The following is a 57,671-nucleotide window of genomic DNA, read 5'->3' on the forward strand; positions in this document are numbered from 1 at the left end:
TGACAAAAACATCACCGCGCACAACGAAAGCAACCTGTTTGCCATCCGGGGATACGGAAGCGGAAGTAGCACCTTGGGAGAATTTGAGGGAAGCAATCTCCTTTTCATCATCCCGGACAAGTTCGACGTTTACTTTCTTCGGACGGGCATTGGCTTCCTGCGTATAAAGTTCTCCGTCATAGGTATAGCACAATGTACCTTTATCGCTGATTGACAGGAAACGTACCGGATGCGTACGGAATGCAGTTACCGCTTTTGCCTCTTGCGGAGTATTCAGCGAAAAATTATATACATTGAATGAGCCGCCGTTGCGCTCGCTAAGAAAATAGACAGAATTGCCGTCGGGCGCATATACCGGATTGCGGTCTTCCCCTTCCCGGTTCGTCAGATTGACATGTTTTCCCGATTGTGTATCATACAGCCATACGTCTCTGGTTATAGAAGAAGTATGGCGTTTTCTCCATTCATCTTCGAAGCCTTTACGGTCTTGATAAAGAAAGTTTTTCCCCGATTTATCAAAGCAAACCCATTCGGCAGGAGTAGCGAGCACTTGCTCGGTACGTCCTCCACCAACAGGAACTTTATACAATTCCGTCATTGCTCCGGTAGGAAACAAAGCACTGCCAGCAGGGTCTTGAATAGATGCGGAGAAAAGTACATACTTTCCGTCCGGAGTAAAAGCCGAAGGAATCTCCGAAGCGGAATGATAAGTCAGCCTTTGAGCGGTTCCGCCATCGGCAGGCATGATAAAGAGGTCAAAATTCCCATTCCGGTCGCTGGCAAATGCAATCTGCTTTCCGTCGGGCGACCAAACAGGGTTAGCTTCATAAGATGCTTGTGTTGTCAACTGAACGGCTGTCCCACCCTGTGCGGGGACTTTGTAAATATCGCCTTTATAACAAAAGACAATCTCCGTTCCATCCGGTGAAATACGTGCGTCACGCATCCACAAAGGAGTAATGGCATAGCCGGACAATGCGGTCAATGCCAGTGCTAAAGAAGTTATTAGTTTCTTCATGTCAAATAATTATATATATTTTATTCCTACGCTCCCGTATCGAAGAGTAATCTATGTCCCGATGTCTCCATATAGCGAGAAAGACCGTGTTCTGCCTGCAATTTACGTCCATAGACACCATTCTCCACAAGAGTCGTTATTGTATAGCCCATGATGCTTAGTTATCAAAAGAATCATACAAAATAAAAAGTTCTGCCACAAAATTATAATAATTCTGTGGTAGAACAAACAATACAGTCAATTAAAATTCTTGACTTTTCAACCTTTCAATTGTTTTTTGCTTTTTAGCCTTCAAAAGGCCGCATAAGATAGCGTCACTATAATAAAACGGGACAGTTACACCATTTTTCCCATGTTGTAGGCTTCCTGCATATACGGAGTATCTTTAATCTCCCCTACCTTCCAGGCACCGATTCCATAAACCGTTCCTTTTTCCCGTGGCCCTTCCAGACAATCGAGGAAGCCCCGAAAACCGTCTATCGTGCGCTCCATCATTGCTTTATTATCCTCTGCCGCCGCAATAATGAAATAAAACTCCTTGTTCGTTATCTCCGTATAACGTGCGCAGCAACGGTCAATCATAATCTTCATCTGACCACACATTGTATAGAAATATACGGGAGTCGCCATTACAATCACATCAGCAGCAATCATCTTCTCCACAATTTCCGCCGCATCATCCTTCTGCGGACAAGGCTTGCCGTACATACTGCAAACACTGCATCCCGTACAAGGATGAACCATTTTGTCTTTCAGAAAAATCTTCTCCACTTCATTGCCCGTCTCGATAGCACCTTTCATAAATTCATCACAAAGCAAATCCGAATTGCCACCTTTCCGCGGACTGGACGAAATTATCAGAACTTTTTTAGCCATAACTATACTTTATTAGTTTTATCTTTTAGAATGATTCAGTCTTTTCACTCTGCAAAAATAGACAATTTATAAATTTCTTTCTGCTATTTCCCTTGTGTGTCCTTCGCAGGAGAAATAGGCTATCCACATTTTCTTATCCTTTGTTTCCAATTATTAAAAGTTTAATCTGAAGAATGCTTCCAGCTTGTCAAACGGGATGACGGTCAGATTGTCATAAAGGTCTGTATGGTTTGCACCGGGAATAATCATCAATTCCTTATTATCACCTTTCAGCTTCTTGAACACATCTTCGCCGAAGTAGCGGGAGTGCGCCTTTTCGCCGTGAATGATAAGGACGGCATTCTCGATTTCGTCCGCACGGCTCATAAGCGGGAAGTTGATGAATGGAATGGCTTCAGTCGCATTCCGTCCCTGATTGGAGTTGAGCGAGCGTTTGTGATAACCGCGCGGGGTCTTGTAGTAGGCGTGGTAGTCTTTGAAGAACTGCGGGGCGTCGGCCGGCAATTCATCAGGCACACCTCCGCCTGGCTTCGGAAAACCATTGCGGAAATCCTCGGTACGCTGTGCCGCCAATGTTTTACGAAATGCGTTGCGGGCTTCGGCGTTGTCGTTGGTATCGAAATAGCCGTTGGCACTGACGCGGCTCATGTCGTACATCGTCGAAGCGATGGTAGCCTTGATGCGTGGGTCGGCTGCTGCGGCATTGATAGCCAGTCCGCCCCAGCCACAAATGCCGATGATACCGATTTGTTCGGAATCTACCTTGTCATTGGTCGCAAGGAAATCGACAGCGGCAGAAAAATCCTCCGTGTTAATGTCGGGCGACACCACATAACGGGGTTCGCCGCCGCTCTCTCCAGTGTAAGAGGGGTCGAAAGCAACGGTCAGAAAACCGCGTTCGGCCATTATCTGGGCATAAAGTCCGGCTGCCTGTTCCTTAACAGCTCCGAACGGTCCGCAGACAGCAATGGCGGGCAGCTTGCCGGAAGCGTCTTTCGGTACATACATGTCGGCCGCCAGCATGATGCCGTAACGGTTGACAAATGTTACTTTGCTGTGGTTCACCTTGTCGCTCTGCGGAAAGGTTTTGTCCCATTCCTGTGTCAAATTCAATGTCTTCATATTATCACTTGTTTTTTGATTTGTTGTACTGTTCGTGCAGCCGGCAAGCAGTCCTATTCCAAACAAGGCTGTAATGGCTGCGGTTGTCAGATTCATCGTTTTCATTCTACTATTACTTAATATGGTTATCATCCTGTTTTATAATGCAAAGGTACAGCGATAAAACAGAGCACGCATTACTGTCCAGCTCAAAATAGATTATTCAAAAGCTCAATCCCGTGTTTTCTCAAAAGCTCATATAATACAAACAGCGTTATGGTCTTTTCGTTACCACAACGCTGCTTATGTGTTGATTAAAGGTTATCCGTACGCTTTTTAGAGATTGGAAAGTTCAATATGTTGTGTTCCGAGTTACACGAATGCAGCGGTCGGCGATATGCCGTATTGTTTCTTGAAAGCCGTCGAGAAGTGCGACGGATTCTTGAATCCCACCTCGGCATAAACATCCACAACCTTTTTACCCCCCTCTTTCATTTTGGCGTAAGCCACCTCAAGACGTTTCCGTATAAGCCATTTTTCGGGCGTCAGATCGCTGATTTTCTTGAAATCGCGTTTGAACGTGGCAAGGCTGCGTCCTGTGTAGTGCGCCATTTCTTCCATCGTAAACTCATACATGTAGTTCTCGTTCATGAACTCCATGATGTCGATTTTCCACGGTTCGTTGAAATCGAAGAGCGTCGGAGCAAATCGCTTGTCGATATGCAACAGCGCAAGCAGCCCCTCCTGCAATTTCAAGTTCATGAAATCGTCTTTGGGTTTCACTTCCGGATCGAAGTAAGGGGTCATTGAAGCGAAGAGGCTGGCGAGTTCCACCGTTTTAGGCAATTTGATTACACCGGAATCGAGTTTGGGGATATTTGCAGGAACTTTGCGTTGTTCCAACTTACTATACATTTCTCGTAAGAAACGATGTGTGAACATCAGAAAAATGCCACAGTAACGTTCGCCGTCCTTTGTCTTTTTATACATCGTGATGTGATGGTCGCGCGGAATAAAGACACATTCGCCTTTCCCTACATGAATCTGTTCAGTCCCGTTGTCGAGAATCATCTCACCCGAATATACATAATTGATGGCATATTCACGGGAACGGTGTATACAACCGCTGAGGTCGTCGTAGAAGAAGCTGTAAAATATATCATTGTAATTGAATATGAGCTTCATCGGCCCTAATTGTTCGTCTGTCATATCTTGCTTCAATTTATTTGCTTGCAAAAGTACAAAACATTTCTCAAAAGCTCATTGCTTATATACGATATTAGAAAAATAATCACTATTATCTTGTATACGCATCTATTCTTTATAGACAAACAAAGGAACAAAATTGTTAGCAAAAAGAAAGACAATTACCTATTATAATCTTATTCTTCCAGCTTCCATACATAAAACACATTCCTTCCCGCCCCTCTCTTACGCAGTTTCCCTTCTCGGATTATACTTTATCGTAATACAACTTATAAATATTAGGAAGAAAAGACTTAGTTGACCGGCAGAAATTAATCACCCAACAGCAACTTAGTCACAGCAGCAGTATTCAAAGCCCATTCACGGGTATATACTTCGTCCGCTTCCGGTGTATCAGCCAACTTCAATCCCTGTGCTTGTGCTTTGATTACCAACAGTTCGCCAACGGTGGTTTTCGCATCCAATTTATTCAGATACTTTTCGATAGATTGTGTATCCAAAGAAAGAATGGTCTGTCCGCCGAAAGGTGTTTCCAGCCAAACGATTTCTCTCTCTTTCACTTTCAATACCCCGAAAACAAGTCCTTTATGCAAACTTTGGGAAACACGTACCTGATGCTGAACGCAAGAAGGGTCGTATGCCACTCCGGTCTTCTCTGATGTCCTCATCGGATAAGCAGAGTTCATCCAACCGACTACCAGATTAGGAGAGATAGCACCATTGCTATACGCATTGCAAGTGAAAACCACATACTGCGCACCTACACGGTTCAGTTCATTCAAATCGAGTTCGATATACTCGGCAGTACCTTTCTTGTCGGGGATGCTTCGGATATCTCCGCTATGCTTGGCACCGATAGCCTGCAAGTTGAAATAAGAGCAAACTTCCGTTGTTGACGGCAAAGTGATGTGGCAACTCAAGTCCATATCCAGATGCTGTGCCGGAAGCCCTTTTCCCCACTGCATGAACAGGCGCACCTTATCCCCTTCTACCGGGAAACGTGTTCCCTGCAAGGCACAGGAAGTATCCTGAACCGTCTCGCTACGGTCGCCGATAGACAACGGGATATGGAACAACATAGGGTCGATATATATGCTTTTGTTCTCTCCCTCGACCACCGCGTTAGCAAAACGGGCAGTCACGACTTCCTTACACAAGTCCTGCACATCTTTCACCATTGCTTTCAACTGGTCTTCCATATAAAGACCCACCAAATAGTGAGGTTCTATCAAATGAGCATTACCGCCCAAAGGTTTCACCATTCTCTTATGTCCTTGCTCAAAGTAGTTCTCCGCATACATACCCAAAGTGACCATCAGACGGACTGGCAACAAATGAACGACTTCCTTGAATGCAGCCAACGTCTCTTCCGGTCCGAACCAAAGCATATTGGCAAATAAGGAACGTGCAAACATACCCGGCCGCTGCTTCAACAAGGCGAAAGTCTGTGCGGCATCCGCTTTCAAACGGTAACGATCCACCTCTCCCTGCCAAACCGTATATGTCTGACAGTAGAATACATCCATCAACTCCTTCAAATTCCCGAATCCCGGCTTACGGGCATATTCCGCCAAACGCAGCGCACGTATCATACGTACCCACATCTCCCTTTTCGGATGCATGATTTCGCAAGCCTTTTCCGCGTTCATCTTCAGGTTATTCAGCCAGAGGGCTACCATTTTACATTCACGGCGGGTGTATTTCAACTTCAGTTCCTCACGCTTCGCCTGAGCAGCCGAACGGCTTTTATCCAAAACAGCAGTTATATGCGCATTGTTTCTACCTGCCTTACGGATGATAGTCTTAGGTTCGATGATTTGCAGGAATCCGGTTTTCTTGTACCACAGATAACGCAATATATCGTTCGGAGTGGAGAAATAGATTTGCGCTTCCTGCGCCCTGTCCTGCTCCACCAATGTATCTATCACCAGCATCAAAGTTTCTTTCATTTTGATTCCAACTGCCGGCAACGGAAGTTCGCCAAGCAAAATCTTCAAGCTATCCACTTGTGTGGCATCAAGAGCCGTACGCGATTCAAGCAGGTCGCGGAAGAAACCATTCAACTCCTCTTCCCGCCAAAGTTCAAGGACTTTCAGCTTGCTTCCCTGTCCGAAGTATTCCGTAGCGGACGTTTCAAACGGAGTTCCGCAGAAGGGACAGCCGTTGTATCGCTCCAAAGGGAAGGTATTATCGGGAATCACGTGTCCGCAGGGCAGCTTCACGCCTTTCTGGCTATTGAAGATGTTGGCAATCCATGTTATCAAATGGTCTAATCCTGTTTCTCCGGTAGGTGTATCCCAGCCTTTCACCAATGGAGCCCAATTGAGCGTCACGCCCAATACCTCCTTCATCACCTGAAGAATCTCCATCTGTTGCGCCGGATGCAACTGATTGACAGCATGCAGCAACTCCTCGGATAAGCTATATCCCACTTTTCGAAGTTGAGCAACCAATGTTACAGTAGTCGAAGTCAATGCTTCGCGCTTTTCTGTTCCTTCTATCGCTGGCAGATAAATTGCATTTTGCCTGACAGATACTTTCAATAACTCTTTTTTCATACGTTGTATTTTTTAAGTAAGGTAATCGGGAGACTGTGAATCAATGGTGCATTCCTGCTGTTTTTGAAGTAAGCCTTCCTTGACCTTAGTTGATAAAAAAGAGGTAGAACAGGCCGGATTCGAACCAGCAATAGCCACCGTTAAGAAGTAAGCTCCGGTTGACCTCATTTCAGATAATCCCGAAGCTACTGTCCTACCTCTATATTTGTTTTTTTTGCGAAACAGAAAAAAACGGATAATCGTACTGGTAATTTCTACCCTAAAGAATGTGTTGAAGTAACCCATACTTGACCTGTTTCCTTGTTTCTTCGACAAAGATAGGTGCAGTGATGCGCAGCCTTTTTGCGTAACTCAAACTTTTTTGCTGTATTCATGATAAAAACAACAAAATTCCCGCAACTCTGCCCTTAGTAATCAAATATATTTCGGTAATTTTGGTAGATTTTATGAAAATGGAGTTACTTTTGTCACTCAAATTGGAGAATAGTGCCGATTGTGAAACAAGCCATAGAGAAAAGCAAAATCATCGGTACCATCTGCAACGGAGCTTCATTTATGGCAAAACACGAATTTGCAAGAGAACTGCTCCTATTGCTTGAGAACGACATACCGGAACGCATCGAAATGTATTATCAGTTCAATAAGCAAGGATTTTGCCAGCTATTTGACGAGCAGTGAAAAAGAGTGTGGTATGCCTGATTAACAAGCATTTATTTTATAGCAAAACGGGCAGTCATCTCATATCTCAACTTAATGACACGGTACTGTTCGGTAGTCGCCGTCCCCATATTGACATTGCTCTGTGCCTGAAAAGGAAGGTAACGACTTATGTTATTATCGACAGGTTCAATGATACGAATGACTTCCCCCAATTGCTGTCCCATTGCTTCCACCAAATCAGACGCTTTTTCACGGGCTGCTTTCAGTGCTTCAATCTTCCCCTGCCTCCTATACATAGGCAAATCTTTATGTTTCAGTTCCCCGATACGCATGGACTCAATTCCCCATGTATTAACGCAACGGATAATGGAATTAATTTGATTGAAATCCGTAAGACGAATATCCAGTTGTTTGCCTATCAGAAACTCCTTCCCCCTTTGACGCCAATATTCTCCCACTTCTTGTGTACGGATAGCCTCATCCGATATTCCGATTTTATGTAAACTCCGGCGCAAATCCTTTTCAATCATAGCCAATGGCACTTTTGTCCGAAAGTCTTCCTCTTTCTTTGATTTACCCGTATATTCTTCTTCCCAATATTCCTTTATCTGAATCAGAAAATGTATTTCGTCCGGAACAATTTCTATCTCCGAAGAACCGATTACTTCAACATATCTTGCATCACTATCCTGAGCATTGACAAAGATATTCCATGCAAACAAGACAAAAACAAATAAAAACAACTTTTTCATATCTTCGATGATTAAAGGATTTTATATAACATCATAAGAGCAATTATACAGCAACAAATATAATCTATTCAACACAATAAATGTTATATTTGCAATCGATTTATAATTTGTTCACAAGGACATAACGAAAAGAAAGAATATTTCTTTCATGAAAAAGAATAGGATTAATGAAAGACTTTGCAGCAATCGACTTTGAAACAGCCAACGGCAAGCGTACCAGTGTATGCAGTATCGGTGTTGTTATTGTAAGAGACGGTAAGATTGTGAATAAAATCTATCGTCTCATCCGTCCTGCTCCCAATTATTATACCCAATGGACAACAGCTATTCACGGACTGAATTACAACGATACGATAGAAGCGGAGGATTTCCCCGATGTATGGGCTGAAATCAAACCGTTGATAGAGGGGTTACCGCTTGTAGCTCACAACAGTCCTTTCGATGAAGGTTGTCTCCGAGCGGTTCATGAATTGTATGGAATGAATTATCCCAATTATAAATTCTATTGCACTTGCCGTACTTCGAGGAAAGTATTCGGCAAAGAACTACCCAATCATCAGTTACACACAGTAGCAAAACGATGCGGATATGACTTGAACAACCATCACCACGCACTTGCTGACGCTGAGGCCTGCGCCCAAATCGCATTGTTAATTATTCCCGAGCCATAGAGAGCGGAATCGGTGAAAAAAAAAGATAAAGATACGCACGTCGGAGGCTTGTTCGATATATTCATTCCCCAATCAGGAAAAAAGACCAAATAAGAAACACTACAACTATTATTTCAATCAATAATAGCCGTAGTGTTTCTTAATTATAATAATGCTAATTATGTACTCAGATTAAAGGATAGACTTAGCGATACCCATTTCCAAACCGCGAAGCTCCGCCAATCCGCGAAGGCGTCCCAAGCAGGAATATCCCGGATTTGTCTTCTTCTTCAAGTCGTCAATCATCTGATGTCCGTGGTCGGGACGCATGGCGATAGAGCATTTGCGACGTTGTTGTAGAAGAATAAGAGCCTTCATTACGTTATACATATCTACATTTCCTTCCAAGTGGTTAGCTTCGTAGAAGTTGCCTTCTTCGTCACGCTGTGTGCTACGTAAATGCACGAAGTTCACACGGTCGCCGAAACGTTCCATCATGCCGGCAAGGTCATTATCGGCACGTACACCGAAGGAGCCTGTACACAGGCAAAGACCGTTGGATTCGTTAGGTACGGCTTCAATCAACTTTTTGAAATCTTCTTCCGTACTCAAGATGCGCGGCAGACCTAAGATTGTATAAGGAGGGTCGTCCGGGTGAATCACTAACTTCACTCCTACTTCGTCGGCAACGGGAGCAATTTCTTTCAAGAAGAAAATCAGATTGGAACGAAGTTTCTCAGCGTCAATGTCATTGTAACGGTCGAGCGCCTCCTGAAATTGCTCTACCGTGAAACTTTCCTCAGAACCTGGAAGTCCGGCAATCATATTGCGAACCAACAGTTTCTTATCATCTTCGCTCATTTGTTCGAAACGAGCTTTTGCTTTGGCTATTTCTTCAGGAGTATAGTCTTTTTCTGCGTTCGGACGTTTCAGGATGAAAAGGTCGAAAGCTACGAAAGCCGCTTTTTCAAAGCGAAGCGCTTTAGAGCCGTCGGGCATTGTATAGGCAAGGTCGGTACGTGTCCAGTCCAATACAGGCATGAAGTTGTAAGTAACTACCATTACACCACATTTTGTCAGGTTACGGATACTTTCCTTATAGTTTTCGATATATTTCATGAAGTCGCCTGTCTGTGTCTTGATATGTTCGTGCACAGGTACACTTTCTACCACAGACCACGTCAGCCCCACCTCTTCAATCATTTGCTTACGCTTCATGATTTCTTCTACTGTCCATACTTCACCATTCGGAATATGATGAAGCGCATTTACTATACCGGTAGCGCCGGCTTGCTTAATATCCCACAAGCTTACCGGGTCGTTAGGACCATACCAGCGCCAAGTTTGTTCACATAAATACATACTATTGTTAAATTAAGAATTGAAAATTGAGAATTAAGAAATAAAAGTTGAGAATCAAAAGTTGAGAGCCTACATGCGGATGCTGTGCAGCCAATTCTCAATTTTTAATTCCCAATTCTCCATTTATTAAATAGAGAATGCGTCGAAACCACCATCGATAACAGCTACTGTACCTGTTACGAAGTTAGAAGCATCACTAATCAGATAGTGGATTGTTCCATAAAGATCTTCCGGTTCACCGAAACGGTTGAACGGAGTATGAGCAAGGATTGTCTTTGAACGGTCGGTCAAAGAACCGTCAGGATTAGTCAATAATGTACGGTTCTGTTCAGTCAGGAAGAAACCCGGAGCGATAGCGTTTACACGCAAGCCGTTACCGAATTTCAAAGCCAATTCACCAGCCATGTATTTAGTAAAGTTAGCAATAGCTGCTTTAGCTGCACCATAACCAACGACACGAGTCAACGGACGAAGTGCAGATTCAGAGCAGAAGTTTACGATTGAACCTTTCTTCTGTTCTACCATGATTTCAGCAAATACCATTGTAGGCAATACTGTACCGAAGAGGTTCAAATCCACCACTTTCTTAAATGCGTCAATCTGCAAATCGAAGAACGTTTTATCCGGTGCGATTGTAGCACCTGCCATGTTACCTCCGGCAGCGTTCAACAATACGTCAATGCGACCATAAGCCTTCATGATTTCTACTTTGTTGCCTTCCAATACTTCTTTATCCATTACGTCAGTGTAAAGGAACATGGCTTCGTTGCCCTCAGCTTTGATACTGTCTACCAATGCTTTTCCTGCTTCTTCGCTTCTGTCGAGCACAACTACTTTTGCACCTTCTTTTGCGAGATATGCAGCAATTCCTTTACCCAAGATTCCGGCTCCACCGGTAATTACAACAACTTTGTCCTTTACGTTAAATAATTCATTCATGGTTTCTAAAAATTTATTATGTTTATAGTTTATTATTCAGATAATATTTCAGATTCTCTTTCAAGAGAATATCTATCGGCATAAGATTTACCTTTTCAGAATGTTGCTTGAACAACAGATGATTGCATAGGGACTTAATTCCTTCGTATCCCTGCCTTTCGGGACGCTGCGCAACCAATGCGGTAATCACTCCTTCCGAAAGTAACTGTGTATTTCTCTCTATAAGGTCATAACCTACCAGTTTTACCGACTGCATGGCTCTTGCTTTCAGGTAATTCCCTAAAATATAGCAGGTAGAATTAAAAATAACAGTTCCTTCAATATTCGGATTTGATTCAAAGATTTCATCAAGTTTCGTGAAATTGTACACCGAATCATTGATTTTCAACTCCACCTCATGCAGATTTCCAGTGAATCCCATCTCTTTCAGATAACGACAAAATCCCTCCCTGCGGTTTCTTCCCTGATTGGAGTCATTCTTTCCACTATGGACAATCCGTGCCATAAGAATATCGGAAGCAGGAGAAATTCTGTCTGTCAACAACCTGGCGGCAATAACTCCGGCATCATAAGATTCTGTACCGAAATAGGCAAGTTGATGCTGTCCCTCAATATTGGAATCGACATAAATATAGGGAATTTCGAATCGGTCGAGTTCACGCGAAAGCCGGATAACAGAATCGGTAAACAATGTGGCGATTAACACACCATCCACCTTTTCATCCAACAGATTACGGACTATATCATCAAAAGTTTTGTTGTTATACTGGTCAAAAAAGAGCTTTGTGATAGTTATATTATAAGACTCCATTTCGGAAGCAGCCTTATCAATGCCTTCTGAAATGGCTTCCCAATACTCTCCCTGAACAAAAGACGGAGTGATTGCGACAAAGTGATACTGTTTCTTGGACGCCAATGAACGCGCCATGAGATTAGGCTGATAATGAACCATCTCCAAAATAGTCTGCACCTTTTTCCTGTTTTCTTCAGATACCCGTCCACGATTATGAATGACTCTATCCACCGTGCCGACAGAGACACCCGCCATTTTAGCGATGTCTACAATACGAATATTTGAGAATTCTTTGTCCATCCTTAATAAATATCTTGTTTTTCGATAACAAAAGTAAAATGAATTATTGAATTAAGCAACAATGTGTGCGCACACACACGATAACACAAATAGATTATAAAATTAATTATCAAACACTTATATCAAACATAGCAAATATACACATGTTATTAAACATAAGAAAAGAGCCAAAATCATCAGTAAAAAGTACTCCTGAAAGCAGATAAAGAAGAGAAAAAAATAGTTTTTATCATGAAAAAGATAGAAAAGAATAGAGAAAGCGGTAAAGTGTGTGCGAACACACGATAATATTCAGTGTATACACAAGCGAATAAAATAGTAAAAAAGAATTGATAATCAACTATATGTTAACTGATTACCAATTCTGAAAATATTATTTCTCCCACTTTTCTTTTGCTTTTCCAGCCATCTTATCGGCTTCTGCTGCCACTTTATCAGCAATTTCGGCTCCGGTTTCTACCGCTTTCAGTCCAAGATTCATTGCTTTTTTCTCTGCACAAGCTGCTGCCGCCTCAGCATCGCGACCAATGCGGTGGATAGCGTCATAAATTTCATTTTCCAGTTGTTTGGCTTTTGCGGTACGTGAAAGACGATAAGCAATAGCACCAAGGATAGAACCAAGTCCAAGTCCAATCCAGAAATTTCCATGTCTACATTCCATAATTAAGTTCAGTTTTTTAGATTAAAAATAAATTATATACCCAATAAAGTTCATTTATCCTCCTTTTTTAATTCAACAACAGCAGGTATAAAGAATAGTTCAGTAACTCAAAACTGAATTAACGACAATTTACAATCCTTAGTTTTAGAAAAACAGGAAAGTTTGCGTACCTTTGCAGCCAATTTTTCAGGAACACTTCTAAAGCAATAGGTATCATGATACAAAATCAGGAACAACCCGTAGGAAAAATTACATTTTCCATCTTAATCGCATTAAGTCTTTCACACTGTCTCAATGACCTTTTACAGTCCGTTGTATCAGCAGCTTATCCGCTATTCAAAGATGATTTAGGATTGAGTTTTGCGCAAATCGGTCTTATCACACTGATTTATCAGCTATCAGCTTCGGTCTTCCAACCGATTACCGGAATCATCTTTGATAAATATCCCGTCGCATGGTCATTGCCTATCGGAATGAGCTTCACCATGATAGGACTGATAAACTTAGCTTTTTCTGATAATCTTTATTGGATACTACTGTCCGTATTCTTAATCGGAATCGGTTCTTCCGTATTGCACCCGGAAGCCTCGCGCATCACATTTCTCGCTTCGGGTGGAAAACGCGGACTGGCACAATCACTCTTTCAGGTAGGTGGCAATTTTGGTGGTTCGCTAGGCCCTTTATTGGTGGCTTTGCTCGTTGCCCCTTATGGAAGACAGCATCTTTTCATATTTGCATTTGTAGCGGTTGCAGCTATCGGAGTCATGTATCCGATTTGCAAATGGTATAAGTCTTATCTCAACCGGATGAAGGCTCAGACTGTCAGCGTCAGAAAACCGGTTCATCTCCCTTTGCCTATGGATAAAACGGCTATCTCTATCGGGATATTACTGATATTGATTTTCTCGAAATATATCTATATGGCGAGTCTGACCAGTTATTATACATTTTATCTGATTCACAAATTCAATGTTAGCGTACAGGAATCGCAGCTATATTTATTTATATTCTTGGTTGCTACGGCTATCGGAACATTGGTGGGCGGCCCCGTAGGCGACCGCGTCGGGCGGAAGTATGTTATTTGGGCTTCAATTTTGGGAGCTGCCCCGTTCAGTTTACTGATGCCTCACGCTAATCTGGTATGGACTATTATTTTAAGTTTCTGCGTGGGATTGATGCTTTCTTCCGCTTTCCCTGCCATATTACTTTATGCTCAAGAGCTACTTCCTACCAAACTTGGATTAATATCAGGCCTGTTCTTCGGATTTGCTTTCGGGGTTGCCGGTGTTGCATCGGCTGTGCTTGGTAACTTGGCGGATAAGACAAGTATTGAGTATGTTTATAATATATGTGCTTATATGCCGTTGCTGGGACTGGTCACGTTCTTTCTGCCTAATTTGAAGAAGAAAAAGATCGGATAGAAATCTACATAAATAAAGCGAAGCAAAGCGCATTATATTAACATATTTAATTGGAGATAAAAGAAACGTCCGGTATTCGTCGTCACGACGTACACCGGTCTACAAGTTAAGGTCAAAGTCAAAAAATTAAGAGAGCTATTTATAAATTTGGGCTCGCATTTATTTCTTTCTCGGGAATAGCGTACAAATAGTAGGTGCTATTCTCCGTGAATGGCTTACCATTCGGAAAACGAAGGAACCAATGTCCTAATGGATTCCGTTTGGCAAAGGTGCCGCCTTCCTGCCAACAATACACTTCCGCCTTTTGTTCATCTTCCGCCTCTATCAGATACATTTTGCTTGCTGTAACTAACAGTATATAGAAGTTTTTTGTTTAGAGCCTGTTTAAATTTTCCTGAGATTATGTTAGATAGGCTTTACCGACCTGTTTTTATTCGTCACATAGTCTCCGCCATGCTCCTCACAACAACAGAAAATATACTCGAAAGCAACTCTCAAAACTGTGTCGGGCAAAACTCGGAGCAGGCTCTTAATAACCCACTTTTCATTCATTAATAGAAAAGTTCTCGTTCATTAATTGTAAACTTCTTATTATCAGCATGTAAACTTATTTTTCGTTAACCAGGGCAAACGCATTATATTTTTATCTTATTTAATAGTTTGAACAAATATTCATCATTCCATCCTGCGTTTTTTCTTTTGGCTGCTACACTGCCCTTTGTTTCATCTTGTTTGATGATATAAAGGGCTATCTTATTAATTAAAGAAAAATTTTGCGCAGCATTACCTACTTTCCTTCCTGCGTCTTCTCTAAACGATACGTCTAACTGCCAATGTAGCCTGTTTTCTATATCCCAATGCGATCTTATAGCCTCTGAAATTTCTTTCGGTTTTAGCCCTAGTGAAGTAATGTAATATCTTTTTTCTACGGAAAGTTTTTTAGTGGCTACCTCCAGTCTTTCGGTACTAATTCTTACGATGGACTTGACCCCCTCAAATTTATCTTTCAGCATTGATTCCATAATCTTTCCCGGGCTATAAACCAGACATTCACGAGTCTCAATTCTCCCATGAGAAACCTCCTCTGTGACATATTTTCCATAGTGTGAACGGTATACCGGCCGATCAATATCAACACCATCCATCTCGTCTAGCCAGCGTTCCACATCCATTAACCTGTTTTTTTGATTGGCCTTTAATGCCAGAATATAGTCTGCATTATTTTCTATTATTACTTCGGCAATATCTGTTTGGCATGCAATAGCATCAATTGTCACTATGCAATCCTGCAAATCCAGAGATTTTATAAGAGAAGGAATAGCGGTGATTTCATTGCTTTTATCATCTACTTTTACCTGACCCATACTGATTCCATTGGAAACAGCCCAGGCACTAACCATATGAAGCTTGAATCCTTTTTTGCCAAAGGGATTGTCTTTGCTGCACTTACTTGCTCCACGAAGCATTTTACCGTCTATAGCAACAACCCCTTCATACTTACCACAAAGCTCAGATACCCAATCACGAAAGACCAATTCAAAATAACCGGGTTTGAGTAAACTGAAAAAACGATTGAAAGTGTCATGACTTGGGATCTTTACTAAATCAGGAAAACGACGTTTAAAGAAGTCAAACTTACAAATACCGAACCGTTCTATTTCATTCCAGCTTTCACTTCCACAGATTACAGCACACAAGGCTATATAAACGATGACTTCCAAAGAGTGTTCTTTTTTTCGGTCAATACGAGGATCTTCAAGTTGTTTACAAAGACTAATTAAGCTCATTTTAGGGTTTATTTTTGTTTAAATTCAATACAACAAAAATACAAATAAATAATTAATATACAAAATATTAATAGATTAATAATAAGACAAATAATAAAAATGAAATATAGATAATAGTTGACTAATTGATAGACAAAATATAATGCGTCTGCCCTGTTTCGTTAACCGTAATCTATAAACGAAAGCTTCGTTTATAAAAACAAAGGCTTTGATTATAAAAACAAAGCTTGCAATTATATAATCAAAGCTTGCGTTTATAGTTTGTATCGAATGAAAAGAAAGTTTCCTTCCTGTCCGAAGGAACTTTATACTTAATGGGCGGAAAGTTTTCTATTAACAGCCAAGAGCGCAACTGTTAATACCCCTTCCGCCAACTACAGACGGACGCGACAAGAAGAGCTGGGGTAAGTTTAAATATCAGCTATAAAATTATGACTGAAGAGAATTTAAACAGGATCTTAGAAAACGAAACATTTTTTAGATGATTGTTAGCATAAATCAGCGAAAGATAGTACTTTCGTGAAACGAACAACATCTATAACGGTAACAAAGAACCTCATGATGAAACGGATGATTCTATTTTTCTTTTTGCTACTGTCACTCTCTCTACAGGCGCAGACCGAAAAGAGAGACAGTCTTATGAATGACAATATAGAAGCCGATTCACTCGCATCCACCCGACCGGGTGCCTTTAAAAGAGCTATCAAAAAATTCATGAACTTCAGTGATTTCGATACGCTCTATATCAGTCCGAACCGTTATAATTATGCGCTGATGGTTACTCATTTCAGTAACTTCGAATATTACTCGGTCACCAGTGAGTTACCCCAACCACAGAAACTCAGTTTTTCTCCTAATCCACATAACAAGATAGGATTATATTTCGGTTGGAGATGGATTTTCCTAGGTTGGTCTGTCGACGTCGATGATATTTATCGCAAGACAAACCGGAAAAATAGAGGGACAGAGTTTGATTTAAGCCTATACAGTTCCAAATTGGGCGTAGACATCTTCTACCGCCGTACGGGTAACAATTACAAGATTCACAAAATCAAGGGATTCTATGACGAGATACCTTCCAGTTATTCCGAAAACTTCAACGGGCTGAAAGTGGATATCAAAGGCCTGAATTTATATTATATATTCAACAACCGGAAGTTTTCCTATCCTGCCGCTTTCAGCCAGTCGACCAACCAAAGGCGCAATGCCGGAACATTCATCGCTGGTTTCTCTATCTCCAAACATAATCTCGATTTTGATTATCAGCAACTACCGGAATATATACAGAAGAGAATGAACCCCGGAATGAAAGTCAACAAGATAAAATATACCAATGCCAATATCAGTTTCGGTTATGCCTACAACTGGGTATTCGCACGCAATTGTCTGGCATGCATTTCTCTCACTCCCGCCATTGCTTATAAGGCTTCTGATGTAGACGCAGAAACTCACGAAGGGAAACAATGGTACAGTAAGTTCAATCTCGACTTTCTGGTTCGTGCAGGCATTGTCTACAATAACGGAAAGTATTTTGTCGGCTCGTCCTTTGTTGGAAAAAACTATAATTATCACCGGAATAATTTCTCTCTTGACAACGGATTCGGTACACTTCAGGTATATGCGGGCTTCAACTTCCATTTACGCAAAGAATACAGGAAGAAGAAATAAAAATGCATACATCAGAAATCCCCGACTTGCTTGCTTATCCAAAGAATCTTTGTACATTTGCCCCGTTCTTTCCTTTAAAAACAAGAACCTGATGAAGAAACAACGCCATATACAGACCACACGCACTCTCCTTTCCCGCTTCCGCTATTGGGGCAGAAAGAACTATGCCGCCTTTGCGAGCATGGGGCGTGAATTCCAAATTGGTCATCTGCATATCAATGTGGTGGACGTTGCCCTTCGCAAGCAGAATGCTAAAATTACTATCCCTTATCATACATTTATGACACTTCAGGAAATAAAAGACCAAGTGTTGGCAGGCATTGACATATCGCCCGACCAAGCCGCTTGGCTGGCCAACATGGCTGACAGCGAGGCGCTATATGCCGCCGCGCATGAGATTACCGTCACACGTGCTTCGCACGAATTCGACATGTGTTCCATTATCAACGCCAAGTCTGGCCGATGCCCGGAAAACTGCAAATGGTGTGCACAATCCTCTCACTACAAGACGCAAGCCGAGGTCTATGACCTCCTTCCCGCCGAAGAATGTCTCCGACAGGCAAAATATAATGAAGCTCAGGACGTCAACCGTTTCTCCCTCGTCACCAGCGGACGAAAACCCTCTCCCAAACAGATTACCCAACTTTGTGATACTGTCCGCCATATGCGGCGCCACTCTTCTATTCAGCTTTGCGCTTCGCTGGGTCTGCTCAACGAAGAAGAACTGCGTTCTTTGCATAATGCAGGTGTAACCCGCTATCATTGTAATCTGGAAACCGCACCTTCCTACTTTTCAACACTCTGCTCCACTCATACGCAGGAACAGAAACTTGCCACTCTCGATGCCGCCCGTCGTGTAGGAATGGATATCTGTTGCGGGGGCATCATTGGCATGGGAGAAACAATGGAACAACGGATTGAGTTCGCTTTCACTCTGGAAGAATTAAATGTCCAGTCCATTCCTATCAACCTGCTAAGTCCGATACCCGGAACACCGTTGGAAAACGAAAAGCCTCTGAGTGAAGAAGAAATCCTCAGGACAATTGCCTTGTTTCGTTTCATCAATCCGACAGCTTTTCTGCGTTTTGCCGGCGGACGTTCACAACTCTCTACCGAAGCTATGCGCAAGGCATTGTATATCGGCATTAATTCCGCTATTGTAGGCGATTTACTGACAACACTCGGTTCTAATGTGTCGGAAGACAAACAAATGATTCAGGAAGAGGGTTATCATTTCGCAGGTTCTCAATTCGACCGGGAACACCTGTGGCATCCCTATACTTCTACTACTGACCCACTGCCTGTATATAAAGTGAAACGGGCGGACGGAGCCACTATCACTCTCGAAGACGGACGGACACTTATTGAGGGAATGTCTTCCTGGTGGTGTGCAGTGCATGGATACAATCATCCGGTATTGAATCAAGCGGCAAAAGACCAATTGGATAAAATGTCTCATGTCATGTTCGGCGGACTGACCCACGACCCGGCCATTGAATTGGGGAAATTATTATTGCCATTGGTTCCACCGTCGATGCAGAAGATATTCTATGCGGATTCCGGTTCGGTAGCTGTGGAAGTAGCTTTGAAAATGGCTGTACAATATTGGTATGCCACCGGAAAACCGGATAAGAATAATTTCGTAACTATCCGCTCCGGCTATCATGGTGATACATGGAATGCCATGTCCGTATGTGACCCCGTAACGGGAATGCATAGTCTTTTCGGCTCGGCACTCCCTGTCCGCCATTTTGTTCCGGCTCCGGCTTCCCGATTTGACGGGGAGTGGAATCCTGAAGATATTGTCCCTTTGCGGGAGACGATTGAAAAACATTCGGAAGAATTAGCGGCACTGATTCTTGAACCGATTGTGCAAGGAGCGGGCGGCATGTGGTTTTATCATCCGCAGTATCTTCGTGAAGCGGAAAAACTTTGCAAGGAACATGGACTCCTTCTTATCTTCGACGAAATAGCAACAGGGTTCGGACGGACAGGTAAACTTTTCGCTTGGGAACATGCCGGAGTAGAGCCGGATATTATGTGTATCGGGAAAGCATTGACCGGTGGATATATGACGCTTTCTGCCGTATTGGCTAGTAATCATGTGGCAGATACTATCTCCAATCATGCACCGGGAGCTTTCATGCACGGGCCGACTTTCATGGGTAATCCGCTTGCTTGTGCGGTAGCTTGCGCATCCGTACGTTTGTTGTTGGAATCTGGTTGGCAAGAAAAGGTCAAACGAATCGAAGCACAACTTAAAGAAGAGTTGGCACCTGCCCGGGAACTTCCACAAGTAGCCGATGTCAGGATATTAGGGGCAATCGGAGTTATTGAGATGAAGCGTCCGGTAAATATGGCATTTATGCAACGCCGATTTGTGGAAGAAGGGATTTGGGTACGTCCATTCGGAAAGTTGGTTTATCTGATGCCCCCCTTCATCATTACTCCCGAACAATTAAGCAAATTAACTGCTGGATTACTCAAAGTAATCAGTGGAAAACGTAATAATATACATCAGTAACTTATGATATCAAACCATATAGACCAAGAACTTCTGACTCTAAAGGAAAAGAAGAATTATCGTTTTCTCCCACCCCTCATCCACGACGGGCGGAATGTTATTCTGAACGGGCAACGGATGTTGAACCTGTCTTCCAACGATTATCTCGGACTGGCTAACGACCTATCACTTAGAGAGGAATTCTTAAAGACAGTAACCCCCGAAACATTTCTGCCTACTACTTCTTCTTCCCGATTGCTTACAGGCAATTTCACGGATTATCAGGAGTTGGAACAACAACTGGCAACCATATTCGGAGTAGAAAGTGCACTCATTTTTAATAGTGGTTATCATGCCAATACAGGGATTCTTCCTGCCGTCAGTAATGCGCAAACACTGATTCTTGCGGATAAACTGGTACATGCCAGTCTGATAGACGGAATCAGATTGTCATCTGCGAAATGTATCCGGTATCGCCATAATGACTTATCCCAACTGCAACGACTGATTTCTGAAAATCACAATGCGTATGAGCAAATCATTATTGTCACCGAAAGCATCTTCAGCATGGACGGCGATGAAGCCGACCTTCGCGCTCTCGTCCAATTAAAAAAGAGCTATTCCAATATTCTTCTTTATGTGGATGAAGCCCATGCTTTCGGTGTACGGGGCGAGAATGGATTAGGATGCGCTGAAGAACAGGACTGCATCAACGATATAGACTTTCTGGTAGGAACATTCGGAAAAGCAGCAGCCTCAGCAGGTGCATACATTGTATGCCGACAAATTATCCGGGAATATCTAATCAACAAGATGCGCACGTTTATATTCACAACAGCCCTTCCGCCCATAAATATTCAATGGACTTCGTGGATATTAAAACATCTGCCCGCTCTCCAACAGAAGAGAACTCATTTACTGAGAATCAGCAACAAACTAAAGACTGCACTGGCTGATAAAGGATACAACTGCCCTTCGGTTAGCCATATTGTCCCAATGATTGTAGGAGCAAGTGAAGATACTATATGTAAAGCAGAAGAAATCCAGCGTAAAGGATTCTATGCATTGCCGGTACGCCCGCCTACGGTTCCCGAAGGGACTTCACGTATCCGCTTCTCCTTGACAGCAGACATCACAGAACATGAAATTGACCAACTCATCAAACTGATAAACGGATGAAACAGCATTTTATCATAAAGAATAATCAGAAGCATCTATTACTTTTCTTCGCCGGCTGGGGAATGGATGAAACTCCATTCCTGCAAATTCACCCGACCGATAAGGACTGGATGATTTGCTATGATTATCGTTCATTAGAGTTCGATGCCGGCATTTTGCAAGAATATTCTGAGATCACCCTCATTGCCTGGTCAATGGGAGTATGGGCAGCTTCTCAGATAATGAAACAATATCCATCCCTGCCCCTTTCCCAAAGTATCGCTATCAATGGCACTCTTTATCCTATACACGAAACGAAAGGGATTGCTCCTGCCATTTTCGAAGGAACCCTGCAAGGATTGAACGACCAATCCCTGCAAAAGTTTCAAAGACGAATGTGCGGTTCAGCAGCCGATTACAAGGCTTTTCAGACAGTAGTTCCCCAACGTCCCGTTGAAGAGCTCAAAGAAGAACTTGCCGCCATACAAAAGCAATACTTATCATTGCCACCGTCGGATTTTGCATGGCAAAGAGCCATCATAGGAAAAAGCGACCGTATCTTCCTGCCGGATAGCCAGTGGCTGGCATGGAGCAACAAAGTGGATTCCCTTGAATATGCAGAAGCCGCCCACTATCAAGTGGAACTTTTTGATAATGTAATCATGCAAATCAACTAATTATTGATTTATGGATAAACAACTAATTGCCGAACGTTTCTCTAGAGCCATTCCCACTTATCCACAGGAAGCAAATGTACAGCGGCAGATAGCAGATAAAATGATTCACCTGCTTACAGAATACATATCCTTTCCCTGTTCAAAAGTGATTGAGTTCGGATGCGGCACAGGTATTTATTCCCGGATGCTACTTCAGGCTCTACGACCGGAAGAATTATTCCTAAACGACCTTTGCCCGGAAATGAAGTACTGCTGTGAGGATATATTAAGAAAAGAGCAAGTATCCTTTCTTCCGGGAGATGCAGAAACTGTTCCTTTCCCCGCTGAAAGCACACTGATAACTTCCTGCTCGGCTCTGCAATGGTTTGAATCTCCCGAGAACTTTTTCAAAAAATGTAATGCTTTACTCAACAAACAAGGCTATTTCGCTTTCAGCACTTTCGGGAAAGAGAATATGAAAGAAATACGAGAGCTAACGGGAAACGGACTTCCTTATCGTTCACGGGAAGAACTTGTAGCAGCCTTGTCGACTCACTTTGACATACTCCATTCGGAAGAAGAACTTATTTCTCTTTCATTTGATAACCCACTAAAAGTACTTTATCATTTGAAGCAGACAGGAGTAACCGGCATATCCGGCACCTCTTCCCAACAACTGCGGACACGTCGTGACTTGCAGTTATTCAGCGAACGTTACACACAAGAATTTGCCCAAGGCACTTCAGTGTCTCTGACCTATCACCCTATTTATATCATCGCAAAAAAGAAAAAAATATGAAACAGAATGTATATTTCGTAAGCGGTATCGACACAGATGCCGGGAAAAGCTATGCCACCGGTTTTTTAGCCCGTGAATGGAACAAGAACGGACAACGTACCATTACTCAAAAGTTGATCCAAACAGGAAACATCGGTCATTCCGAGGATATTGATTTGCATCGTCGTATCATGGGAATCCCCTTCACTAAAGAAGATGAAGAAGGACTCACTATGCCGGAAATCTTCTCTTATCCTGCCTCTCCGCATCTCGCTTCCCAACTGGATAACCGCCCTATCGACTTCGATAAAATCAAACATGCTACTGAAGAATTGAGTGAACGATATGACTCTGTTTTACTTGAAGGAGCAGGCGGACTAATGGTTCCATTAACCACCGAACTTCTGACAATAGACTACATTGCCCAAGAAAACTATCCGCTTATCTTTGTTACTTCCGGCAAATTGGGAAGCATCAATCATACGTTGCTTAGCCTTGAAGCTATACAAAAGCGCGGTATTGTATTGGATACTGTACTTTATAATATGTATCCTACCGTAAAAGATAAAACGATTCAGAATGATACGATGAATTTTATTCAAAACTGGTTGAAGAAGTATTTCCCGGATACGAAGTTTATATTGGTACCGGAGATAAAAGAGTAAATGACCTGTGACTTCAAAAGACAAAAGACTAGCCTTGTGTATTCAATAACCACGCCGTGTTTTATAAAGGTGTTTTCGAGACAATGAACTTAACGAATACCAACTATAAAAAAAGAATACTCAAGAAATAAATAGATAACTCCGGCTTTTCTCCTAATATCCTGCAAATTGATTTGCGAATAGTTTGAAAAGCCGGAGTATAATACTCCTTGACTATACCACATGATACACCACCTCATGCGCTTCCGTCAACAAAGGAACCTCCAGTTTATCCAACATCTTATCCAATACGGATTCGGGAAGTGCATATTCCCTGTTCTTATTCTGTTGACGCCAAATGTGATAGGGTTGTTCCAGATATACAATTTTCACTTTTGCACCATAATCCACAAACAAGTCTATCAGTTGTGCACGCATCTGACGGGTAATGTTTGTTGCATTCCAAACAAAATCCTGCCCTTTGCGAAGATACGTCCGTGCTTCTTCCTTTGCCGTTTGCACTACCCACCCGTTTGCTGATTTATCCGTAGGACTCAATTTGTGTTTTCGACGAATGGCATCCAAGCTCACCACCGGCATATCCATGCCTGAAGATTGGATATAATAATCTTTTCCCATTCCCGGAAGCCCTGACAACATCGTGACTTCACATTTAAACTGTTCGTGAGGGATGTAATCAATATAACCACCTTCTGTATGGAAGTAATGAAAGCGTGCATAATCAGTGGCGAACTCTCTCGGTTTGTTCCAACAATCTTGTTCGCGGCAGAAAATCTCAAATAGTTCCACAGCTTCCAATAACTCTTTTTTATCGTCACAGATACGTCCCCTGACATCGGCTTCGGACAGCATCTTCAATAATGAAGTATCTACCCGCAAAGAAGCCTCGCAGAGCTTTTTTACAGAGTCCGGCTTTTCCATCAACCAAATGGGTAGCCCATGATAACGGACTAAAGACGCAATCTGTTCCCGGATATGGAAGGGGGCGGTACAATCCCGATATAGAATAGTACGGGCAGTGTATTCCCCTTTCCGGGCATGTCCTTTGGCAGACACTCTTCCCTCTCCCTCATCCACAGAGGTCGAACGTTTCTCCACATCATGCAATAATGCGGCTGTCCATACTATTTCTTTCTCCAAAACAGAAAGATACTGATAAACAGCAGATTGCTGCAATACTTCTAACACCATACGGGTGTGTATTGCTACATTCCCTTCCGCATGATAACGAGTATCCTGCGGAACGGTATTCATTTCGCGCACCCACTCGAACTGTCGTTCGAGTGAACTCCACGATTTATCTTCTATCAATTTCCAATCCATAACTTATTCCTCCTTTTCATTAGCAAATTCCCAGGTAAGCCGGGCACGTTTCCAGTTACGCGTCCAATGCTCATCTGTCTTGACGTGCCCTTTCCGCACATACTTAAATACATTCTGCGCAAATCCGCTTACCGGATACTCTTCGATATTACGGCTGACTACCCCTTCGCGGGTACAAGCTTCTTTTGTCCACGGGTCACAAGAACCGAAGACCGACGGTTCTTGTGACATACGGATGATTTCCTGTTTCAGAAGCTCCGGCGTCAAACCGGAAACAGGCTCTATCTTCAACTCCGGGACAGTAGGAAAATCAAATAAAGCCGCATAAAACTTCACTTCCTCCCATGCCAGCCATTGGTCCATGTAACGGACCGCAAACACATAGAAATGCGTTTCCAACCGCTGATATTCAATAGAATGTACGGCATACAGATTCTCTCCGAAGATTTCTATATCGCCTAAATCATTCTTTATCAGCTCCCAACGTTCACGCAGTTGCCTCGTCCACGGTGAAGTGGTAGGCGCAGCATGCGAACGGGCAAAGACACCCCACTGGCTCAAACAATTATTCTCTCCGTCCAACTTTTCGGTATGTACCAATGTCCCAATCCGTTGGATGTCCTCCCAATACGTATGATTAATCCGGTCATCACTAGTCGTTCCGGGAGAGAACGGATAGTGATAGGTACGACCATATTTCTCTGATATCATTTTCTTCTTCTTTAATTAATTTGCAAATAGACTTTCTCTTTCATCGCATCACTCCTTATTCATTCGTACAATGCGAGGCATAAATCTACCCTGCACTTCCACCAGCGTCTCTTGCGTATGCATCACCCGGTCGATGTCTTTGTATGCCAACGGCATTTCTTCCACACTTCCGCCAATCAAGGTCACTCCGGCTTGCGACAACATCTTTTTCAAAGCCGATTGCGTAAAGCTGTCCTTCGCCTTTTGGCGGGACATGGCTCTGCCTGCACCGTGAGAAGCAGAGTTCAAAGCGTCTTCCACTCCCTTGCCACAAACGAGGTATCCTGCCGTAGCCATGCTGCCGGGAATCAATCCCGGCTGCCCTTCTTGTGCCGGAGTAGCCCCTTTGCGATGCACAATTGCCATACGTCCCTGAGCAATTTCTTCTTTCCAAGCAAAGTTGTGATGATTATTGACATTAGCGAGAGGCTTCAACCCTAAGGCTTTCGCCAGGTTCAGATGAATCCGTTCGTGACAGGCACGGGCATAGTCGCCTGCCAGGTTCATGCTCATCCAATACTCCTGCCCTGCTTCGGAATCCAAATCCAGCCAGGCGAAATGCTGCGCTTCACGGGGAAGCCGGCATACTTCACGCGCCAACAGGCTGTAATGTTTGGCAATGGCAGCCCCTAACCCTCGTGAACCGGAATGTGACAGCAACGCCAAGTAACTTCCTTCTGGAAGGTTCAACACGTTATTTTCTTGCAGAGTAATCTCGCCGAACTCCACAAAATGGTTGCCACCACCGGAACTTCCAAGCTGGCGTACCGCCTTTCCGTGCAAATCCCTCAATAAAGGAGTCAGCCGGAATTCTTCCCTATCCAACACTTCATGTTCCTGCTCAAGGCCCAATCCGCCGTCCATACCGAAATGGGTGAAATCCTTCAAGGCTTCCTTCATCTGATACGAATACCGTTTCAAGAAATCTACACCGGCATCAAATACCGTCAAGCTCATCCGGCAGCCAATATCAACTCCTACGGCATACGGAATCACCACATTATCCGTAGCAAGCACTCCACCGATAGGTAACCCGTATCCGGCATGAGCGTCAGGCATCAATGCTCCGGCTACCGTCACAGGCAGACGCATCGCCAGGTTCATTTGTTGTTTGGCGAGCGTCTCAATGAATTTTCCCCCGTAGGTTTTATACATTAGCGGCTCGTCCAGTAAATCATAAGCTGTAAACTCTTTCGCTATTATAGTCGGCGAAAGGCGTTCGGCAAGCTTATTCCATATTTCATTGTTTTTGTAAGATTCGGGATGCTCAAGTATATCGCTCAATGTCATTTCAATCTGTTCTTTGGTGGCATGCTTGCAATGTTTGTTCACAATATCCACCACCAGACTGCGGGCAACATTATCCCGGTATCCTATTTTACTTAAATCTTTTAATCGTATTCCCATACTTTTTTCTGTTCGCATACAGCATTCCCTGTCAGCCTCACCAGCAAACAACGATGCAATACACGTGATACCAATGCTTAGGATACGGACATAAAATACCCTCCCACCGCATTGAAGTGATTAATTTTAAAAATAATAAATATGATTGCAGGACTAATCAACCATTGCCGCCTGTTAGTAGAATTGCGGTCAATGTAAGAACCATCAGTTCAATATAAAAAATAATAAGTTGCAAAGCCTAATCTTCCCGACGAGACAACTTAGTCCTAATTTGAAAATATTATAACTCTAACATAATTAATACCCTTTCCATCAATTTTAAAGGGTGAATACTCATTTTATCGTGGCAAAAATAGTGCTTAATTTTATATCTTCCAAAGATTAATAGACAAATTTTAGTGTTCGATAACTATCCGAGGGAAGTTTTTCCAAGAGTTTCTGTCAGCTACTTGGTGCAAGCCTTGTAAAGTGATGTACCCGATTCTAGAAGAACTTAGCAAAGAATATATACCCCATTCTAAAGGTGACGTGACTTTTATTAAAGTCCTTTGGTAATTACAGGCAACCCAAATAAGCCCTTTTGCAGAGTCAGAATCTTCGACCGGCCTGTCTTTGTTTTATTATAAGTAGAAGGAGATACATGCAATGTTTCTACATTCCCATTTTCAAAAGTTACCTGCAAATAATATTCTTTACGAACGCCATCCGGTACATAACGGTGTCTGCCGACTCTACGGCTTTTCTTATGTGTTTCTATATATTTATTCTGTACCATGACTTCTTCTTCATGCGCGGAAGCAGAATCGGCGAACCAGTAATTTCCCCCAAGAAACAATACGCAACTGATAGCACCGACACAAACCAGATGGCAACAACAATTAATTACTTTATCATCCATTGTTGTCAGCCAAATCCATCCTTTATAGAAAGGAATTGTTGCTATCACTACTATAAGTACCACTCCAACAGGTATCCACCAGTCAACCAATGTATCTTCATAAACAACGCAACTGATACCACACGAAAAAATAAATATAAAAAGCATCAGTACACGAAGTGTGTTAATAAATATAATTTTCATGATATTGTAGTATAATGGTTGCAAATATACAGAATTGGCCCAATAAATAAGACAACTACACCATTAAATAATAAACAAATCCAGATTATCCTCCATACCAACCATAAATCAAAACAGCTAATTGTTCGTTTCATGCTAACATATCAATCGCAGACCCAGCATTGATAATAGAAAAAGTTTTTTCATATTCTGATATTTTAATTGAATGTGGAACTTCTCTTTTACTGATTAAAAGAGAAGTTCCACAATTAGTTTTTAGTTATTGTATAAATCTTGTATTTCTTCTTCTGACAATATTCTGTTATACAAAATAAAGTCATCCAGATAACCATTCAAGAAGTTCTCAGGTGCAAATTCTCCATTGGTAAATCGATAGTTACAACCAATATAGTATGGCCAATTATCTACCACCTTGTCAACACCCCCTTTCTTTTCAATAACCTTCTGCCCATCGATATACAAATAACTATCTCTTTTTCCATCCACTTTCTGATAAATACATACATAGTGATGCCACTCACCGTCATCCATTCGTTTACCTTCATATTCAGCCCAGTTTCCTGCTTTTCCCTTGTATTCTACACAGAAAACAACAGTTTTACCACTGGTATCAAGTCTAAACCAACTTTGTCTGGGCACAGGATCGGTGTAAGTAGCACCAGGTCCCACACCTTGATGAAAGACTGCATTCTTAGCTGTCATATTTGAAACCTTTACCCAAAATGCAACTGTAAATTCACTATCCGTATAATGATTCTTCAATCCTTCTTCAGGAATAGACAAAATTGAATAATTTTGCTTGTCACCTTGGAAGTGTGCTGCAAATCGACATTCAGCACTTTCTCCAGAAAAGCGCGCCTGAGAATTATATACACTGGAACCAGCTCCTGCCGTAAGCTCTTCAGGGTTCAATTGATTGGGACCTGCATCTTTATTATCACCATCGAATGGCAAATACAATACTAACTTTTCTGCAGAAACAACATATACATAACTCTCTTTCTCTTTCGTAGAGCTATTTACTGAGTTTTTAGCTTTCAATGTCACTTTGTATTTTCCCGGATTATTATATTGCACTATAGGATTTTGTTCTACAGAACTGGTTGGAGTACCTCCTTCAAATGTCCATTCCCATTCTTCAACCGTTCCTAATGTCTTATCCAAGAAGTTAATATATCCCCCGGCATAAGTATTCCGGCATTGTGCACCAAAATCAGCGGCAATCGCATTTTTATCAATAACAGTAATATAATCCTCTCTTACTTTGTCTGAAGACGTTTTGGGATTCTTAGCTGTCAATTTAACAGTATAGATTCCCGGAGAAAGTGTCATTTGTGGATTTTGTTCTGTTGAAGTGATAATTGCCCCACCTTCTTTAGGTGTGAAACTCCATAACCACTCATTCGGATGTCCTTTGGACAAATCTTTAAAAGAAATAACATCTTCATTTGTAGCAGTAGTTTTATCTGCAGAGAAGTCAACAGTTATCTGCGACGGATAGTTAACAGTAATATATTGTTCCTTCACCATTTCGTTTGCTTCTTCTCCGCGTCCAACAGACAAGGTAACCGAATAAACTCCAGGCTTATTATATACAACATTAGGACTAAATAAGATTGAGGTTTCTGGTTCTCCACCTTCGAACCGCCAATTCCATTTAGAAGGGTCACCAGTAGATATGTCTTTGAAAGTAATACTTTCTCCGATTGTGACTTCCTGAAGATCTGATTCGAAAGCAGCTTGCAGGGACTGCAAATCATCTTCAGAACAAGCCAATAACAATATCACAACAATACACCGTAATAAATATATAGTTTTTCTTTTCATATCAGTAATGTATTAAATTCATTGTATTGATTTTATGCTAACAACTTTAAATGCCAGCCCATCCGTATATCGTTTTTCTCCTCCCTCATAGATAATAGCAATCTGTGAATCAGAGAGCTCAACTATATCAGAGTAACCAGAGTTACCTTCATAAACTGTATATTGTCCCTTCCAATTCTTCCCATTATCCGTACTTTTTTTGATAGTCATATTAATACGTTCCGTAGCGGAAGCAGCATTCGAAAGAAAAACAGCTCCTCCTATTGATAATATACTACCCTGACACTTACAGTCTATTTGATCAATGCTAATTTGAGGTGAAGACCAAGTAAGTCCTCCATCCATGCTAGTACAACTTTTCCGATAAAAGCCTTCATCTGCTCTCATATTCAACATTAATGTTCCCTCTCCTATCTCGGCTACAGAACACTCTCCAACACCACCGACAGGAGTAGGTTCTCCTGGTTTCCATGTTTTTCCGTAATCATCAGAATAAATGATGTGAGAATAACTCGTGACCTTTCCACTCTCCCGAGTTGTAAAATAGTTTGGAGCAACTAATCTTCCTTTATGTATTCCCTTTTGAATCTGAATACCATGGCACGGACCGGTAGCATACCAATCCCATTTTTCTTTTTTTACAGAAGAAGTTATTTCAACTGGTTGCGCCCAAGTAATGCCGTCATCATCAGAATATGTATAGTACGGACGTCGGCTGTCTTCTCCGGTACCATTGGTTATTGCTCCCCATTTATCAGTCTGGAAATTCCAAGTCATAAGCAGATGTATTCTACCTCTGTCGTCAACAATAGGCACGGGATTTCCACAAGTGTTTTGTCCATCATTCCATATCGTAATCTGTTTACTCCATGTTTTTCCATTATCCGACGAACGTTTGACTACAAGATCTATATCTCCGCTATCTCCATTACTTCGAGCTTTTCTAGCTTCAGCAAAAGCTAATAAAGTATTGCTTTTACTTTTAACAATAGCAGGTATTCGATAGAGTTCAAAACCATCCGTCCCTTGATTATAAATATAGTTGAATTCGGACGAAGGCACTTCTTCTTCCGGTGGAACAGGAGTTGGGTTTCCTTGTGTCTCATCATCTTTTTGACAAGCTTGTGTAAACATACTTATAAAAAGAAATATACATGTAATAATCTTATAGGTTTTCATATCCTTGAGTTTGTTTTAAATTAGGATTGATATTTATATCGCTCAATGGGATTGCAAGATATAATGGAATGATAATATTATCATCGACTTTTTTCTTTAAGTTCGGGACCTCCTGATAAACATCAATCGTTCCACCATAATGAAATCTAAGAAGATCGGGCCATCTTTTCCTCTCAAGATATAACTCTCTTGCACGCTCGTTCAGAATTTCTTTCTCCACTGCTATTTTATTGGTACTTCCATTATAAGTTCCAATCTTGGCACGATCTCTGACTCTATTCAGTTCAATAATAGCCTGTGGCGTTTGATTTAACGCCGCATAAGCTTCTGCTTTAAATAAATACATCTCTGCAAGCCGATATATAACTATATCTGAGTCATAGGTACGATCTCCTTCTGTTTTTGTTCCCTTCATCTTATTATCAAAGGTCCCTATTTCATTTCCGTCCGCATCCTTTGCAGTGATATAAGAGTCTTTGGTTCTGATATCTGCCGGATTAGCATTAAAAAGACCTATCAAAAACGGACTTGGTGCATAAGTGCTGCGAGCTCCTCCTTTAGCATAAGGAATTTCATCCTTATTGACCGCCTTTTCTACAAAAACATCTCTTGGCTTCAGACTCTGACTATACTGAGCTTCCTTTTCATAAATTTCGAAATGGATAGTCCATATCACTTCTTTCCCATATTTAGTTCCATAAATATCTGCAAAGTTATCTTCCAGTGAAAGTCCTTTACTTGCCAAATCCGCATAAGTTATGACATCTTTCAAATCTTGTTCCGATCCATTCATCACTTTTGCTTTCCATAGCAAAATATCGGCTTTCAATGCATAGCATGCCGGCTTCGATGCCCTTCCTTTTCCATTTGCATAACTTTCTTCCGGAAAAAGATCAATTGCCGTATTTACATCACTTAGAGCACGTGCCAAAACTTCCTCCGCGGGTTCTCTTGCTAACTTAGGCTTATTTGAACTTTCTGTCGGTTCCAGTTCCAAAGGGGCATCCCCCCATATCCGGGCAATACAGAAATACATATACCCTCTGATACAATACGCCTCTGCCAATAATCTGTTTTTATCAGCCTCTACACCAAAATCTATTCCGGGAGTATACTTCAGTAACATATTACAATGTTGTATTACAGAGTAATAGCTCGACCAGCTATAACCATTTTGCGATGTGAGGTTTTGCGCCCATAAATTAGAAGGGCCACCTTCCAGCCCTGTTGTAAAGGCATCTCCTCTGTCTTCAAAATGAAGAGTAGAATTCGATGTATCGCGCAATTTGGTATAAATACCGATCATATAACTTTCTACATCGCCTTTTGTATTCCAGTATCCATCTCCGGTAATGCTTGAAACAGTATCTACATCCAGTAAGTTACACGAATGTAACAAGAATAAAGAAATGCCTAATAGTATTGATTTAAATTGTTTCATAATTATGAGTCTTATTTAATTAGAAATTAATTTTTACTCCCATGTTATATTGTCTGGGTCTCGGATAAATACCATAGTCAACACCAGTATATATTTCAGGAAACATGCCATCATATTTTTTTATATAACCAATATTATACGCTCCTGCAAAAACTTCCACAGCACTGAGTCTCATCTTTCTAATCCAAGATAACGGCAACATATAACTTAAAGACACTTCCCTGAATGCCAGGTAATCTCCCTTGCTAAAATACAAGCTATTATTAGTACTACCACTTGCAGAGCTTCCGATCTGATTATCCCATCTCATATGATTTCTATATTGATAATCATAGTCGCTCTGAACAGTATATTTAGGATATTTGCTCCCATCATTCGCACTCTGCCAAGAATTGGTCATTGCCTCTTTGATGGCATTATTATTATTACGTGAGCTACCCATTATCTGTCCTTTGAAGCCATTGTCTATTACATGCCCCATAGCCCAGTCCATAACAATTCGTACAGTTAGTCCTTTGTATTTCAATGTATTAATAATTCCTCCGACTTTATCAGGACGAACATATCCCATGAAAATCATGTCTTTAGAGTCCAATTGTCCATCATTATTTACATCTTCAAATATTGCATCTCCCGCATGTTTCTTTCTTCCTTGTGCGTTCGGGTCATTAGGTGCCTTGGCCGCTTCTTCTTCAGTCTGATATGTTCCCAAGTAATGAAAAGCCCATCTTCCGCCAAATCTCTCACCTTCGGCAATACCACCCACTTTTTTTGTTCCTCCAGTTGCAGGATCATAAACAAAGTTTCCTCCTACACGATGCCTTTCTTCTCCATTATCCGGTAAGTCTACTACCACTCCTTTGTTATAAGCAAATGTCAATCCTAAATCCCATGAGAAATCTTTAGTTTGAATAGGAGTAGCATTCAACTCAATCTCTACTCCGGAGTTTCTTACAGATCCATAGTTACTCTTAATAGAACTAAATCCGGTAGAACTCCATAAAGGTTCATCATACAATCTGTCAAATGTCAGTTTGTTGTAATAGTCGATTAACAGTCCTAATCTATTATTGAAAAAGCCCAAATCAACCCCAATGTCATAGGATTCTGTTGTTTCCCAGCGCAACTGCGCATTTTTCAATGTTGTATTTAATATGCCGACAGAGCCCTGATAGTTGGTATCTGTAATCTTATATTCTCCTCTCGAATTAGCCACACTCAAATTGTTGTTACCTGTGCGCCCCCAACTAGCACGCCATTTCCAACGACTAACGATAGCTTCCAATGGTTTATAGAAGTTTTCCCGATGCATATTCCACCCAGCAGATACTCCCGGGAAAAATCCCCATTTATTATCTTCCGCAAATCGCGAAGAACCATCGGCACGCATACTGATAGAGAAAAGATATTTGCCATTATAATCATAATTTACACGTCCGAAATAACTCAAAGTGGCTTCCATTGTTTTAGTCGAACTTGCCCGCTGAGTACTATCTGCCGTTGCATTTAATGTCGGAATTAAATCTATGGAAGAACCACTGCCACTTGCAGAAAGCCTATAACTATAATCATGAGTATAGCTGGCACCTGCTACGACTCCAATATTATGTTCTTTCACTTTCTTATCATACGAAAGCACTAAATCTCCCTGCAAATGCCTGTCAAAATTATGTTTAGCAGAAGCCGGACGAATTGTATTTCCGGTTGTTTCATTATCTGCCTGAAAATAATTTTCTAGACCTTCCGTACCGAAATAGTAGGCTGTAGGTTTTAATATCAAACCAGGCAGAATATTCCAAATTGCACCTAATTGGAAAGTTGTCCTATATACATTGGTATCATCATAGTTAGTCTTATAATAAATTTCATGCAATCTGCTTCTGAAAGACGAAATTCCTTCACCTGGAGCCGGAGTTCCATCTTCATAATACAAGCGATAAGTTGGTGGAGTCAATATGCTTCGTGATATGGTATTAACTGTATTTCCACCTCCTACAGCATCTCTCACCTGCAAACTAGCTTTAGTAGACAGACTCCATGATTCACTCAATTTATAGTTTCCATTAAACAAAACGCTGTAATTCTTATAATTCGTACCTCGAAGAATACCATCCTGATTCAAATATCTTAATCCTACATAATAGTTAATAGCTTCCGTCCCTCCACTAATGCTCAAATCTATTTCATGCTTCTGCCCAGTTGTAAAGGTGGCTTTCTGAAAGTCATTATCCTGAAAAATAAGTTGTTTACCTGTAACAGGATCTGCCATTGTCTGCCATCCTTCGTTTTCCAACAAGTTACTGACGTAACCTTGACCATACTTTTGAAGATAAACATCCAAAAACTCAAGCGTATTCTTTGAATTTCTAGGATTTCCGGTTGACATACCAAATGAACCGCTCAAAAATTTAGCCTGATCTTCTTTTCCATTATAAGTTAAGTCTGCCTGATTAAATTTAGCAATATTCGAACGAGATAATGTTATATAATCCCGTGCATTCAATAATGGGATTCGCTGAGGTTGTTGTTCCACTCCGTATGTGTATCGCAGACTTACAACAGGTTTCCCTTTCTGACCGGATTTAGTTTTGACAAGAATAATACCATTAGCTGCTCTGGAACCATAGATAGCAGTAGAAGCAGCATCTTTCAAGACCTCTATAGATTCTATATCTGCCGGATTCATATCTGATATATTTCTAAAACCTTGTGATATTATACCATCAATAATTATTAAAGGCGTATCACTTTCCGGCGAAGTTGAACTTCCTCCACGAATAAATAATTGAGGATCAGCTCCAGGCTGCCCACTAGAAATCTGTAAAGACAAACCAGGCACTTTTCCTTGTAACTGTAATAATGGATTCTGTCCAGGTGCCTTCTGGAATTCTTCCTTATTTATCTTAGAAATAGAATTGGTTATTAATGCCCTTGATTGTTTTCCATAACCTATAGCTACAACTTCATCAAGCAATACAGAACTCTCTTTCAAAACAATGACAATATTTCTACGCCCTTTGACTGCAATTTCTTTTGTTTCCATTCCTACAAAAGAAACAATAAGAGTAGCGTCAGGAGAAACCATTATTGAGAATTCACCAGCTATATTAGTAATGGTACCTTTATCCATTCCTTTTACTGAAATTGAAACTCCGGGTAATTCTACCCCATTTTGATCTTGTATTATACCAGAGACTTTAATTTCTTTAGAACTGATATCATCTGCTTGAATATTTAGGGAAATAAATAAAAAAGCAAATAACACCGATAATATTTTATTCGTATGCTTTATTGAGTTTTTCATAAAATATAAAATTAAAATTTGAAAATTAATCCTTCATATCGATGGTCTTAGGTCGCAGACAGGTGACCAAAATGACCAGCATTATCAATACGAATATTGCCAGAAGCGCGAAATCTCGTCCCAAATGTCCGGCATCCGTAGATTCTCCCAGAATACTGGTTATTGCCGCTCCCGCAAATACTCCGCACATATTCATAATACCATAAGCCGTTGCCCTGTAACGGGCTGAAACAAACTGGCAAAGAATCGGCATATTATTTGCGTCGAACATTCCGAATCCCGCTCCGAACAGAACCGTTCCCATCACCAATGCGAAAATGGAATGACCGAATCCGATGAACAATAAAGAGGGGATAATAAAAGCCAATCCCAAAGCTCCCGTATATACTCTTCCGCGCACATTTTTGAGCACCCATCGGTCGGATATATATCCGCCGGCTAATACTCCGAACAGTGAAGATAAAGCGATGGAGATGGTAGACATCGGTCCTGCCACGGAAATATCAATAGACAGGCTCTCAGAAAAGAGAGTCGGCAACCAGTTTTTCGCCGCCCATCCCGGAGTGCCCGGCACGCAGAAGTAAAACAAGATAATCCAGAAAAAGACGTTGGAGAACAACATTCCCAAGCTTTTCAGAACCGGTATCTTTTTCACTTTCTCTTGTATGGCAGAGACAGTTCCCCTTTCCTTATCCCGTAAGAAAAAAGCCAGAACGACGCCATATCCTATACCAATAATACCAAACCAGTGGAATGTACTATGCCAAGAATACATGGCAGCAAAAGTAGCTCCAAAACCACCTATTGCCTGCCCGACATAAAGTCCCGTCATGTGTATTCCCACTGCCAGCGAACGCGTCTTATCCTGATGAAAATCAGCTATCAGAGACAGGGCGGCGGGTAAATACAATGCTTCGCTTATTCCCATAATTCCACGAAGCCAGTAAAGCTGGTCAAAAGTAGTGGCATATCCCATCAGGAAAGTAACTCCGGACCATACACACAAACTTCCTACGATCAACCATTTGCGGCTCATACGGTCACCGATAATCCCGGAAATGGGACTCATCAGTCCGTATATCCACAGGAAGACCGCCATCAATCTGCCGAAATTGGCTGCCGATTCCAGTTCACGGACATCTGCCATCATAGGAATCCGCATGGTAGAGAGCATCTGCCTGTCCATATAGTTGAGTAAAGCAACTCCCCATAACAATCCGACTACCACCCAAGGATATATATTTGGAATTTTACTGTTCATAACCTACCTGTTTAAAATTTCCGCCAAATCAATTTTAATAAAAGCCATATTTGCCTGACTGCTTTCATATAATATCCCTATTGAATTTTCATCTATTGACGTGATGCTGGAATAACCTGCACTACGATATTGGTCAAACAGAATCCAGTATTTCTCAGGCCATGTCATTCCGTCGTCAAAACTAACTTTCAAGGTCAATTTATCCCGTGTCTTATAATCACTGGGATTGGCAAATAATAGTATGCTTTTCTTTTCTCCGTCCACAGTATAATCATGGCGATGTAAACTTGCCATACACGTCGGTTCCACCAATGCTTTTCGTGACGTGAGATGCTCTGTCCATGTCTCGCCCAAGTCTGTTGTCGTACAGATTCTCCGGCCATTCACTTCTTTATTCCCCCGGTTTCTGTTATCGCGCATATTCAGCATTACAGTACCGTCACTTAATTGGGCTGCATTACATTCCGTCACATTCGAATAAGCCGGATTGCTGGTTGTCCATGTCTTTCCGTGGTCTTTACTATATGTAATATTGGAGAATGCTGCTCCCTTATCATCACGTCCTTGTGTAGGAAAGACCAAAGTACCATCCGCCAGTGTTATTCCTTGTCCGGGAGCCGGAGCAAACAACCACCATTCAGGACGTTTGGTTTTACCAGTTATATTATCGGGGAAACTCCATGTCAGTCCGTCATCCGTGCTTTTAGTTATCAGGAACTGACAGGTCTCTTTCAGACCGATTCCGGGTTGTGAGCCCTTCTTTCGCCACTGGTGTATCCAGTAAGTACTGTTTTCATTCAAGCCCTCTATCCACTTGCCATTATCATCCAATGCACCGTGCATCCACAATCCGGCTATATAAATATCATTTGTGTTTTTATCCACAAGGATGCACGCATCACTCACTCCATTAAACTTTTGCGGAAGTCCTCCCCATTCTCCCATATCCAACACCGTCTGGATGGGTTGCCATGTCAGTCCTTTGTCAAAGCTACGATGAAGAGCGATATCTATGTTTCCCTGCAAATCGCGAGCCAAATCATAACGGGCATCAAATATAGCCAGCAGAGTTCCGTTGTTACTGGTAGCCAATCCCGGAATACGTGAAGAAACGATACCATCCTGTCCTTTCTGTCTTAATGCCACTCCCACTCTTAGGGGAATAGCCTCCTTATTCGAGACTTTCAGTTCTCCCCGGCTGGTTTTTATCCGGCTGCAATTCACACTAATGCGGTGTGTCAGTGGAACCGTATCCTTCAATGTCACTGCTATCCAAAAAGACAAGGAATCATCTTTCACTTGTATATTATCTGTAAAAGATATCTTCCGTGCAGCGGGCATCGGTTTACATATCAGACGGGATTCATCTATCAGCCCGTTTTTATGAGTTCCATATACCGCAACAGAAAGGATATCAGACAAGTCGGTACTTTCTTGCAAGTCGACATCAATCTGCCGGATAGTGTAAGGACGGCTGTTTGTTTGAATCAAAGTTGCCTTAACAGTCGGATTAATCTGCTTTTTGACCAAAACAGGGATGACAGGCCTTTCCAGTTCGAACCTTATATCTTTACCCAAAGATATATCTGGTATCCATAGCAAAATCATCGAAAATATGATAAATATTTTCTTACTCATTTTCATAGTATTTTTATTTTAGGTAATTTTGAACGCATTTAACTAGATTAGGGGGAGATAGACAGGAAGTAAAGTAGCAAACCCCAGCAATATACTTTTACTGTCATCTCCTCTTTTTATGTCTAAAAATCGAAGAAATTTATCGCATCCAAATCACCTTTTAATTTGTCATACTCCTCAACTGAAAATGGTTTAATTGGCAAACGACAACTGCCACAATCAATACCTATTAATTTCATGATAGCTTTACCTCCACGTACGCCTCCGCCATATTTAATGATAACTTCTACCGTACGTATAGATTTCATTTGCCAGGCACGTGCCGTTTCCACATCATTTTGCTTCATTGACTCAAAAATAGCATGGTAAACATTAGGGATATAATTATATGTACTTCCTACGCCTGCCACAGCTCCCATTGATAAACCTGCAATCAGAATCTCATCAAAGCCATGCAGAACTTCAAACTTATGCTGTTCCAAATCGATGCAGGCCCCCATCTCCATCAGATTATTATGAGTAAATTTAGTACCTACCAAGTTTGATATTTTCTTCTTGCCCTCTACCAAAAAACTATCTACCGGCAAATTAACCCCTGTGATCGACGGCATATTATAATAATAGAAAGGCAATCCACTGGCAGCCCCGCAAACCGGAGCAAAAAAATCAATTAACTCATTTACCGTTCCCGGTTTGAAAAAAGACGGAGCTATTGAAGCAATGGCATCGGCTCCTGCTTTTTCTGCATGACATGCCAGTTCCATAGCGCCCCGTTGGCAGTTTGAACCTACATGGGCAATCACTTTGAACCGCTTACCAGCCGAAGCAACCCATTTTTCAAGAATTAATTTACGTTCATCAATCGTCAGCGAAGAGAATTCACCAGTCGTACCACACACAAACACCCCTTTAATAGGAGTCGATGCGATCCAATCAGCATATTTTTCAATAACAGATAAATTTACATCCCCATTTTCATCCATTGGGGTGAAGGTGGCCGCAACCATACCTTCCAGTCTTTCATAATTGTTCATAACGCATTTAATTAGATTTGATATTTCATTTTATTTCTAGAAACTTCCCTTTAGAATAAATGGCGTCCGTATTCCCGGCTGTACCTCACCACTTACAATGAATATCTGATTTCCGACAGAAACAACATTCGTAGTAACCGGAATGCGATAAGGACATTCGAGCGAATCGACCAAAGAATTCGTACTTGTACTGACTACCCGTAACTTACGGCTGAATCCCGGATGCTCGGAAGATGTAGGAAGAATCTCTTCCACTCCCCCAATTAACAGAATCTTATCCTCCCCGTATGATACACCAGTCCCCGCCATTACAGGAAAAGAACCGGTCATTTTACTCCATTTTCCAATGCTTGGCTCAAATACGTACCCCTCCGTATGTTCTACCATCGCCTCATCCGGAGCATAACTTCTTCCACTGAAAAGATAAAATCGTTCTCCTTGCGCCACACCTACTGCATAGGAAAGAGAAGGACCATTCCAATCCGGCATTTCTTGCCATCCTCTTTCTTTATGTATCAAATCCAGCATGTAAAAATGATGAGTCGACTGTTCATTTACCATAGTCTCTTGCCCCCCAGCAATATAAATACAGTTATCACCCATTGCTCCCGTTGCATTCGCCAACGGAATCGGCAAAGATGGATAACTAACCGAGTCTATCACAAATGTATCTTCTTCTTTCTTTATCAGGAAAACGTTATCACTACACTGCGTACGATCACACCCTCCAATACACAACAATCCTTCCGGCAAACTTATTGAAACTCCATAAGCAAGCGGGCGATCGAGAAAATCATCATAAACAGTCCATTTTCCCGTTTGTAAATCATAGCTATATAAAGTAGACCACCAAGCTTTCGCTCCTCCTTCCCAAGGATACTTATCCGGAAAATTAGCTCCACCCAGCACAAGCAACTTTCCTTCCACTATCCCGGAATACGCACCTGCCAACCCAACGTTTTCCGACATGCCGGCACAACCCGGAAGCAGCAATGAGTTTTCCCATTGCACCTCTATCTTCTTTTCCTTTTTTCCCAAACAAGATGTATTCATAAACAATATCATTAAGGATAAATATAAAAAATGCAGCCTTTTCATATCCCTTCTACCTTTTCATCATTTTCTTTTTCCGCCATCAACTCCTGACTCCGATTGACCTTGAAAATCTTATAAACCTCAAAATGTCTTTCGATGGCGTCCCGATATCCTTTTTCATCCCCTTTTTTTATAAAATCCAGCAAGTCAGCATGAGTAGCTATTTTACCACTTTTGCTCATTTCTATATTTATAGGTTTCAAGTAATCTTTGAATTTTTCTTTCACATAGACAAGTATAGGATGAATGATTTCCTGAAATTCGGATATTATTTTATTTCCAGTGATCTCATATAGTTTCGTATGAAAAGCCGATTCACTGATCAATGCGTATTCATTATTCTCAAAAACAATTCCCATTTTCACTATCTCGCTTAACTGTTCAATATCTTTAGGAGTGATCTTACGAAAAATATCACTTGATATTCCTATTTCAAGTGCAATTCTGAAATCTAACAGATCTAAAATAGTTTCTTCACTCAAAACACGAGGATCTATCACTCTTTTCATCCCTCCTAAAATAGAAGGTTCGGTCAGAACCATTCCTTTGCGAGGACGTGCATGAATCAGTCCCATCATTTTCAAACGACTTAATGCTTCTCTGACAACACTCCTTGCAACTCCTAATTCTGCAGCCAGATTATTCTCATTAGGAATTGAATCTCCACGTCTTAAGTCATTCTTTTTAAAGTAAGTAAGCAGACTGTCTTCCACCTGATCAATCAATGTTGTTTGATTAATTTCTATCTTCATATTATTAGAATTTTATTATTCACATAATTTGTCTGACAAATAATACAAATGCAATATTAAGGGATTTTTTTTAGAATACAATAATATTGCAGCACAAAAACACTTACTTATGCTGAAAAACATAACTTTCGGCACAGGACAAGAAACGTTCACTTGTTCAACACATTAGAAGATTATTCCCAAACATCGCATCAATTACTTGTCCGTCTCACATAAAACAAATACCTTTACTGCATAATTTTCATTATCCCATTACAACAAAATAATAGTTTTCTTATAAGGAAACAAATGTTTTGTTATAACAGGACGATAGTCCCTCTATAATAGGACGAGCAAAATTATACTAAGCAGTTTCATAAAAGCTACAGTAAAAAACAATAAAGAATACAGAGAATATATTTAATTATCAGACTAATGGCATATTACGACTTTAAGAAGAAACCGGCTCTCACTACAAAAGAGGGAGAAAAGGATGTGTTGTACCCCAGCATCGTATTTAACGGCACTATCAACACCAAACAACTATTGAAACAACTCGTTGCCCGCACCGGATACAAACCGGGAGTGGTAGAAGGTACACTAATGGAACTTGTAGACCTCGTGGGAGAATACATAGGACAAGGCTACCGGGTAGAAGTAGGTGAGTTCGGTTATTTTTCCGGAAAAATAAAATCCCGACTGGTGAAAGATAAAAAGGATCTGCGTTCACCTTCCATTCAATTCAACGGAGTGAATTTTCTTGCTTCCAAAACATTCAAAAAGAAAGCAACGGGTAAACTGGAACGGGCTCAAAAACTATTTTTTCAAGTTTCAAGCCAACTGGATGACGAAGAACTGAAAAGAATACTACTTGAACACGTCAACCGATATGGATTCATCACGCGCACTACATATACCGAACTGACCGGACGACTGAAAAATAAAGCATTGGAGGATTTAAAGCGGTTTGCCAAAGAAGGTATAATCTGTAAAATGGGACGTGGAAATCAAATGCTTTTTGTGAAAAACCAAGAGGATAGTCAAACAGAGCCGAATAGATAACATAAAAAAAGGCTATCTATCCCAGACAGCCAATCTTTGTTAACCTTAAATCTAATACTATGAAAAACACACTGCAAAGATACGGGCTTTTCAGTTATCTCCAAATTTTCAGGGCAAAGCAGTTTATCTTATAACATGGTTTAATAGAAACATTCAATCCGTTAACATTTAACACAAATCAATTGGGGATATGAACGAATATCCGTTCAATGAAACCAAACTATTTTCATATCGTTATCTCACCATCAAACAAACCTTTCCTATACCTTGATTGTTGTCTATATAAACAAATTTCACATGATATGAGCACCAAAGAACAATACTGGAAATATTCCCTCATTGTCATCATCCTATTTATGGGAATCATCATCTTCCGACAAATCTCTCCTTTCCTGGGAGGATTATTGGGAGCACTCACTATTTATATTCTTGTACGCGGACAGATGAGATATCTGGTAGAAAAACGAAAGCTAAAACGTGGCCTAAGTGCTTTACTGATCACTGCAGAAACTATTTTTGTCTTCCTTATTCCCTTGGGACTGACCGTCTGGATGATAGTAAATAAGCTACAAGATATCAATCTGGACCCACAAACGTATATCGCACCGATCCAACAAGTAGCCGAATTTATCAAAGAGAAAACAGGATATGATGTATTAGGAAAAGATACATTGACATTCATTGTCTCCATGCTTCCCCGTATCGGACAAATCATAATGGAGAGTATCAGCAGTCTCGCCATCAACCTGTTCGTCATGATCTTTGTACTTTATTTCATGTTGATCGGAGGACAAAAAATGGAAGCATACGTCAACGACATTCTGCCATTTAACGAGAGCAATACTCAAGAAGTGACCAACGAAATCAATATGATTGTTCGTTCCAATGCCATCGGTATTCCCTTGCTGGCTATCATTCAGGGAGGAGTAGCCATGATCGGTTATTTTCTTTTCGGAGCACCCAACATATTGATGCTGGGATTTCTGACCTGCTTTGCAACCATTATTCCAATGGTAGGTACCGCACTGGTATGGTTGCCGGTAGCCGCTTATCTTGCCATAAGCGGAGACTGGTTCAATGCTATCGGAATTGCCGCTTACGGAGCTATCGTCGTGTCACAATCAGATAACCTGATCCGGTTTATTCTTCAAAAGAAAATGGCAGATACGCATCCGCTTATCACCATTTTCGGAGTAGTCATCGGTCTACCGATATTTGGGTTTATGGGAGTGATCTTCGGTCCGCTATTGCTTTCGCTATTCTTCCTTTTTGTGAATATGTTTAAGAAAGAATATCTGGACTTACGAAATAACCTCCCGTCGAGATGACGGAACTACCGAAAAATTGTGTACTTTTGCCGTTGTAAAAACGACACTAAAATTTGATGGAAACATTTACATTCAATACTGCCGAACTGATTGTTTTATCAGCGGCAGGTATTCTTTTTATCATTCAACTTATCTATTATTTTGGCTTGTACAATCGGATACATGCCCATAATAAAGCGGTACGCAAAGAAGAAGTACATTTTTCACGAGAACTGCCTCCGCTGTCCGTCATTCTCTGCGTACGCAATGAGGCTGAAAACCTGCGTAAAATCCTACCAACTATTCTAGAACAAGATTATCCGCAGTTTGAGGTAATTGTCGTCAACGATGCTTCCACAGATGAAACCGAGGATATACTGGGTATGATGGAAGAAAAATATCCTCATCTTTACCATAGTTTTACCCCTGAAAGCGCACGTTATATCAGTCATAAAAAACTGGCCCTGACATTAGGCATTAAAGCCAGTAAACATGATTGGCTGGTATTTACAGAGACAAACTGTATGCCGGCAAGTAACCAGTGGTTAAAGTTGATGGCACGCAATTTCACTCCACAAACTCAAATCGTATTAGGGTATAGCGGTTATGACCGTACAAGAGGATGGCTACACAAACGTACCGCATTTGATACTTTATTCCAATCTTTGCGTTATCTGGGATTCGCCTTAGCCGGAAAAACATATATGGGTATCGGACGTAACTTAGCTTACCGAAAGGAATTGTTTTTCCAGCAGAAAGGATTCTCCAAATACCTGAATCTGCAACGTGGAGAGGATGATCTATTCATCAACGAGTTAGCTACTCCTTCAAACACCCGCGTCGAAACAGACATCAACGCCACCACACGGATAAATCCTGTATATTGCTACAAAGAATGGAAAGAAGAAAAAGTAAGCTATATGGCTACTGCAAAATATTACCAGGGGACGCAACGGTATCTGCTGGGATTTGAGACTTTCTCCCGTCTGTTATTCTACGCTGCTTGTATAATAGGAATTACATTGGGAGTTCTCAATTTACACTGGTTAGCGGCAGGCATTGCACTGTTAATTTGGTTGCTACGCTTCATCTTACAAGCTGTCATCATCAATCAAACAGCTAAAGAAATGGGAGAAGCCCGGAAATACTATTTCTCATTACCGGTATTCGACCTTCTCCAACCTATACAGTCGCTGAATTTCAAACTCTGCCGATTCTTTCGAGGAAAAGGAGATTTCATGAGAAAATAATTAAACCTACAAGAGGATATGAAGTAAATTGGGCGCATATATAGACATATTATTCGCTCCACATCACATAACGGGCTAAAATCTCTGCAGCAAAAAACGGATAGAAAAAAGAGGATTATTCGTATCTCATAGAGCTAGCCGGATTGATTTTGGTAATCAGGAACGAGGGACCTATCAGCATCAAGACGGCAGCCAGTAATGTACCGATATTAATCAGAAGGAAAAGCAGGATATTGAAAGAAACCGGGACAGTATCTACATAATACGTCTCCGGATCGAGCCTGAAAATACCGGACTGGGCTTGCAGGATACAGAACGCCAAACCGATAGCATTTCCCCAAAGCATGCCCTTGCCTATCAGGAAAACAGCAAACCAGAGGAAGGTCTTGCGAATCGTGAAGTTATTCGCTCCCAAAGCCTTCAGGATACCAATCATATTCGTGCGTTCGATAATGATAATCAGCAGCCCGGAAATCATAGTAAAGCCGGCAACGCCTACCATCAGAATCAGAATCACCCACACATTCAAGTCCAACAAATCAAGCCATGCGAATATCTGGGGATTCAACTGTTCGATGTTACGCACATAATACACGCCCCCCAGTTCATCCTGTTGGTTATCAGTATCGACCGCTATTTCATACGTTGTATCTTCGAGCTTATCATAATTCTTCACTTGAAGTTCCACCCCGGTCACCTGCTCCGGTTTCCAGCCGTTCAAGCGGTTCACCAGATTCAAATCAGTCAATAAAAAGAGGTTATCGTATTCGGAGAAATTTGTCTGATAAATTCCGGCAATAGTCAACCGACGCGCACGGACATCGTCTTGTATATAATAAGTATATATCTTATCTCCCAGTTTCAACTTCATCTTCGTAGCCAAAGCCTTGGAGATAAGCACTTGATTGCTGGAAACCGAATCACTGAAAACGGGAATCTCGCCTTCCAGCAGATACTCTTGCATGAAACGAGGGTCAAATTCCGGACCGACACCTTTCAGCACCATGCCCTGAAAAGCATCATCCGTCTTAATCATGCCCGGTTTGGTAGAGAAACGCTGTACATGACTTATTTCAGGATAGGCGGCAAGGGCTGCCATCATGCTATCCCCTACCATAACCGGATGAGTCTCATAAGAACTCGCCGCATCCAGATTGGTAATCTGGATATGCGAGCCGAATCCTATGACTTTATTCCGTACTTCACTTTTAAACCCGATGACCACCGCCACAGCAATAATCATCACAGCCAGCCCGATAGCAATACCCGCCATGGCAATGAGGACCGCAGGACGTGACACCTGCTTTCCGCCATCGCTTTCACGATAGATACGCCGGGCTATGAAAAGTGATAGAGACAATTTTTAGTGATTAACGGTTAGTGATTAAGATTAATCCACTCTTCCCGGATACGCTTCCAAAGCCTTCTGCAAGACAAAAAGCGCACGGGTTAAATCTTCTTTCTTCAATACGTAAGCGATACGGACTTCGTTGATGCCGGAACCTGGAGTCGTATAGAAGCCGGAAGCCGGAGCCATGAATACCGTCTGTCCTTCGTATTCGAAGTCCGAAAGACACCAGGCACAGAACTTGTCCGAATCATCTACCGGAAGTTTTGCCACTGTATAAAAAGCGCCCATCGGAATTGGAGAATAAACACCCGGAATACGGTTCAAGCCGTCAATCAGGCATTTACGACGTTCCACGTACTCATCATACGTCTCGCGCGAATACTCTTCCGGAGCATCCAGTGAAGCCTCAGCAGCAATCTGTCCAATCAAAGGGGGACTCAAACGAGCCTGGCAGAACTTCATAACAGCGTCACGTATCTCTTTGTTCTTGGTAATCAGCGCACCGATACGGATTCCACATTCCGAATAACGTTTCGAAACGGAGTCAATCAGTACCACATTATTCTCGATACCTTCCAAATGGCAAGCAGAGATATAAGGAGAACCGGTATAGATAAACTCACGATATACTTCGTCGGAGAAAAGGAACAAATCATACTTCTTCACCAAGTCACGAATCTGATTCATCTCGCGACGGGTGTACAGATAACCGGTCGGGTTATTCGGATTGCAAATCAGTATCGCTTTGGTGCGTTCATTTATCAGCTCTTCAAACTTCTCCACTTTCGGAAGTGAGAAACCTTCTTCAATAGTCGTGGCAATGGTGCGAATCTTCGCTCCGGCAGAGATGGCGAATGCCATATAGTTGGCATAAGCCGGTTCCGGAACAATAATCTCGTCCCCCGGATTCAGGCAGGAAAGGAAAGAAAATAATACCGCTTCCGAACCACCCGATGTAATGATTATATCGTCTGCCGTCAGGTTGATATTGAACTTTGCATAATATCCTACCAGTTTTTCGCGATAGCTACGGTAACCTGCGCTGGGACTGTATTCCAGCACTTTGCGGTCAATATTGCGTATCGCGTCAATCGCGGCCTGAGGAGTGGGCAGGTCAGGCTGTCCGATGTTCAGGTGAAATACATGGACTCCGCGTTGCTTGGCAGCGTCTGCCAAAGGAGCCAGTTTTCTGATAGGAGATGCAGGCATCTCATTTCCGCGAATGGATATGGTTGGCATAATTTTAATACAAATTACTTAATTACTATTTACTTTATCTACTTGGAGCTGCAAATGTACGCAATAATTTGAATACAGAGACATAAAAACTTTAAAAACCTTAGCAAGGTTAAAATCGTTATGGTTTTATGAAAAGAAAGCTATACATTTGTAATACAGAAAACTTAAAACAATATCATAATGACCATACACCTTATCTCATTCGCCTCAATCCTTCACAAACAAGTTTCGCTACGTAGCTCACACGAAGCTATTTTAAGCGAAATTGAAAAATATTATACCGTAAAGTTTGTTGATTATCAAGATATGGACAAGCTGAGTAGTGATGATTTCAAAATCATTTTTATCGCTACTGGTGGAGTGGAAAGACTGGTCATACAACATTTCGAAAACCTCCCCCGCCCTACCATTTTGCTAGCAGACGGCATGCAAAACTCTCTTGCTGCCGCATTAGAAATCTCCACATGGTTGCGAGGACGTGGAATGAAAAGTGAGATTCTACATGGTGAACTACCAGCTATCATCTTGCGTATCCATACACTTTATAATAATTTCCGGGCACAACGTTCCTTATTCGGCAAACGTATCGGAGTCATCGGAACTCCTTCATCCTGGCTGGTTGCCAGTAATGTTGACTATCTGCTGGCAAAACGCCGTTGGGGTATCGAATACATAGACATTCCGTTGGAACGAATTTATGAACATTTTCAACAAATCACGGATGAACAGGTAGGTGCTTCCTGTGCCGCAGTCGCTTCGCAAGCTCTTGCCTGCCGCGAGGGAACTCCCGAAGATATCATCAAAGCGATGCGGCTATACCGAGCTATCAAGAAGGTATGCGAGGAAGAGAAACTGGAAGCACTGACATTGAGTTGCTTCAAACTGATTGAGCAAATCGACACTACCGGCTGTCTGGCATTGTCCTTACTGAACGACGATGGAATAATGGCGGGCTGCGAAGGTGATCTTCAATCCATATTCACCCTGCTCGCCGTGAAGTCACTGACCGGAAAAGACGGATTCATGGCAAACCCTTCCATGATTAATGCACGTACCAACGAACTTATATTGGCTCACTGTACCATCGGGCTCAAACAAACGGAAAGGTATATTATCCGCAACCATTTCGAAACGGAAAAAGGAATTGCCATCCAGGGATTGCTCCCGACAGGAGACGTTACTATCATAAAGTGCGGCGGCGAATGTCTGGACGAATATTACCTGTCTACCGGGACATTATCCGAAAATACGAATTATATCAATATGTGCCGTACACAAGTACGCATCCGCATGAATACTCCGGCTGAATACTTCCTGAAGAATCCATTGGGCAATCACCATATTCTGGTTCATGGAAACTATGAAGATGCATTGAACGAGTTCTTCCTGGCAAATGCCTGCAAACGAACCGAATAAACTTGCCACATTTTTGTATTACTTTTAAGTATTATAGAGGGAAATACAAAAATGTGGCAGAGTTTATAATCAAATAGTTAAGCCTAATACCCATATCATACCCTGCAAATTGCTAAATAGCATCTGATTTATTTGGAAAACTCAAACAGCAATAGTATCTTTGTATCAGATACAATAATATTCGATAATAGCATAAAAAGATATTAACAGATACAATAATATGCCTTTGCTTTACAATTTCGACATAGATACCCCGGAAGAATTGCTGACTATATTAGCGCAAAATCTTCAACAACGCCGGTTAGAAAAAGGTCTGTCAAGGGATGCTTTATCCATATTGAGCGGAGTTCCTGTGCCAACAATCGCAAAGTTCGAACAAAAGCATACCATATCTTTGGCTTCGTACGTGGCGCTGGCAAAAGCATTAGGCTATTCTAAAGCCATCAAAGGGCTGCTAGCAGAGCCACTTTATAACACTATGGAAGAGTTGGATACTATTAACCGAAACAAAAACAGAAAGAGAGGGCGTAATGAAATTGATAAATAAGCTAACGGTAACTTACCACGAACAGACCGTGGGAGAGTTAACCATGACTCCCGACAACCGTCTTTGCGCCTTCCAATATGATAAAGAATGGTTGGCAAACGGCTTCTCCATCTCTCCGTTAGAGTTACCTTTAAAGCCCGATTTATTTATTGCTCAACCCGAACCTTTTTGGGGTAATTTCGGCATCTTCGAGGACAGTCTCCCCGATGGATATGGTCGCTACTTACTGAATCGCCTATTAAAAAAGCAAGGAGTGAACGATATGGATTTAACCCCTATTCAGCGGTTAAGCATTATTGGTTGTTCGGGTATGGGAGCATTATGCTATATCCCCGAGACTTATATCGGAGAAGAAAAGTCACTCCCAGATTTGGATGACCTTCAACAAATGGCATTGGACGTATTGTCAGAAAAATCGGATAAAGACGAAGATATACTCTACTTCAACAGTGGCAACTCAGGTGGCTGTCGTCCGAAATGCCTTTTCCATGATACCGAAGGTTCGTGGTTGGTGAAATTCAGGCATACTTACGACCCTAAAGATATGGGGCTAATGGAGTACCGATATAATGAGATAGCACGCCAGTGCGGAATTAACGTACCTGACTTCAAGCTGCTGGATGATAAATATTTTGCCACCAAACGTTTTGATATAGAAGCAGGAGAACGCATCCACATTGCAACTGCCGGAGCACTCTTGAATGAATCTATTCTGCAGCCAAGATTAGATTATAAAACCCTGTTACACCTTACCGGATTCCTCACACAAGACCCTCTTCAAGTAGACGAAATGTTTCGACGTATGGTCTTCAACATCTTGACAGACAACAAGGACGACCATGCCAAGAATTTCAGTTTCATCTATAAAAAAAAATGGCACTTGGCTCCCACCTACGACCTTACTTTATGTTCCGGATATAACGGCGAACACGCTACGTCCGTCAATAACCACGGAAAACCGACAATTGAAGATATGTTGCTAGTTGGAGAAAGCATCCGTATTCCTAAGAAAAAAGGATTATCAATTATCAGACAAGTAGCAGACCAGTGTGATGAAATCTTATCTAAAGATTATAAAGATGCTATTTCCAATGTAAGAAAACCGTAGAAAAGAAGCATCATGTCGAAATGGATAAACATAAACGAAGCAGCAGTAAAGTATGGATATAACAAAGCAATCATCCAGCTCTGGGCGGAAATGAAATAGATATTGTGGCAGTAAATCGCATCGAACGAGTTGCCACAATAGCAGAAGTAAAAATCAACCGTACTAAAATCTCCATCCCTGTACTTGAAGAAAAGGCAAAAAAGGTAATCAGTGAATTAAAAAGATACCACATAGAATACAAAGGCTATTCATTGGAAGATATGTAGACGAAAAACATGTTATCTACAGTATGCCTCTATCTTCCCACTTTCCGCCATGCCACTCCACCACCGACGTGAAGCCTGCTTTCTTCAAAGCTGCCAAGCCTTCGGGACGGGCATTATTTATTCTTTCGGGATAGTGGGCGTCACTGTTCACTTGCACGCGGATACCCAAGTCTTTCAAGAAATTGAAATAACGTTCATTTGGATAGAATGTGCCTAATTCGTGATAAGCCTTGGTGTTGATTTCGACAATATATCCATGACGGGCTATCGCTGCGAAATAATCACGGACTAAAGCGTCATACCACGGTTCGTCCAGTAATCCGGGACGGTAGCAGGAAGCATTGTAGTGCATCTTGTCCGCATGGCCAACGATATCAAAACCACCCAATTCTACCATATGAAGAAGATTCTTATAATACAGGCGGACAACAAAATCAAGGTCGCCATCAAAATGGGCATCAACCAATTCACGGAAATGAGCTGCCGGAGTGTCAATGTCGACAATCTTACCTTCCGGGGAATATAGCATATGCACGGAGCCTATCCGGTAATCGAGCGGCAGTTCCCGGAAACGGGATGAAGCGGGATTGCTGTCTTCGTTCAGATAATCTATTTCAAGGCCGATGGCAAGCTCTATCTTATCCGCGTATTTCTTTTTGAGACGGAAGAATTCGGAAAGATAATCTTCCATTCTGTCCCATTCCATAGTCCATGCAGTGGAAAACGGCAGCGGGGCATGGGAAGAGATGCCATAGGAAGTAAAGCCTTCACTAATGGCAAAACGTATAAAGTCTTCCATATTGGCTCGTCCGTCACAATACAGACAATGGCTATGGTAATTGGTTAGGTTCGTCATATAAAGATTATGTTATCAGGGTTATTATCATTATCAGGTTGCCACAGCAATATACCGAACTATGTTTGTGCCAACGAATTGGCATAACTGTGCCACTATATAGGCACTGCGATGCCACTATACAGGCACAAGCGTGCCAATATAGCGGCACGGTTCAGCCTTCTATTTCACTAAGTTCCAGCCATCGCATTGTTTTCTCATCAATCAGGTCATTGACTTCAGGCAAACGTTTCGATTTCTCTGTCAATTCGTCAACAGAAAGGGTACCACTACATAAGAGTTCTTCAATCTGTGCTTTTTCTGTTTCTAATTCTGCTATCTCCTTTTCCAATTGCTCAAACTCTCGCTTTTCCTTGAAACTCATCTTGCGTTTGTCATTCAGGCGGACACGGGCAGTCTTTTCTTCCTGCGGCTTTTCAGCTTCTTTCTCCTTTTGAGCTTTCGCGTCTTTCCAGTCACGATAGTCGCTATAGTTTCCGGGAAAGTCGCGAATATCTCCCTGTCCATTGAATACCATCAGGTGATCTACTACCTTATCCATAAAATAACGGTCGTGGGAAACGACAATCACACAGCCTTTGAAATTTTGAAGATATTCTTCAAGAACGTTCAAAGTAATAATATCGAGGTCGTTGGTAGGTTCGTCAAGCACCAGAAAATTTGGATTACGCATCAGGATGGTACACAGGTAAAGACGACAACGCTCACCCCCGCTCAACTTATACACATAGCTATGTTGCGTTTCGGGAGTAAACAGAAAATGCTGCAAGAATTGCGAAGCAGTCAGTTTCTTCCCATTACCCAGTTCAATTACCTCGGCAATATCCTGCACTACATCAATAACCTTCATTTGTTCATCAAACTGAAGGCCATCCTGCGAGTAATAGCCAAAACGAACAGTTTCACCAATATCCACCGTTCCACTATCGGGCGCAACCTGCCCCATTAATATCTTGATAAAAGTAGATTTACCTGTTCCGTTGTTTCCTACGATTCCCATCTTCTCATAGCGGGAGAAGATATAAGAGAAGTCTTCCAGGATTTTCAGATCGCCAAAACTCTTGTACAAGTGGTCGGCTTCGAATATCTTACTACCGATATAGGATGCTTTCACCTCCAGCTTCACATTATCATTGTTGAAACGTTGCTTTGCCACCTTTTCCAATTCATAAAAAGCCTCTTCCCGGTAACGGGCTTTATGCCCGCGTGCCTGCGGCATCCGGCGCATCCAGTCGAGTTCCGTACGGTAAAGGTTGTTGGCACGCTCTATTTCTACACTTTTAGCTTCGATACGTTCCTGACGTTTCTCAAGATAATAACTATAGTTACCTTTATATTGATAGATTTGTTGATTGTCTATTTCGATAATCTCCGAACAAACACGATCAAGGAAATAACGGTCGTGAGTCACCATCAGCAAGCTGAGGTTGGTACGGCGCAGGTAGTCTTCGAGCCATTCGGTCATATCAAGATCGAGGTGGTTGGTGGGCTCATCAAGAATCAGGAGTTCCGGTTCGGCAATCAAGGCGTTGGCAAGGGCGACACGCTTCAACTGTCCACCGGACAGTTGCTTCACTTTTTGGTCGAAGTTACGAATTTTGAGTTGCGAAAGAATTTGCTTGGCTTTCTGTTCGTATTCCCAAGCCTTCTCCTGGTCCATACGCGCCAAGAGGTCTTCCAGTCCCGGATGACCTTCAGTCTCCATGCAACGTTCATACTCCTTTATCAGTTCCACGGTACTGTTACCGTGATGGAAACAGGCTTCGAGCACAGTCAGCTCTTCGGGATACTGTGGATCTTGTTCCAGATAATCCACCCGAAGGTCACGACGGAAAACAATGTTACCGCTATCATAACCTTCTTTTCCGGCGATTATATTCAATAAGGTAGTTTTTCCGCTGCCGTTCTTCGCTATCAATCCTACACGCTGGCCTTCAGCAATGCCAAAAGATATATTTTCAAAAAGAACCAAGTCACCGAAGGACTTGGTCAAGTTATCTATCTGTAAATAAGGTACAGCCACGTAATTTAGTAATTAGTCGGTTAGTAGTTAGTGATTAATAATCACGGATTTATACTCTTCAATGACATCGCAAGGTTCTCCAGCCCTTACTTTGCTCCATGCTAGTTTCATCGGATCGATGGTGCGGTCTTTATATTGTAACACAGGAGCTTCCCGGTTACCGTCAATCAACGTTTTCCATTCCATACCTTCCACTTCATTCGTCAAAATTATACAGACTGTGATGCCGATTGCCAACCATTCTTCTTTCTTTCTCGAGCCAATCTTACCGCTATTAATCACTTGCTGAAGTTTCTCCAGATCTTCTTCTATTCCCTGAAAATCTTTTTTCAATTCCTGCTTCATGGTAGATACTACCCATTCGTACGCTTCATTAATCAAATAGATTTCAGAAAGACGGACCGGGATCAATTCAGCAGGATACTTCTGTCCTTCTTTGCGTACCTCCAAAGTAGCGATTACATCTTCCGCCTCCTTCACAACTCCACCTTTAGGTACGGTGAAGGAACATTCGAAAGCAATATCGTCAGCTCCTGTAATCCACAAATGGGAAGTATAATAAGTTCCCTCTTCCTGAAACATTTCCTTGCTATACGCACATTCCCATGTGCCGACTTTCACCAACGAAGCCGAATCGTTCTCTTTCAGTTCCTGCCGGATGACGTCTTTACCATAACCGGCTTTTCCTTTAAATGCGGATATACGAAAATTTCCCGTCCATACATCGGGATTATAGAAAAGAAAAGAGCCTTCGCCATCTTCAAACTCATTCCAGTCTGATGGATAGTTCATAGAAAACCATGCTCCGGGAGAGATAAATTTCTTGCCTTGCATCCTTTTATATTAAAATGATTACTTGGGCAAAAATACGAATTAAAAACGAATATCATTTACCTATCGGCTGTATTTTCCTCCTCACTTCTTTAGAAATCTCCAAAAACATATAATTCAACTTTCCGGAATGGATTCCTTCTTCGTTCTCCTTATACTTCTTATTAGCATATTGTTTCGATTTCTCGAAAGTCAGTAACGACATCTCATTCTGCGATTTGCCTACCATTGTAGAGTCCAATTGTTCATCCGGGAAAAAATCATCCAGATCGACATCACCAATCATTGTTGTCTCCAGGAAGTTTTTATCCGTGTGCGAATTATCCGTATAGTATCCTACAAACATGTGCCCCGGTGTACGTACCAGGATAGGATCAATATTAATGGCGCGAAGCAACGACGCAAACAACACACTCCCATCCACACAATTAACCTGTGAAGATTCCAGTGCATCATCAAACGTACGGACGCGCTGCGAGAAAACAACATTGCTCGAAAGGCTGGTATTGGAAACAGAACTATAACGGAATTTACGTTTCTGCAATATATTCCAAAGGGCATATACCTGCTTGTCTACTGCCCCTTTAGCCTTACTCTGATAACCGAGAAAACGATTAACAATCCGAGTATCCAATGCCTCGCGAAGCAACTGATCGATCATCGGATTCTCTTCATTGACATAAGCCGCAAAGAAAATACCGGTATCATGAAATTTAGTCCCGTTAGCCACATATCCCAACAGACACTCATTGATACTACGCACTGAAAAAGTACGTACCCGTTGTCCCAAATCTTTTCCGTTCATCTCCACTGTGATAGCTACGCTTACCGGCTCTGCCTGCACCTCATTTTTCAGTGCCTCGTAATTCCAGATAATATCAGGATAAATCGTATATTCCGTCCTAGGCTTGTTTAATACAAATTCCGACACCGAGCGGGAGAAAAAAGGCGTTTCGGCTACTTCAATCCGCACACGACTATAAGCTGTCTTCGATTTCAGCCGAACGGCAATACACGACTTCGGATTCCCCAAACACGTTGAATCCGACGGAACAATCACTTGTGCATCGGTGGTGGCAACAGACAGAATCGCCGAAGGAAATATATTCCCTCCCAGATCGTCTACAATCTCAAAACCGGAATTGAATGAAGTATATTTAAACACAGACATACTGCCAAGCAGAATTAACAGTACCACAACCGATCCTATTATTTCCTTCCGATGCCGTTTTAAGTCAATTTTTATCATTATTTGTAGTTTCTATAGTCAAACATTTCTATTATATCTCGCTAACAAAGATAACAAATAGCGAGCGTTTTTTCCTAAAGAAAGGTAGAAAAAGAAAGGATTATTTTGTATAAAGGAAAAAGGAAATTACCTTTGCTTTCAAAGTAAAAAAACAAATTATGAAAATGAACATAAATATTATTCCCGTTTTATGCTTCCTCTTGTTGTGCTCATGCAAAAACGGGAATGCCTCCAGCCAAAGTACAAACGAAACCATACAGGACACTATTAAATCCATCACCCTGCCTGCCATCCCCGCAATGATGACAGCTCCCGAACAACGAGCAGATTTTCTAGTAAAACACTATTGGGATAACGTCAATTTCGCCGACACCAATTACATCCACCACCCCGAAGTGACCGAACAAGCCTGGGCAGACTATTGCGACATACTAAACCACGTCCCTTTGGAAACCGCACAAGAAGCCATGCGGAAAACAATCGAGCGAACAAACGTAGACAAAAAAGTATTCACCTACATCACCGACCTGGCAGATAAATATCTATATGACCCTAACTCCCCCATGCGTAACGAAGAATTCTACATTCCCGTATTAGACGCCATGTTGGATTCCCCTCTGTTAGAAGAAATAGAGAAAGTACGTCCCAAAGCCCGCCGGGAATTAGCCCAGAAAAACCGTATCGGCACCAAAGCCCTGAACTTCAACTACACATTAGCCTCCGGCGCACAAGGTTCCCTCTACCAACTGCAAGCAGAGTACATCCTCCTATTCATTAACAACCCCGGCTGTCATGCCTGTACAGAAACGATAGACGCCCTGAGAAATGCCCCTATCATCAATCAACTTCTGGAGCAAAAGAGACTTACAGTCCTCTCCATCTATCCCGACGAAGAGCTGGACGAATGGAGAAAACACCTAAATGAATTCCCCCAAGAATGGATCAACGGATACGACAAGAAATTCGCCATCAAAGAGCAACAACTATATGACTTGAAGGCAATCCCCACCCTCTACCTTCTCAACAAGGAAAAGACTGTACTCCTAAAAGACGCCACCACACAAGCCGTTGAAGAATACCTGTTAATAAAAAGCGAACAATAAGCAGCCTTGATCCTTTCTTTTTGGTTCTTTCTCTTTCGTATCAAGACGAAAGAAAAAGAACATCCCTTTGGAAAAAACAAATAAACTCCCTATCTTTGCCGCGCATTGGTTTGCGACTCCCATGCGGGGGAAGCAATTAAAAGGGAATCAGGTGCAAGTCCTGAACAGTCCCGCTGCTGTAAGTTCCATACCAAGTTACAAGCAATTCACTCATTGCCACTGGAAACCAATCCGGGAAGGCGTTTGTAACAGGAACAAGTCAGAAGACCTGCCATGCAAATAAGTTTCACTGCTTTCGAGGAAAAAGCGTTGAGTCTAATGAACCGGACAAGTCGTCTATCATTTCATTCATCACTCTGATTCAGAGAAAGTGTGTTAAAACGGATAAACTCTGCCAAGTTTATTTATGCGTGTCCGGTCGAAGGGATTTCGCCCGGACACTTTTAACCAACAACAGACTGAAAAAGAAATAAATGAAAA

The 57,671-nt window shown here is 41.8% G+C and carries 48 protein-coding genes, 4 pseudogenes and 1 riboswitch (2 of these 53 running past the window's edge); of the genes and pseudogenes, 20 read left to right on the plus strand and 32 right to left on the minus strand.

Annotated features, from left to right (window positions below):
• The 6 genes and pseudogenes from A4V03_RS11515 to A4V03_RS11535 form a co-directional block, all read right to left on the minus strand.
• Positions 1-1,018 carry the 5' end (the start) of a S41 family peptidase gene (locus A4V03_RS11515; RefSeq protein WP_065538986.1) on the minus strand. The gene continues 2,258 nt to the left of window position 1, outside the view, so only the first 1,018 of its 3,276 coding nucleotides appear in the window; the start codon lies at positions 1,016-1,018; its stop codon lies off the left edge, out of view.
• Between the two features lie 29 nt (positions 1,019-1,047).
• Positions 1,048-1,170: pseudogene (locus A4V03_RS20780) on the minus strand (MBL fold metallo-hydrolase); the annotation flags it as partial.
• A 184-nt stretch (positions 1,171-1,354) separates the two neighbouring features.
• Positions 1,355-1,894 (minus strand): flavodoxin family protein, encoded by a 540-nt coding sequence (locus tag A4V03_RS11520; RefSeq protein WP_024988318.1) that lies wholly within the window; start codon positions 1,892-1,894, stop codon positions 1,355-1,357.
• Between the two features lie 153 nt (positions 1,895-2,047).
• Positions 2,048-3,121, minus strand: a complete 1,074-nt coding sequence (locus tag A4V03_RS11525; protein ID WP_065540397.1) for an alpha/beta hydrolase — start codon at positions 3,119-3,121, stop codon at positions 2,048-2,050.
• A gap of 246 nt (positions 3,122-3,367) precedes the next feature.
• Complete coding sequence (locus A4V03_RS11530) at positions 3,368-4,204, minus strand: helix-turn-helix domain-containing protein (protein WP_065538987.1); 837 nt, start codon at positions 4,202-4,204, stop codon at positions 3,368-3,370.
• 308 nt (positions 4,205-4,512) lie between these two features.
• Positions 4,513-6,759, minus strand: a complete 2,247-nt coding sequence (locus A4V03_RS11535; RefSeq protein ID WP_065538988.1) for a hypothetical protein — start codon at positions 6,757-6,759, stop codon at positions 4,513-4,515.
• Between the two features lie 480 nt (positions 6,760-7,239).
• On the opposite strand from A4V03_RS11535, the pseudogene A4V03_RS11540 reads away from it, so the two are divergent.
• Positions 7,240-7,437 (plus strand): annotated as a pseudogene (locus A4V03_RS11540) (glutamine amidotransferase); the annotation flags it as partial.
• A 32-nt stretch (positions 7,438-7,469) separates the two neighbouring features.
• On the opposite strand, the gene A4V03_RS11545 reads toward A4V03_RS11540, so the two are convergent.
• Positions 7,470-8,171, minus strand: coding sequence for an SIMPL domain-containing protein (locus A4V03_RS11545; protein ID WP_065538991.1), 702 nt, complete (start codon positions 8,169-8,171; stop codon positions 7,470-7,472).
• 167 nt (positions 8,172-8,338) lie between these two features.
• Between A4V03_RS11545 and A4V03_RS11550 the strand changes: the two genes are divergently transcribed.
• The gene (locus A4V03_RS11550) at positions 8,339-8,842 is read left to right on the plus strand and encodes a 3'-5' exonuclease (RefSeq protein ID WP_065538992.1); all 504 of its coding nucleotides are present in this window, start codon (positions 8,339-8,341) and stop codon (positions 8,840-8,842) included.
• A gap of 171 nt (positions 8,843-9,013) precedes the next feature.
• On the opposite strand, the gene uxuA is transcribed toward A4V03_RS11550, so the two are convergent.
• From uxuA to A4V03_RS11570, 4 genes are all read right to left on the minus strand, one after another.
• Complete coding sequence (uxuA, locus tag A4V03_RS11555) at positions 9,014-10,183, minus strand: mannonate dehydratase (protein ID WP_065538993.1); 1,170 nt, start codon at positions 10,181-10,183, stop codon at positions 9,014-9,016.
• Positions 10,184-10,309: 126 nt separating this feature from the next.
• Positions 10,310-11,122 carry an SDR family oxidoreductase gene (locus tag A4V03_RS11560; RefSeq protein WP_005678019.1) on the minus strand — a complete coding sequence of 271 codons (813 nt, stop codon included), beginning with the start codon at positions 11,120-11,122 and terminating at the stop codon, positions 10,310-10,312.
• A 22-nt stretch (positions 11,123-11,144) separates the two neighbouring features.
• Positions 11,145-12,215 (minus strand): LacI family DNA-binding transcriptional regulator, encoded by a 1,071-nt coding sequence (locus tag A4V03_RS11565; protein ID WP_065538994.1) that lies wholly within the window; start codon positions 12,213-12,215, stop codon positions 11,145-11,147.
• 373 nt (positions 12,216-12,588) lie between these two features.
• Positions 12,589-12,876: a YtxH domain-containing protein gene (locus A4V03_RS11570; protein ID WP_065538995.1), complete on the minus strand. Its 288-nt coding sequence runs from the start codon at positions 12,874-12,876 to the stop codon at positions 12,589-12,591.
• 215 nt (positions 12,877-13,091) lie between these two features.
• On the opposite strand from A4V03_RS11570, the gene A4V03_RS11575 reads away from it, so the two are divergent.
• Positions 13,092-14,297 carry an MFS transporter gene (locus tag A4V03_RS11575; RefSeq protein WP_024988308.1) on the plus strand — a complete coding sequence of 402 codons (1,206 nt, stop codon included), beginning with the start codon at positions 13,092-13,094 and terminating at the stop codon, positions 14,295-14,297.
• Between the two features lie 139 nt (positions 14,298-14,436).
• Here A4V03_RS11575 and A4V03_RS11580 read toward each other — a convergent pair.
• Both A4V03_RS11580 and A4V03_RS11585 read right to left on the minus strand, forming a co-directional pair.
• Positions 14,437-14,604: pseudogene (locus tag A4V03_RS11580) on the minus strand (RagB/SusD family nutrient uptake outer membrane protein); the annotation flags it as partial.
• A gap of 328 nt (positions 14,605-14,932) precedes the next feature.
• Positions 14,933-16,084 (minus strand): ISAs1 family transposase, encoded by a 1,152-nt coding sequence (locus A4V03_RS11585; RefSeq protein ID WP_024988584.1) that lies wholly within the window; start codon positions 16,082-16,084, stop codon positions 14,933-14,935.
• 558 nt (positions 16,085-16,642) lie between these two features.
• Here A4V03_RS11585 and A4V03_RS11590 point away from each other — a divergent pair.
• From A4V03_RS11590 to A4V03_RS20785, 7 genes and pseudogenes are all read left to right on the plus strand, one after another.
• Positions 16,643-17,752: a DUF4421 domain-containing protein gene (locus A4V03_RS11590; protein ID WP_024987295.1), complete on the plus strand. Its 1,110-nt coding sequence runs from the start codon at positions 16,643-16,645 to the stop codon at positions 17,750-17,752.
• A 91-nt stretch (positions 17,753-17,843) separates the two neighbouring features.
• On the plus strand, positions 17,844-20,276 hold the full coding sequence (gene bioA / locus A4V03_RS11595) for an adenosylmethionine--8-amino-7-oxononanoate transaminase (protein WP_065538997.1): 2,433 nt from the start codon (positions 17,844-17,846) through the stop codon (positions 20,274-20,276).
• A gap of 3 nt (positions 20,277-20,279) precedes the next feature.
• Positions 20,280-21,434 carry an 8-amino-7-oxononanoate synthase gene (locus A4V03_RS11600; RefSeq protein WP_065538998.1) on the plus strand — a complete coding sequence of 385 codons (1,155 nt, stop codon included), beginning with the start codon at positions 20,280-20,282 and terminating at the stop codon, positions 21,432-21,434.
• Entirely contained in the window at positions 21,431-22,090 is a 660-nt protein-coding gene (locus A4V03_RS11605) for a DUF452 family protein (RefSeq protein ID WP_065538999.1), read from the plus strand. The genes A4V03_RS11600 and A4V03_RS11605 overlap by 4 nt, the downstream gene beginning before the upstream one ends.
• Positions 22,091-22,100: 10 nt before the next feature.
• Positions 22,101-22,868 (plus strand): malonyl-ACP O-methyltransferase BioC, encoded by a 768-nt coding sequence (gene bioC / locus A4V03_RS11610; RefSeq protein ID WP_065539000.1) that lies wholly within the window; start codon positions 22,101-22,103, stop codon positions 22,866-22,868.
• Positions 22,865-23,512: a dethiobiotin synthase gene (gene bioD, locus A4V03_RS11615; protein WP_065539001.1), complete on the plus strand. Its 648-nt coding sequence runs from the start codon at positions 22,865-22,867 to the stop codon at positions 23,510-23,512. Before bioC ends, bioD begins: the two co-directional genes overlap by 4 nt.
• A gap of 41 nt (positions 23,513-23,553) precedes the next feature.
• Positions 23,554-23,643 (plus strand): annotated as a pseudogene (locus A4V03_RS20785) (GNAT family N-acetyltransferase); the annotation flags it as partial.
• Positions 23,644-23,725: 82 nt separating this feature from the next.
• Here the strand turns inward: A4V03_RS20785 and A4V03_RS11620 are convergent.
• The 3 genes from A4V03_RS11620 to A4V03_RS11630 are packed head-to-tail and all read right to left on the minus strand — an operon-like array spanning position 23,726 to position 26,992.
• The gene (locus A4V03_RS11620) at positions 23,726-24,835 is read right to left on the minus strand and encodes an AAA family ATPase (RefSeq protein ID WP_065539002.1); all 1,110 of its coding nucleotides are present in this window, start codon (positions 24,833-24,835) and stop codon (positions 23,726-23,728) included.
• A 3-nt stretch (positions 24,836-24,838) separates the two neighbouring features.
• A complete protein-coding gene (locus A4V03_RS11625) occupies positions 24,839-25,546 on the minus strand; it encodes an RNA ligase family protein (RefSeq protein ID WP_065539003.1) in 708 nt (235 codons plus the stop codon).
• A 48-nt stretch (positions 25,547-25,594) separates the two neighbouring features.
• The gene (locus A4V03_RS11630; protein ID WP_065540398.1) at positions 25,595-26,992 is read right to left on the minus strand and encodes an RtcB family protein; all 1,398 of its coding nucleotides are present in this window, start codon (positions 26,990-26,992) and stop codon (positions 25,595-25,597) included.
• A gap of 471 nt (positions 26,993-27,463) precedes the next feature.
• Between A4V03_RS11630 and A4V03_RS21675 the strand changes: the two genes are divergently transcribed.
• On the plus strand, positions 27,464-27,547 hold the full coding sequence (locus tag A4V03_RS21675; RefSeq protein ID WP_071807674.1) for a hypothetical protein: 84 nt from the start codon (positions 27,464-27,466) through the stop codon (positions 27,545-27,547).
• On the opposite strand, the gene A4V03_RS11640 is transcribed toward A4V03_RS21675, so the two are convergent.
• The 10 genes from A4V03_RS11640 to A4V03_RS11685 form a co-directional block, all read right to left on the minus strand.
• Positions 27,531-28,073: a DUF2500 family protein gene (locus A4V03_RS11640; protein WP_065539004.1), complete on the minus strand. Its 543-nt coding sequence runs from the start codon at positions 28,071-28,073 to the stop codon at positions 27,531-27,533. The two genes, A4V03_RS21675 and A4V03_RS11640, sit on opposite strands and share 17 nt — an antisense overlap.
• A 255-nt stretch (positions 28,074-28,328) precedes the next feature.
• Positions 28,329-29,900, minus strand: a complete 1,572-nt coding sequence (locus tag A4V03_RS11645) for a PKD domain-containing protein (RefSeq protein ID WP_065539005.1) — start codon at positions 29,898-29,900, stop codon at positions 28,329-28,331.
• Positions 29,901-29,918: 18 nt separating this feature from the next.
• The gene (locus A4V03_RS11650) at positions 29,919-31,034 is read right to left on the minus strand and encodes a sialidase family protein (RefSeq protein ID WP_236588639.1); all 1,116 of its coding nucleotides are present in this window, start codon (positions 31,032-31,034) and stop codon (positions 29,919-29,921) included.
• A 31-nt stretch (positions 31,035-31,065) separates the two neighbouring features.
• The gene (locus A4V03_RS11655) at positions 31,066-32,520 is read right to left on the minus strand and encodes a RagB/SusD family nutrient uptake outer membrane protein (RefSeq protein WP_004314820.1); all 1,455 of its coding nucleotides are present in this window, start codon (positions 32,518-32,520) and stop codon (positions 31,066-31,068) included.
• 19 nt (positions 32,521-32,539) lie between these two features.
• The gene (locus tag A4V03_RS11660) at positions 32,540-35,824 is read right to left on the minus strand and encodes a SusC/RagA family TonB-linked outer membrane protein (protein WP_065539007.1); all 3,285 of its coding nucleotides are present in this window, start codon (positions 35,822-35,824) and stop codon (positions 32,540-32,542) included.
• Positions 35,825-35,849: 25 nt separating this feature from the next.
• Entirely contained in the window at positions 35,850-37,085 is a 1,236-nt protein-coding gene (locus A4V03_RS11665) for an MFS transporter (RefSeq protein WP_065539008.1), read from the minus strand.
• Between the two features lie 3 nt (positions 37,086-37,088).
• Positions 37,089-38,729 (minus strand): sialidase family protein, encoded by a 1,641-nt coding sequence (locus A4V03_RS11670; protein WP_065539009.1) that lies wholly within the window; start codon positions 38,727-38,729, stop codon positions 37,089-37,091.
• A 116-nt stretch (positions 38,730-38,845) separates the two neighbouring features.
• The gene (locus A4V03_RS11675; RefSeq protein WP_065539010.1) at positions 38,846-39,757 is read right to left on the minus strand and encodes a dihydrodipicolinate synthase family protein; all 912 of its coding nucleotides are present in this window, start codon (positions 39,755-39,757) and stop codon (positions 38,846-38,848) included.
• Between the two features lie 36 nt (positions 39,758-39,793).
• Positions 39,794-40,855 carry a hypothetical protein gene (locus A4V03_RS11680; RefSeq protein WP_458693052.1) on the minus strand — a complete coding sequence of 354 codons (1,062 nt, stop codon included), beginning with the start codon at positions 40,853-40,855 and terminating at the stop codon, positions 39,794-39,796.
• Positions 40,852-41,604 carry a FadR/GntR family transcriptional regulator gene (locus A4V03_RS11685; protein ID WP_065539012.1) on the minus strand — a complete coding sequence of 251 codons (753 nt, stop codon included), beginning with the start codon at positions 41,602-41,604 and terminating at the stop codon, positions 40,852-40,854. The genes A4V03_RS11680 and A4V03_RS11685 overlap by 4 nt, the downstream gene beginning before the upstream one ends.
• A 414-nt stretch (positions 41,605-42,018) precedes the next feature.
• Here A4V03_RS11685 and A4V03_RS11690 point away from each other — a divergent pair, with 414 nt between their 5' ends.
• From A4V03_RS11690 to A4V03_RS11700, 3 genes are all read left to right on the plus strand, one after another.
• Positions 42,019-42,645 (plus strand): HU family DNA-binding protein, encoded by a 627-nt coding sequence (locus A4V03_RS11690; RefSeq protein WP_065539013.1) that lies wholly within the window; start codon positions 42,019-42,021, stop codon positions 42,643-42,645.
• Between the two features lie 302 nt (positions 42,646-42,947).
• Positions 42,948-43,973 carry an AI-2E family transporter gene (locus tag A4V03_RS11695; RefSeq protein ID WP_065539014.1) on the plus strand — a complete coding sequence of 342 codons (1,026 nt, stop codon included), beginning with the start codon at positions 42,948-42,950 and terminating at the stop codon, positions 43,971-43,973.
• Between the two features lie 56 nt (positions 43,974-44,029).
• Positions 44,030-45,202: a glycosyltransferase gene (locus A4V03_RS11700; protein ID WP_065539015.1), complete on the plus strand. Its 1,173-nt coding sequence runs from the start codon at positions 44,030-44,032 to the stop codon at positions 45,200-45,202.
• A gap of 115 nt (positions 45,203-45,317) precedes the next feature.
• Here the strand turns inward: A4V03_RS11700 and A4V03_RS11705 are convergent, their stop codons facing one another.
• On the minus strand, positions 45,318-46,562 hold the full coding sequence (locus A4V03_RS11705; RefSeq protein ID WP_065539016.1) for an ABC transporter permease: 1,245 nt from the start codon (positions 46,560-46,562) through the stop codon (positions 45,318-45,320).
• A 30-nt stretch (positions 46,563-46,592) separates the two neighbouring features.
• Positions 46,593-47,792, minus strand: a complete 1,200-nt coding sequence (locus A4V03_RS11710) for a pyridoxal phosphate-dependent aminotransferase (RefSeq protein ID WP_024987316.1) — start codon at positions 47,790-47,792, stop codon at positions 46,593-46,595.
• 180 nt (positions 47,793-47,972) lie between these two features.
• Between A4V03_RS11710 and A4V03_RS11715 the strand changes: the two genes are divergently transcribed.
• From A4V03_RS11715 to A4V03_RS11730, 4 genes are all read left to right on the plus strand, one after another.
• Positions 47,973-49,208: a fucose isomerase gene (locus tag A4V03_RS11715; protein WP_065539017.1), complete on the plus strand. Its 1,236-nt coding sequence runs from the start codon at positions 47,973-47,975 to the stop codon at positions 49,206-49,208.
• Between the two features lie 220 nt (positions 49,209-49,428).
• A complete protein-coding gene (locus A4V03_RS11720; protein ID WP_024987318.1) occupies positions 49,429-49,755 on the plus strand; it encodes a helix-turn-helix domain-containing protein in 327 nt (108 codons plus the stop codon).
• Positions 49,739-50,863: a type II toxin-antitoxin system HipA family toxin gene (locus tag A4V03_RS11725; RefSeq protein ID WP_065539018.1), complete on the plus strand. Its 1,125-nt coding sequence runs from the start codon at positions 49,739-49,741 to the stop codon at positions 50,861-50,863. The genes A4V03_RS11720 and A4V03_RS11725 overlap by 17 nt, the downstream gene beginning before the upstream one ends.
• Positions 50,864-50,967: 104 nt before the next feature.
• A complete protein-coding gene (locus A4V03_RS11730; protein WP_228099401.1) occupies positions 50,968-51,129 on the plus strand; it encodes a hypothetical protein in 162 nt (53 codons plus the stop codon).
• Positions 51,130-51,145: 16 nt separating this feature from the next.
• Here A4V03_RS11730 and A4V03_RS11735 read toward each other — a convergent pair whose 3' ends face one another.
• From A4V03_RS11735 to A4V03_RS11750, 4 genes are all read right to left on the minus strand, one after another.
• A complete protein-coding gene (locus A4V03_RS11735) occupies positions 51,146-51,985 on the minus strand; it encodes a histidinol-phosphatase (RefSeq protein WP_065539019.1) in 840 nt (279 codons plus the stop codon).
• A gap of 154 nt (positions 51,986-52,139) precedes the next feature.
• On the minus strand, positions 52,140-54,008 hold the full coding sequence (gene abc-f, locus A4V03_RS11740) for a ribosomal protection-like ABC-F family protein (protein WP_065539020.1): 1,869 nt from the start codon (positions 54,006-54,008) through the stop codon (positions 52,140-52,142).
• Positions 54,009-54,035: 27 nt separating this feature from the next.
• On the minus strand, positions 54,036-54,842 hold the full coding sequence (locus tag A4V03_RS11745) for a DUF3805 domain-containing protein (RefSeq protein WP_065539021.1): 807 nt from the start codon (positions 54,840-54,842) through the stop codon (positions 54,036-54,038).
• Between the two features lie 52 nt (positions 54,843-54,894).
• Complete coding sequence (locus A4V03_RS11750; RefSeq protein WP_065539022.1) at positions 54,895-56,088, minus strand: hypothetical protein; 1,194 nt, start codon at positions 56,086-56,088, stop codon at positions 54,895-54,897.
• A 158-nt stretch (positions 56,089-56,246) separates the two neighbouring features.
• On the opposite strand from A4V03_RS11750, the gene A4V03_RS11755 reads away from it, so the two are divergent.
• Together A4V03_RS11755 and A4V03_RS11760 are read left to right on the plus strand one after the other, a co-directional pair.
• On the plus strand, positions 56,247-57,191 hold the full coding sequence (locus A4V03_RS11755) for a DUF5106 domain-containing protein (RefSeq protein ID WP_065539023.1): 945 nt from the start codon (positions 56,247-56,249) through the stop codon (positions 57,189-57,191).
• Positions 57,192-57,279: 88 nt separating this feature from the next.
• Positions 57,280-57,481, plus strand: a riboswitch (cobalamin riboswitch).
• 183 nt (positions 57,482-57,664) lie between these two features.
• Positions 57,665-57,671: the beginning of a TonB-dependent receptor plug domain-containing protein gene (locus A4V03_RS11760; protein WP_065539024.1), read on the plus strand. 2,036 nt of this gene lie beyond the right edge of the window; the window shows 7 of its 2,043 coding nt (coding positions 1-7); the start codon lies at positions 57,665-57,667; the stop codon falls past the right edge of the window.

The sequence above is a fragment of the Bacteroides caecimuris genome (assembly GCF_001688725.2).
In the GTDB taxonomy this organism is placed as follows: domain Bacteria; phylum Bacteroidota; class Bacteroidia; order Bacteroidales; family Bacteroidaceae; genus Bacteroides; species Bacteroides caecimuris.

Coding starts and splice junctions, on each gene's coding strand:
- A4V03_RS11520 (WP_024988318.1), bottom strand. CDS start 1,894: ATGGCTAAAAAAGTTCTGATAATTTCGTCCAGTCCGCGGAAAGGTGGC.
- A4V03_RS11525 (WP_065540397.1), bottom strand. CDS start 3,121: ATGAAAACGATGAATCTGACAACCGCAGCCATTACAGCCTTGTTTGGA.
- A4V03_RS11530 (WP_065538987.1), bottom strand. CDS start 4,204: ATGACAGACGAACAATTAGGGCCGATGAAGCTCATATTCAATTACAAT.
- A4V03_RS11535 (WP_065538988.1), bottom strand. CDS start 6,759: ATGAAAAAAGAGTTATTGAAAGTATCTGTCAGGCAAAATGCAATTTAT.
- A4V03_RS11545 (WP_065538991.1), bottom strand. CDS start 8,171: ATGAAAAAGTTGTTTTTATTTGTTTTTGTCTTGTTTGCATGGAATATC.
- A4V03_RS11550 (WP_065538992.1), top strand. CDS start 8,339: ATGAAAGACTTTGCAGCAATCGACTTTGAAACAGCCAACGGCAAGCGT.
- uxuA (WP_065538993.1), bottom strand. CDS start 10,183: ATGTATTTATGTGAACAAACTTGGCGCTGGTATGGTCCTAACGACCCG.
- A4V03_RS11560 (WP_005678019.1), bottom strand. CDS start 11,122: ATGAATGAATTATTTAACGTAAAGGACAAAGTTGTTGTAATTACCGGT.
- A4V03_RS11565 (WP_065538994.1), bottom strand. CDS start 12,215: ATGGACAAAGAATTCTCAAATATTCGTATTGTAGACATCGCTAAAATG.
- A4V03_RS11570 (WP_065538995.1), bottom strand. CDS start 12,876: ATGGAATGTAGACATGGAAATTTCTGGATTGGACTTGGACTTGGTTCT.
- A4V03_RS11575 (WP_024988308.1), top strand. CDS start 13,092: ATGATACAAAATCAGGAACAACCCGTAGGAAAAATTACATTTTCCATC.
- A4V03_RS11585 (WP_024988584.1), bottom strand. CDS start 16,084: ATGAGCTTAATTAGTCTTTGTAAACAACTTGAAGATCCTCGTATTGAC.
- A4V03_RS11590 (WP_024987295.1), top strand. CDS start 16,643: ATGATGAAACGGATGATTCTATTTTTCTTTTTGCTACTGTCACTCTCT.
- bioA (WP_065538997.1), top strand. CDS start 17,844: ATGAAGAAACAACGCCATATACAGACCACACGCACTCTCCTTTCCCGC.
- A4V03_RS11600 (WP_065538998.1), top strand. CDS start 20,280: ATGATATCAAACCATATAGACCAAGAACTTCTGACTCTAAAGGAAAAG.
- A4V03_RS11605 (WP_065538999.1), top strand. CDS start 21,431: ATGAAACAGCATTTTATCATAAAGAATAATCAGAAGCATCTATTACTT.
- bioC (WP_065539000.1), top strand. CDS start 22,101: ATGGATAAACAACTAATTGCCGAACGTTTCTCTAGAGCCATTCCCACT.
- bioD (WP_065539001.1), top strand. CDS start 22,865: ATGAAACAGAATGTATATTTCGTAAGCGGTATCGACACAGATGCCGGG.
- A4V03_RS11620 (WP_065539002.1), bottom strand. CDS start 24,835: ATGGATTGGAAATTGATAGAAGATAAATCGTGGAGTTCACTCGAACGA.
- A4V03_RS11625 (WP_065539003.1), bottom strand. CDS start 25,546: ATGATATCAGAGAAATATGGTCGTACCTATCACTATCCGTTCTCTCCC.
- A4V03_RS11630 (WP_065540398.1), bottom strand. CDS start 26,992: ATGGGAATACGATTAAAAGATTTAAGTAAAATAGGATACCGGGATAAT.
- A4V03_RS21675 (WP_071807674.1), top strand. CDS start 27,464: ATGTACCCGATTCTAGAAGAACTTAGCAAAGAATATATACCCCATTCT.
- A4V03_RS11640 (WP_065539004.1), bottom strand. CDS start 28,073: ATGAAAATTATATTTATTAACACACTTCGTGTACTGATGCTTTTTATA.
- A4V03_RS11645 (WP_065539005.1), bottom strand. CDS start 29,900: ATGAAAAGAAAAACTATATATTTATTACGGTGTATTGTTGTGATATTG.
- A4V03_RS11650 (WP_236588639.1), bottom strand. CDS start 31,034: ATGTTTACACAAGCTTGTCAAAAAGATGATGAGACACAAGGAAACCCA.
- A4V03_RS11655 (WP_004314820.1), bottom strand. CDS start 32,520: ATGAAACAATTTAAATCAATACTATTAGGCATTTCTTTATTCTTGTTA.
- A4V03_RS11660 (WP_065539007.1), bottom strand. CDS start 35,824: ATGAAAAACTCAATAAAGCATACGAATAAAATATTATCGGTGTTATTT.
- A4V03_RS11665 (WP_065539008.1), bottom strand. CDS start 37,085: ATGAACAGTAAAATTCCAAATATATATCCTTGGGTGGTAGTCGGATTG.
- A4V03_RS11670 (WP_065539009.1), bottom strand. CDS start 38,729: ATGAAAATGAGTAAGAAAATATTTATCATATTTTCGATGATTTTGCTA.
- A4V03_RS11675 (WP_065539010.1), bottom strand. CDS start 39,757: ATGAACAATTATGAAAGACTGGAAGGTATGGTTGCGGCCACCTTCACC.
- A4V03_RS11680 (WP_458693052.1), bottom strand. CDS start 40,855: ATGAAAAGGCTGCATTTTTTATATTTATCCTTAATGATATTGTTTATG.
- A4V03_RS11685 (WP_065539012.1), bottom strand. CDS start 41,604: ATGAAGATAGAAATTAATCAAACAACATTGATTGATCAGGTGGAAGAC.
- A4V03_RS11690 (WP_065539013.1), top strand. CDS start 42,019: ATGGCATATTACGACTTTAAGAAGAAACCGGCTCTCACTACAAAAGAG.
- A4V03_RS11695 (WP_065539014.1), top strand. CDS start 42,948: ATGAGCACCAAAGAACAATACTGGAAATATTCCCTCATTGTCATCATC.
- A4V03_RS11700 (WP_065539015.1), top strand. CDS start 44,030: ATGGAAACATTTACATTCAATACTGCCGAACTGATTGTTTTATCAGCG.
- A4V03_RS11710 (WP_024987316.1), bottom strand. CDS start 47,792: ATGCCAACCATATCCATTCGCGGAAATGAGATGCCTGCATCTCCTATC.
- A4V03_RS11715 (WP_065539017.1), top strand. CDS start 47,973: ATGACCATACACCTTATCTCATTCGCCTCAATCCTTCACAAACAAGTT.
- A4V03_RS11720 (WP_024987318.1), top strand. CDS start 49,429: ATGCCTTTGCTTTACAATTTCGACATAGATACCCCGGAAGAATTGCTG.
- A4V03_RS11725 (WP_065539018.1), top strand. CDS start 49,739: ATGAAATTGATAAATAAGCTAACGGTAACTTACCACGAACAGACCGTG.
- A4V03_RS11735 (WP_065539019.1), bottom strand. CDS start 51,985: ATGACGAACCTAACCAATTACCATAGCCATTGTCTGTATTGTGACGGA.
- A4V03_RS11745 (WP_065539021.1), bottom strand. CDS start 54,842: ATGCAAGGCAAGAAATTTATCTCTCCCGGAGCATGGTTTTCTATGAAC.
- A4V03_RS11750 (WP_065539022.1), bottom strand. CDS start 56,088: ATGATAAAAATTGACTTAAAACGGCATCGGAAGGAAATAATAGGATCG.
- A4V03_RS11755 (WP_065539023.1), top strand. CDS start 56,247: ATGAAAATGAACATAAATATTATTCCCGTTTTATGCTTCCTCTTGTTG.